Below are 43,800 nucleotides of genomic sequence, written 5' to 3' on the forward strand. Positions count from 1 at the left end.
AGCCACCAGTGACCGTAAACCGCTGGCGTAGGCGATGCGGAATTGCGCACGCGCCGGCGTGTAGGCGGGGTTGGCTAGATGGCGTAGTCGATTGTGCTGTCCGCGTCCAGCGGGTGCGGTTGGGACAGGGTGAGGAAGTTGCGCAGGATGCGGTCCATCTGGCGCGACTCCGTGAGGAACGCATCGTGGCCGACGGGAGAGACTACCTTCGCCATGGCCAGCAGGTTGCCTAGGTTCCGAGAGAGGTGTTCCTGCTGGTGATAGGGATAAAGGATGTCCGTATCGACGCCCACGACCATGGTCGGTACCTGCGAAGAACCCAGCGCGCGGTTCAGGCCGCCGCGGCCACGGCCGATGTCGTGGCGGTTGAGGGCCTCGGTAAGTGTGACATAGGAGCCGGCATCAAAATGATCCGCCAGCTTCGAGCCCTGATAATCCAGGTAGGAGTTCACGGCGAAGCGCTGGTCGTGCCGGCGATAGGGCCCGAGGGGTTCTTCGTCGGTTTGGGCCTGAACACCAAAGCGCTCATCAATTTCCTGCTCGCCGCGATACGTCAGGTGCGCGATGCGCCGCGCCGCCGCGAGTCCCTCGCGAGGGCGCTGGGAGGAGGAATAATAGTCGCCGCCGTGCCAGAAGGGATCGCGTTCAATCGCGGAAATCTGCGCCGACTGGATACCAATCTGCCACGCGGAGGCGCGCGCGGAGACGGCGATAACGCACGCAGCATCGACCGCCTCCGGGTACATCAGCGTCCATTCCAAGGCGCGTGCACCACCCATAGAACCGCCGATAATCGCATGTACGCGCGTTATTCCGAGTTCTTCCAGCGCCTTTTTCTCCGCGGCCACCAAATCGCGAATGGATAGCGCCGGAAAACGCGATCCCCAACTGCGGCCATCTGGATGCGGGGAGGAGGGGCCGGTGGATCCATTGCAGCCACCGAGTGCGTTCATGGCGATAACGCACCACTTCGTCGTATCCAGCGCCTTGCCTGGGCCAATGAGATCGCACCACCACTCGGCCACATCGGCGTTGCCGGTCAGCGCGTGTTCCACCAAGATGACGTTATTTCCGCCGTGCGGATCGCCGAGGAAATGGCCGAAGCGGTGGTAGGCGATGTGGGCATCGGAAAGCGTGGCGCCTGCTTCGGTGCGAAAATCGCCGATACTTATACAGCTCATGCCAGTGCGTTAAATCCCAATTCGAGGTCAGCAATGATGTCGTCGATATCTTCAATGCCCACAGACAAACGGATGGTGGACTGCGCGATACCCGCCGCGGCTAGGGCGGCATCATCGGACTGCGAGTGCGTGGTGGTCGCCGGGTGAACCGCGAGTGAGCGGGTATCGCCGATATTGGCGAGGTTGGAGTGGAGTTTTAGGGCATCGATAAACGCCCATGCTTCCTCGCGCCCGCCCTCGATATCGAAGGACAGCACGGAGCCGGTATAGGAGTAACCCAGCTTCTCCTTGATCTTCTTATACGGTGAGGAATCCAGGCCGGCGTAGTTGACCTTCGTCACCTTGGCGTGGCCTTCCAGGTACTCGGCCACGGCTTGGGCGTTGGCATTGTGCTTGTCGATGCGCAGCCCTACCGTCTCAATGCCATTAAGCGTCAGCCATGCATTGAACGGAGAAATGGCGGCGCCGGTATCGCGCAGCAGGCCGGCGCGGGCCTTGAGCGCGAAGGCGGGGGCGCCGAGGTCGGCGTACTTCAGGCCGTGGTAGGCCTCGTCGGGGGTGATGAAGTGGGGGAATACCGGCTCGCCGTCGCGCTCGACGGTCCAGTCGAAGGAGCCGCCGTCAATAATCGCGCCGCCCACCGCAGAACCGTTGCCGGTGTAGAACTTCGTGGTCGAAACCACGACGATGTCCGCGCCCAAGTCGAGCGGGCGGGCCAGCGCTGCGGTGGCGATGGTGTTATCCACGATGAGCGGGACCTGGTTAGTGTGCGCGACCTCGGCGATGGCGGGGATATCGAGGACATCGGCTACCGGGTTGCCAAAGGTCTCGCCGTAAAAGGCCTTGGTATTAGGCTGTACGGCGTCCTGCCAGGACTGGGGGTCGTCCGGGTTTTCCACGAGGGTGACGTCGATGCCAAGGCGCTTGAGCGTGACGGTAAAGAGGGTGGAGGTGCCGCCGTAGAGGCGCGGGGAGGAAACGATGTGATCGCCTGCCGAGGCGAGGTTGAAAATGGCCGCGGTCTCTGCGGCCTGGCCCGAGGCAAAGGCCACGGCGGCCACGCCGCCTTCAAGGGAGGCCAAGCGCTCTTCCAGCGCATCCTGCGTTGGGTTGGTCAGGCGGGTGTAGATGGGGCCCGCATCGGAGAGGTTAAAGCGGTTGGCCGCGTGCTCGGCGTCATCAAAGACGTACGAGGTGGTTTGGTAAATCGGCACATTGCGGGAGTTGTGCGCGCCGTCGAGGTTTTGGCCTGCATGAACGGAGCGGGTGGCGAAGGACCAGTCTGCGTTGGAGTTATCGTATTTCGTCGTCATGCCACGCAAGACTAGACCAAGCGGTATGTAACGTACAGCACCCCGCTGCGAAACCGCAGGGTAGTCAGAGAATAAAAATAGACTAAGCGGTAAATTTCTCGCCTGGATTTAGCCGCTTATAGCCCTGTACTCCGGCTTTGGTGAGCATGGTGTCGAAGGCGGTGCGGCCGACATCGGAAAGCACGGCGTCATGGATGGGGATCGTGACCGCGGCGCCGACGCGCTGGGCATAATCGGCGGCCTCCGCGGCCTTTACCCAGGGCCCAGCGATGGGCAGGAGCAACACGTTGGCCGGGTGATCGATGTACTGATCGCCCGGGTGGAGCAGGCCACCCAAGTAGTAGCCCACGTTGGCCGGGCGCGGGATATTCGGGTGGATCGGCGCGTGTTGGCCGCCGAGTACTTCGATGTCGAGGCCGGCGACGGTGATGGTCTCGCCCGGTGCAACCGCGGTACCGCGCCCCAGCTGTTCGCAGGCTTCGGCGGGCGCCCAGAGTGGGGCATCGGAAAGCCGGTCCGGGTCTAGGTGATCTGCATGCGCATGGGTAATGAGCACCGCATCGGCGTCGGGAAAGGCGGGCGTCATGGTTCCGGGATCGATGAGGATACGCCCGCCCGGCGCCGCAACTGCGACGCAGGCGTGGCCAAGCAAGCTAAATTCCATGCGTCCTAGCCTATCTACTGCGGGTCTTTTTCGTCCTTGCGGCGAAATAGGTACCAGATGCCGAGGATTGCGCCGAAGAGCAGGATTGCTGAGGCGATAAAGACCATGGCGACCACCATTGTGCGGTGTGGATCGTTTAAGAAAATCATGCAGACGATGGCGGCGAGGAAAATCGCGGCGAATAATGTGATGAGCCAATTGCGCTTGGTGTGCTCTGCGAATGTCATGCATTAATTGTTACGGAAAAACCGGGGGTAAACAAGCTGGGTGGGGATTCTGGGGGCGGAACCCGGCTATATGGTGCACCGATTTTCCCAATAATGCTCGCGTGCGGGCTGGCCGATGTGGGCGAATGGGGGTAGGGGCCTTCCGTTCGACTATTTAACACCGCTTTGTCCGTTCATAATGATGTATGTCGAACTCTCTACAACTGTGAAAAGGACACTTTATGGCCACCACGACTGGGGTTGAGGACCGGAAGAAACCGGTCCTCAAGGTGAGCAACGTGTGGGTGCAAGGCATTGCCCTCGTCATGATCTTTGGCTTTTTGGTCATGGGATTTTTGGCGTACCGCACCTATGACGCATCCATGCCGTTGCCGGAAAAGATTGTCTCCGAATCCACGGGCGAAACGGTCTTAACCAAGGAAGAGATCACTAACGGCCAGGCGCTGTACCAGGCCCGCGGCCTGCAGCAATACGGCTCCGTGCTGGGCCACGGCGCCTACCTGGGCCCGGACTATACGGCGGAGTACCTGCGCCGCGCTCTCGATCACGCCCGCGAGGAAAACGACGCGAATGGTATGCCCGATTTCGTTGATTCTTCCGCCACTCCCGAAGAGGCCGTGGTAGAAGAATTCCGCACCAACCGCTATGACGAAGAAACGGGCGTGCTGGAGTGGACCGATAACCAGATTTCGGCATTCGAGGCCAATAAGGACTACTACGCTCAGTACTTTGGCCCCGATTCCCACAACAGTGGCTTGCCGTCGGACTTTATTACCGATGAGCAAGACATCAATAACCTCGTAGGTTTCTTCGGTTGGACCGCGTGGGCTTCGGCGGCAGAGCGTCCGGGCCACGACTATTCCTATACCAATAACTGGCCCGCGGAATCGCGCGTGGACAACGGCCCGACCGCGGACCTCGTGGTGTGGTCGGTGCTCTCGCTCATCGCGCTCATCGGCGGTACCGGCCTGATCTTTGCGATTTACGGCCGGTGGTCCAAGTCCATTGGTTGGCATTCGGAAGAAGCACCGAACCTGGACTTCAAGCAGCCGGGCGAGGTCGGGCTGACCAAGTCGCAGAAGGTGGTGGCCTGGTTCGTCCTGGTCATTGCGTTGCTGTTCTTAATCCAGGCGCTGCTGGGTGCGGCCAGCCAGCACTATCGCACCGAGCTCACCGGTTTCTTCGGCATTCCGCTGCAAGAGATCTTGCCGTATAACGTCTCGCGCACCTGGCACCTGCAGCTATCACTGCTGTGGACCGCCGGCGGCCTGTTGGCGGCGGGTATCTTCCTCGCCTCCTTCGTGGGCAAGAAAGAGCCGAAGAAGCAGCACTGGCTCGTCTGGTTCCTCCTGGGAGCCATCGCCGTAGTGGTCTTCGGGTCGATGGCCTTTGAATGGCTCTCCACCATGGGCTATATCGAAGAGGGAACGCTATTTTCTCAGCAGTGGGAATACCTCGATCTCCCGCGCTTCTTCCAAGTCCTGCTCACCATTGGCATGTTCGTGTGGATCGGCATCATCTACCGCCAACTGCGCGGGCGGTTAAAAAATGAGCACAAGTCTAATATGCCGTGGTTGTTCTTCTTTGCGGGCCTCGCCATCCCGGCGTTTTACGCGGTGGGCAACCTGGCTGGCTCGGAAACCCACATTTCCGTCGCTGAATTCTGGCGCTTCTGGGTGGTCCACCTGTGGGTGGAGGACTTCCTGGAGCTATTTACCACCGTCATGGTGGCCTACGTCTTCGTCCTGCTCGGCGTGGTCCGTGAAAAGATCGCCCTGGGCATCATCTTCTTGGACGTCATCCTTTATTCCACCGGTGGCGTGCTGGGTACGATGCACCACCTGTACTTCTCCGGCACCCCGGTCGAGCACATGGCCCTGGGCGCGTTCTTCTCGGCCGCCGAGGTGGTCCCGCTGACGCTGTTGACGGTGGAGGCGTGGACGTTCATGCAGCTGGGTTCCCGCCAGCGCGCTTCTGGGGAGCGACCCTTCCCGCACCGTTGGGCCGTGATGTTCCTCGTTGCCGTTGGTTTCTGGAACTTCTTGGGCGCAGGCATCTTTGGCTTCCTAGTCAACCTGCCTATCGTGTCCTACTACGAAATCGGTACGGCGCTGACGGCCAACCACGCCCACGGCGCAATGATGGGTGTGTATGGCTTCCTGGCTGTAGGCCTGTCGGTCTTTGCACTGCGCTATCTCATCCCCAAGGACAAATGGTCCGATAAGGCCATGGGCTGGGCTTTCTGGCTGCAAAACCTGGGCCTGTTGTGGATGGTGGTAATTTCGCTGCTGCCACTGGGCATCATGCAGCTTTACGAGTCCGTCGGCTCCGGGTACGTGGAGGCGCGTTCGTTGGGCTATATCACCCAACCTGGAAACTTCGTTATGGAGTGGCTGCGCCTGCCTGGCGATGTCATGTTCCTCATCGGCATCCTGCCCTTCCTTTGGATGGCGCTGCGCGGGGTGCTCTACAACAAGGACATCCCCACGGTGGATGAGCACCCGACTAACCCGCTGTTTAGCATCATTACCCCAGACGAGGACGACCACGCGGGCGAGGTTCCCGTGGGATCCTCGGTGGGACTGGTTTCTGGAGGCAAGGGGCGAGTCGACAAGCGCAGCTCCACGGGCCGGCGCTACGGGTACGTTGATGAGCGCGGTGCCTTCGTAGAGGAGGAAGATCCCGATGCTGAGCGCGGCGATTCCGCCACCGCGCCGCGCCAGGAATTTGAATCGCGCACGAAGTGGGGCGGTACCTACCGCTCGGATAAGAAGGACGACTAATGCCGGGTGCATTTACCGTACTATCCGCGTGCTACGGGCTCTTCCTGCTCGCAGTGGCCTGGGTATTCGACCTGCTGGCGCAACAAACCGCCAACCGCACCATGTCCAACCAATCCGGCACGTTCCGGTACATGGAAGACCACGATGCTTGGCGATGCCCCGAAGATCACTGGCTCTGGCCCTCCAGCTTCGACCCGGAAAACCGCGTCATGCGCTACCGCGCGAACCCGACCGTGTGCAATACCTGCCCGGTCAAGCAGCAGTGCACGGTCTCGCACCATGGCCGGGAGGTCACGCGCCAGTTGGATCCGTGGCCGCACTCGGATTCGGGGCGCTTCCACCGCGGCATCGCGCTGGCGGTGGCGGCGATGGGCTACTTGCTGCCCTTGGCCTCGCTGATTAGCTACCATTCGCCCGCGGAAGTGGCGTTGACGCTGGCTACGGTGCTTATCATCACCGGTTTCGGCGTGTACCCGCTGGCCCGCCACCTGTGGAATACGCCCTCGAACGCGCCGCAGCTGGTGGTGCCGGAGATGGATAACCGCGAGGCGGAGTTGGCGGCGCAGGTCGATCGCTATGGTTCGAAGTACGGAAAATCCACGCGCTACCGCTCGGTGCGTCAAGAACTGGAAGGGGAAATCTAAGTGTCCGCTCCCGTATTCTGGCCGATCGTCATCGGCATCATCCTCGCTCTCATCGGGGTGTTTTTGTCCTACTCGCTCAAGGTGATTAAGCAGTATGAGCGGGGCGTGACCTTCCGCTTTGGCCACCTGCGACCGATGCTGGAGCCGGGGCTGCATTTCTTGCTGCCGGGCATCGATAAGCTGGAGCGCGTGGATTTGCGCGTGGTCACGCTGACGATTCCGCCGCAAGAAATCATCACCAAGGACAACGTGTCCGTGCGCGTGAATGCGGTGGTCATGTTCGAGGTCACCGATTCGAGCAAGGCGGTCCTCGAGGTAGAAAACTACGCCGTGGCCACCTCGCAGATTGCGCAGACCACCCTGCGTTCGCTTTTGGGTCGGGCGAGCCTCGATGACCTGCTGGCCCACCGCGAGGAGCTTAACGAGGACCTAGCGGCGATCATCAACGGCCAAACCGAACGGTGGGGAGTGTTGACCCGCATCGTGGAGATTAAGGACGTGGAAATCCCAGAGATGATGCAGCGCGCCCTGGCGCGCGAGGCGGAGGCGGAGCGCGAGCGCCGCGCCAAGGTCATTTCGGCCCACGGTGAGCTGCAGTCTTCCCGCGAGCTGCGCGAGGCTGCAGAGGAGTTGGGCAAGGCCCCGGCGGCGCTGCAGCTGCGCTACCTACAAACGGTCCTGGAACTCGGCGCGGACCAAAACTCCACCATCGTCTTCCCGCTGCCCATAGACATCATGGGCGGGTTCATGGAAAACCTGGGCACCTTTAATAAGGGCTTCAAGGAATTCAGTGAGAACTTCTCGCACGCGGTGAATACGGAAAAGCCTGCGGACTAGGCATTTAAGAATGCGGCCCCTGCCCAGCGGAGGGGCCGTTTTTCTGTGCCTCTCGAAGTTGCGCGATGGCCTGCGAATTCTGCTGGATGTCTTTGGTATTGCGCGAGACTTGCACGATTAAATAAATGGCACCGGCTATAAGTCCGATGAAGATAGCTAGCGGGATGAGCATGAGCAGAAGTTCGAGCGGGCCAAGCATCATTCTTACGTCTTTCTGTGCGAGGGCATTTAAATTCAGGCTAACATTCGCGTTGCGCGGCGGCGACCGCGCTCAGGCTGCGGCGCAGATCGTCATCGCTTAGGTGGCCAAAGCCTAAAACCACGCCGTCTTCGGCGTCCACGCCGCCCCAGTATTCGCGCAGCGGGGTCAGCTTGATGCCGCGGGCGGCGGCCCGCGGGACGATGGCCGGGTTGCACAGCAAAACCGCATGTAGACCGCCATTGATGGGCAGCAGGCGCGCGCCGGGGAGAGAGCCCAGGGCATCGGCCACGAGGTCGCGGCGGCGCTTGTAGGTCCGGCGCATGCGTCCGGTGTGGCGCCGCAGCGCCCCGCTGGCCAGGTAATGGGCGAGCGCGGCCTGCGGGATGGTGCCGACCGGCTGGCCAAAGATATCGCGCTGCTTGTCGATGCCCCCGCGCAGCCCATCCGGGATCACCACATAGCCGCAGGCGATGGACGGCGAAATCACGGTGGAAAACGTACCGAGCAACACGGTGCGCTCTGGGGCGAGCGCAGCGAGCGCGGGCAGCGGCTGACCCACGTAGCGCAGCTCGGAATCGAAGTCATCCTCGATGAGTAAAGCGCCATGCTGGCGGGCCCAGGCGACGAGTTCGGCGCGGCGTTCGGCCGGCAGCGAGGCGCCATACGGGTACTGGTGGCTTGGGGTGACAATCAGCGCGTCGAGGTCGGTATCGGGAACGGTAACGCCATCGGCATCGGTGGGTACGTTCACCAGCTCATGGCCAAGCGCCTGCGGGATGCGCCGCAGGCTGGGATAACCGGGCGATTCGACGCCGACGCGCAGCGCGGTACCGAGCGTACGCAGCACTAAAGCGAGGCCATCGCGGGCGCCGGCGGTAACGACGATGCGGCGCGGATCTACCCGCAGCCCGCGCATGTAGCGCAGGTGGTTGGCGATGTGGTGGGGGAGTGGAGGGGCATCGGAAAGCGGCTGGGCGGCGGCATCGCGCCAGGCTGCGCGCCATTCGGGGGTGATGATGCCGGCGGTATCGGGCAGGCCGGGCGTCAGTTCCAAAAGGTCAGGCGCGGCAGCGGGCTGCGGCGCGGGCTCGGGGCGCGGCGGCGGGCTGTGAGGCAGGCGGGGATTGATGACGGTGCCGGAACCAACCTCAGCGCTGAGGTAGCCCTCGGCGGTGAGCTGCTCATACGCGGTAACGACGCTGCCCCGGGAGACGCCGAGCTGGGTGGCCAGCGCGCGGGTGGAGGGGACGGGCTCGCCGGGCAGCAGGGCGCCGGAGGTGACATCGGCGCGCACGGCGGCGGCGATTTGCACCGGCAGGGCGCGCGTATCGGCGGGGTCGAGGCGCAGGGGCATAAAAACAGTATAAGTGGTACAACCCAACACGCGGGAAATGGTTCTTTACTTGTACCACTTGGGCAGGGCAGTATAGAGCGCATGACCGAAAACATTGCGACCACGCGCGTGAAACGTGGACTAGCTGACATGCTCAAGGGCGGCGTCATCATGGACGTCGTGACCCCGGAACAGGCGCGCATCGCCGAGGATGCGGGCGCCAGCGCCGTCATGGCACTTGAGCGCGTGCCTGCCGATATCCGCGCCCAGGGTGGCGTGGCCCGCATGTCCGATCCGGAGCTTATCGAGGGCATCGTCGACGCCGTATCCATCCCCGTGATGGCGAAGGCGCGCATCGGCCACTTCGTCGAGGCGCAGATTCTGGGCGAGCTCGGCGTGGACTTCATCGATGAGTCCGAGGTGCTCAGCCCCGCCGATTACGTCAACCACATCAATAAGTGGGACTTCGACGTGCCATTCGTGTGCGGTGCGACCAACCTGGGCGAGGCCCTGCGCCGCATCACCGAGGGTGCGGCCATGATTCGCTCCAAGGGCGAGGCCGGCACCGGCGATGTCTCCGAGGCCGTCAAGCACCTGCGCACGATTCGCGCGGAGATCGCCCGACTGCAGCACCTCGACCGCGATGAGCTCTACGTTGCCGCCAAGGAACTCCAGGCGCCGTATGACCTGGTAGCGGAGGTTGCGGAGACCGGTAAGCTGCCGGTCGTCCTCTTCGTTGCCGGCGGCGTGGCCACGCCTGCCGATGCCGCCCTCGTCCGCCAGATGGGCGCCGAAGGCGTCTTCGTGGGCTCCGGCATCTTCAAATCCGGTAACCCGGCGGCGCGCGCGGAGGCCATCGTGAAGGCCGCCACGCTTTATGATGCCCCCGCCGAGCTCGCCAAGCTTTCCCGCGGCCTGGGCGAGGCCATGGTCGGCATCAATGTCGGCGATGTGCCGGCACCGCACCGCCTGGCCGAGCGCGGCTGGTAATCGCGTGGCACACCCAGAAGAAGCAAGCGCTACGATCGGGGTGCTCGCGCTGCAGGGAGGCGTGGAAGAGCACCTGCGCGTCCTTGACGGCTTGGGGGCGGGGACGCGCCGGGTGCGCGTGCCGCGCGACCTTGAAGGCCTGGATGGGCTGGTGATTCCGGGCGGGGAGTCGAGTGTCATCGACAAGCTCGCCCGCACCTTCGGCGTGGCCGACCCGCTGCGCGAGGCCGCGGCCGCAGGCCTTCCCGTGCTCGCTACCTGCGCCGGGTTGATTTATTGCGCCCGCGAGCTGGATAACCCCTCGCCAGGCCAGCAGACACTGGGGCTGCTCGATATCACCGTGCGGCGCAATGCCTTTGGCAACCAGCGCTTTTCCGCCGAGCGCACCGTGCCGGTCGTGGTCGGGGAAGAAACTCTGCCCATCGAGGCGAGCTTCATCCGCGCCCCGCTGGTCACCCGCGTCGGTGAAGGCGTGGAGGTCATCGCGACCGTGCCGCACGACGGCGCGGAGGAAGCGGTCGTGGGCGTGCGCCACGGCGCCGTCACCGCTTTGAGCTTTCACCCGGAAGAAAACGATGAGGCGCGCGTGCACGCCGCCTGGCTGGCCAGTATCCGCTAGGCGCCGGATAGGCCGCGGCGCTTGAGCAGCGGAGCGACGTCCTTATCGCGCCCGCGGAAGTCGCGGTAGGCCGCGCCGAAATCGCGGGAGGCGCCGCGGGAGAGGATGAGGTCCCGGAACTTTTGTCCTGCGGCGCGTAGATCGCTTTGCTCCTTGAACCACTCGAAGCCATCGGCATCGAGCGCCTCGGCCCACAGGTAGGAGTAGTAGCCCGCGGAGTAGCCGCCAGCGAAGAGGTGGTTGAAGTACGTCGATCGGTAACGCGGGGCGATGTGCGGGTTATCCAGCCCCACCGCGCGCAGGGCCTCCTCCTCGAATGCGTCCACGGCCTCCGGGGTGGCCTCAAGTGCCGCGGCGTCCTTGGCGCTGAGCGAATGCCACGCCAAATCGATAATGGAGGCCGCCAAGTACTCCGAGGTGGCAAAGCCCTGGCCAAATTCGGAGGCGGCGGTCACGGCATCGAGCAGCTCATCGGGAATCGGCTCGCCGGTGTCGACGTGGCGCGCATACTGCTTGACCAGTTGCTTATCCAGCGCCCAGTTCTCATTGATCTGCGAGGGGAATTCCACCCAGTCGCGCGGGACGTTGGTGCCGGCGAAGGTGGGGTAGTGGACATCGGAAAGCAGCCCGTGCAAGGCGTGGCCGAATTCGTGGAAGAGGGTGTGTACCTCGTCCAGGCTCAGCAGGGGCTGGGAACCATCGGCGGGCTTGGTAATGCCCAGCACGTTGACGATGACCGGCTTGCGCTCCAGCAGGCCTGATTGGCCCACAAACTGGCTCATCCACGCGCCACCGCGCTTGGTGGGGCGGCCGAAATAGTCTGTGAGCAGCAGGCCAATTCCCTTGTCTCCGTGCTCGACGTTATCTCCGTGTTCGCCCTTATCTTCGTGTTCGACACTCTTGTCGAACACCTCCCAGACGCGCACGCCCTCGGCATAGCCCTCCAGGTCCTCGCGCGGGATAACGGTAATGCCGTACAGGCACTCGGCGGCGGCGAATACGCCCTGGGTGAGGACCTTGTCCAGGGGGAAGTACTGGCGCAACTCCTCTTCGTCGAGCGAGAAGTCGCGGGCGCGGACCTTGGATTCCCAGTAGGGCCAGTCCGCGGCGTGGAAGTCTTGCTCGTTGAGCGTGGCTTCCTCGGCTAATAGCTTGTGCTCGCCGGCGGCATTGGCCGCGGCCGCGGGGGCGAGGTCTGCGAGCATGTCGCGCGCGGCGTCGGCGCTGCCAGCGGTTTCTTCCGCGATGACGTAATCGGCGTGGGAAGCATAGCCCAGCAGCTCGGCGCGTTCGGCGCGCAGCTGGACGGCCTCGATAAGCCCTGGAATGTTGTTTTCGGAGCCTCTGCTTGCCGATGCCGCATAGAGCTTCTTCCGCGCCCCCTCCCTAGCCAGGCGGGACTGCTCCGATTGCACGGTGGGCAGCTCGAGCGGGATGACGTAGCCTTCGCGGCCTAGGGCCTTGGCATCCGCCTTGGCCGAGGCGATGCGCTCCGGCGGCAGGCCCTCGAGCTCTTCCTCCGTGAACTCGACGGCGTGCTCGCGCGTGGAGGCCATGAGATTGCGGCCGAATTCCTCCGATAGGGCGGACAGGCGCTGGTTGATATCGGATAGGCGGGCCTTGCCGGCGGCATCGAGATCCGCTCCTTGGCGTGCGAACGTGCGCAGAAGGTGCTCGTGCAGGCGCGCGCCCTCCTCATCGCCGGCGGGTGGGGTGGCGTCCTTGATGCGCTGGTAGAGTTTTTCGTCCTGGTACATCGCGTCGTAGTGGGCGGACAGGCGCGGATAGATATCGGCGGCGATCTCTTCCATCTCATCGGTGACGTCCGTGTCAGAAAGGTTGCCAAAGACCGCCATGACGCGGTCGAGGTCTTGGCCGGAACGCTCGAGGGTTTCCACGGTATTTTCCCACGTGGGCGCGGCGGGATTTTCAGTAATGGCGGAGAGCTCGGCATCGTGGCGCGCGAGCGCTTCGTCGAAAGCGGGGCGGTAGTGCTCGACTTTAATCTCCGCAAACGGCGGGAGTTGGTAGGGTAACGATGAAGGGTGGAGTAATGGATTAGTCATAAATGACCAATGTACCCATTAACTCCACCATCTGTGATGGCTTTCATTAAGAAGGCTAGCTCACCGTTACTAGCTCCGCGTCTTCATCCTGCTCCTTCTGCGGCGGCGTGGCCTTTCGCTTTCCGGTATTCATCAAGATGATATCTAGTACGAGGAATGCGGCAAGGGTAATGCCCAAAAGCGGCATAAATACACCGACAGTTGCGGCAAAGAGAGCGCCCAGGCCGGTGGTGGCCCAGGAGAAGTGCCGCTTGGAGCCAGGTGCAAATTGCGGCCGGCGCTTCCACCACATGTAGTAGCCCAGAACAACCATGGCGGCGATGGCGAGGCCAAGGGTAAAAAGGGCGATCTGCAGCGGCAGGCCAAACATGATGCCCATGTGCAGGTAGATGCCCCAGCTGCTGAGCTTGCTAAATAGCGGCAGCTCGGAGAAGGGCAGGCGGTCGATGACCTCGCCGGTGGAACCGTCGACGGATACCTCATCAGAGGTGTAGCGCCACTCGACCCAGCGCTCGCTCACCTTCCACCCCGAGTCGGTGTCCTCCGGGGCGTACAAGCGCAGCGGGCTGGTTAGGCCTTCCGCGCGGCCGGTGGCGTAGACGCGCTCTGCCTGCTCGGCGATGACCTCCGGCTCCGGAGCCTCGCCCGCAGCTTCCGCATCCCCACCGTGAGCGCCGTGGGCACCGTGGCCTTCGTGCCCGGCGTGGGCATCGTGTGTGGCATCGGCGGAGGAATCGGTGGTGAGCGCGGTTTCTACCGGCGTAGCCTTCCAGTTCATTTTCTCCACCACGGAATTGACGTTCCCGCCGGCCAGTTGGGACCAGGTGATGCCGGTAGCTGACAAGCCAATGAGCCCGATGAAAATCCATGCGCCCATCGTGGAGTGCAGGCGGGTGGCCTTCCAGCGCTTGGAGCGCTGCGGCTGGTTCTTTAGCGGCGCGGCCGCCTTCTTGGGCCGGCGGCGAATCCACCACATGTAGAGCCCGCCGCAGGCCAGGACCCACAGCCAGGAGGCGGCTAGCTCGGAATAGAGCTCGCCCGGCTGGCCCAGGTGGAAGCTTTCATGCAGCGAGGAGATCCAGCGGCGCAGCGGCATTTCACCCAGGCCAGAATAAGTGAGGTAGTCACCGATGACCTCGCCATCGGCCGGATTAATAAAGACGGTGCGCTGCAGGCTCTCGTCGATGCCCGGATCCGCCACCAGCACGCGCGTAGAGTCCGTCGCCGATTCCGCCGGCCATACCTGGGAGACCGGCATATCCGGGTGTTCCTTTTGGGCGGCGCTGATTTGGTCCTCCAGGCTTACCGGGTTATTAACTTCCTCGACGGTCATGACGTCGCGGTAAGCAAACTTTTCCAGGGTCGGCGCCAGTGCATAGAGGCAGCCGGTCAATGCCGCGATAAGGATGAAGGGGCCGACGAACATTCCGCCGTAGAAGTGTATGCGTTGGATGAAGGAACGCAGAGCCGTCCGACTCATAAAGTAGTTCTCTTTCGTGCTTAGTGGTCAGTTGCATGGACGCTGATATCAACTGCACTAATAGTCGGAACTTAGGCAACCCTGGTTCCCGGAGAGCGAAAATTTTTTCAGTCGTGTGAAAGGGATGTGAAAACTAGACAGTGAAGAAGCTTTTACTTCTTCAGGTCATCGATGAACGGGGGTGAGCAATGGCTTTCATTATGAGAGCTCGAGGTGGAAACTAGTGAAACCGCCTTGGCCATCGGGAGTACCGGTGGCGGTGATGGTGCGGTCGGTGGGGATACCGGAGATATCGAGAAGCAGCGTGAGCGAGGACATAACGTGGTGCTCGCTGCTTTCAATATTCGTACACTCGATGCGTGCTAGGGTGATGTCGCCCTCGCCGAGCTGGAGTTTCTCTCGGAGGACATCGGGCTGTGATTCCAACAGGTCGAGCAGGCGCGGCTCGGCTTCCTCTACGACGCTGCAGGGTTCGATGAGGAAGAGTTCGTCGAACAGGTTGGGAAAGGCTATCTCCGTGTCGTGGGCGGGAATGAGAGCTCCTGTCACATTGCTCAGGCGGTAGGAGGCGGGTGCAGAGTGTTGGTGACCGTTCCACAGCAATGTGAGGTCGATGAGACCGGCGTCGCCATGCTTGACGACGGCCCTCGGGCACTCTGGCCTGTCAGGGCACTCAGGGGAAACGGGGAGGAAAACGACGGTGTCAAGCCGCAGGGCCGTGCGGCGAGCTGCCGCGAAGTAGTTATCCCATGATTGACTCTCGCGGCGCAGGGGCACGAAGGGAAGCTCCGGCCATAATTGAACTGAATGCCCGATTTGGCGAATCATTGCATGCGCGAGATGGGGGTCCGCAGAACTCACGATGAAGACGCTGCCGGGAGTCAGCGGAGGAAAGAACTCCCGCATCTCAGGAAACGGGTACATGTCAGCTCCGCGTGGTGAAGAGGAGATACTCGATGGCATCGGAGGGCAGATCGGGGCGCCACTGCTCGAGCACAGAGTGCACAGTGGCCAGGTAGAGCTCGTACTCCGTAGTGCGCCACCCGCTGTGGATGGTCCAGCCCATAGCGTTCGCGACGAAGCGATCCAGGATTAGTGGGGTAACCTCGCCTGGCTGTGGTGGATGGGTGAAGTACAGCAGTTTAGTGAAATACGCGGGCCCCAGTCCGGGGACGCGTCTTCCGCGGCCTGAGTCGCTGTTATTGAAATACCGGTACGCGGCCACGGGGTCGGAGGGCATTCCGGCGACAGCATCGAGGAGCTTGTTGGTGTTGGAGGGGATGGTCAGCGGAGTCATAGCGCGGTAGCGCATCAGCCCGTTGGTGCCCGTTCCCCAAGCGGCCAGGGTAGCGAAGAAGGCGAGTATATCCGCAGATGAATCGAGGTTGCCGGCCGCAGCAAACACCTGGCCGCGGGTGAGTGTGCCGCGGGGCGAGTCAGTGTTGAACACCGTCGGCAGAGGCCCGAGATGCGGGTGCTGAGACCACCCCTCGCGCCACGCAGCGGCGTCAATGGTGACCTGGTGGCTGAGGACGTCGGCGTAGGAAAACGACGACGCCGCGCGCTCCACTACGGAGAGGATACGCGCGGCGGTCGGAAACATGATGGTAGAAAGAACTACTTCTTCAGGCCATCGATGATCTCGTTGAACTGTGCGACAGGCCGCATGACAGAGGAGGTCTTCTCGTCGTTGGGCCAGTAGTAGCCGCCGAGGTCGGCGGGATCACCCTGGGCATCGATAAGAGCCTGGGAAATCTCATCGGCCTTGCCGGAAAGCTCGGAGGCAACGTCCTTGAAGGCGGCCGCGAGATCGGCATCCTCGGTCTGGTTAGCCAGCTCCTCGGCCCAGAAGGTAGCCAGGAAGAAGTGGGAACCGCGGTTGTCGTTCTCGCCCGCCTTGCGGGATGGGGACTTGCCCTCGTTCAGCAGGCGCTCGGTGGCCTTGTCCAGGGTGGTGGCCAGCACGCCGGCCTTTTCGTTGCCGTTGGTCTGGTTCTCGTGGCGGAAGGACTCGGCCAGCGCCAAGAACTCACCGAGGGAGTCCCAGCGCAGGTGGTTTTCTTCCTGTACCTGCTGGACGTGCTTCGGGGCGGAGCCGCCGGCACCGGTCTCGAAGAGGCCGCCGCCTGCCATCAGCGGAACCACGGACAGCATCTTTGCGGAGGTACCCAGCTCGAGGATAGGGAAGAGGTCCGTGTTGTAGTCACGCAGCACGTTACCGGTCACGGAGATGGTGTCCTCGCCGCGGCGGATGCGCTCGATGGAGGTCTTGGTAGCGGTGACCGGATCCTGGATCTCGATGTCCAAGCCCTCGGTGTCGTGGTCCTTGAGGTACTTTTCCACCAGGGACTGGATATTGCGGTCGTGGCCGCGCTCCGGGTCGAGCCAGAAGATGGTCTTCATACCGGACAGGCGCGCGCGGTTGACGGCGAGCTTAACCCAGTCCTGGATCGGCTCGTCCTTGGTCTGGCAGGCGCGCCAGATATCGCCGGCCTCGACGTCGTGCTCGATGAGCACCTCGCCCTTGGAGTTGCGGACCTCAACGGTGCCGGCTGCGGGCACCTTGAAGGTCTTGTTGTGGGAGCCGTACTCCTCGGCCTTCTTAGCCATCAGGCCGACGTTTGGCACGGTACCCATGGTGGTGGGGTCAAAGGCGCCGTTTTCCTTGCAGTCTTCGATGACGGCCTGGTACACGCCGGCGTAGGAGGAGTCCGGGATAACGGCGAGGGTGTCTTGCTCCTCGTCGTTCTTGTTCCACATGTGGCCGGAGGTGCGGATCATGGCCGGCATGGAGGCGTCAATGATGACATCGGAAGGCACGTGCAGGTTGGTGATGCCCTTGTGGGAGTTGACCATGGCGAGATCGGGGCCATCGGCAAGCGCGGATTCGAAGGCTGCCTTGATTTCCTCGCCATTGTCGAGCTTGTCCAAGCCTTCCAGGATGGAGCCCAAGCCGTTTTCGCCGTTGAGGCCGGCGGAGATGAGCTCGTCGCCGTACTTATCAAAGACATCGGCGAAGTAGGTGCGCACGACGTGGCCGAAGAGGATGGGGTCAGAGACCTTCATCATGGTGGCCTTCAGGTGGGTGGAGAAGAGCACGCCCTCTTCCTTGGCGCGCTTGACCTGCTGCAGCAGGAACTCATCGAGGGCCTTGGCGGACATGAAGGTGCCGTCGATGACCTCGTCCTTAAGAACCGGCAGCTCCGGCAGCAGGGTCTGCTCGCCGTCAGCGGTCTTCAGCACGATGGACAGGGTATCTTCCTCGGGGATGATGACGGACTTCTCGTTGTGACGGAAGTCGTTATCGTCCATGGTGGCGACGTTGGTCTTGGAATCCTTGGACCACTCGCCCATGCGGTGCGGGTGCTTCTTAACAAAGTTCTTTACGGCCTCCGGCGCGCGGCGGTCGGAGTTACCCTCACGCAGGACGGGGTTAACAGCGGAGCCCTTGACGGAATCGTAGCGGGCCGCGATGTCCTTTTCCTCGTCGGTGGACGGGTTATCCGGGTAATCAGGCAGGTCGTAGCCGGCGGCCTGCAGCTCAGCGATGGCCTTCTTCAGCTGCACCAGGGAAGCCGAAATATTCGGCAGCTTGATGATATTAGCCTCTGGGGTCTTGGCCATCTTGCCCAGCTCAGCCAGGGCGTCTTCCACCTTCTGGTCCTCGGTGAGGCGCTCTGGGAACTGCGCGGCGATGCGGGCAGCCAGGGAAATATCGCGGGTTTCTACGTCAATGCCCGCGGTGGAAGCGAAGGCCTCCACGATGGGCTTGAGGGAGTAGGTCGCCAGAAGCGGCGCCTCATCGGTACGGGTCCACGTAATCTTAGCCATGATTCTCCTATTAAATGTGGGAAAATTTCTTCAGGTGACCAGATTACCGATTTTGTCCGCTCCATGTGGAGCGCTCGGTACATTCTGGGGCTGGGTGGCATCGGTCACGGGGCCATGCGCTGGGTAAATCTCTTCACCTGTCCACGCCCTGAACATGCTTTATGCGCAGGTGGGGTGTATCGTCGCCCCTCGTGAAAATTATCGATCAGTTGAGCCCGCGCAGCGCCCATGAACATCGCATTCACCGTCGGCCTTTGCCCCGCCAGACGGAGATTTCTACTGCGCGCCGCACCATCGTCATGGTGGCGATGGCCCTTGGCGCGTTTGCTATCGGTACCACCGAGTTCGTCTCGATGGGCCTGCTGCCGCTGATCGCGGAGGACTTCGGGGTTTCTGAAGATACCGCCTCCACGCTGATTACCACTTACGCCCTCGGCGTGGTGGTCGGCGCGCCCCTGATTGCGGCGTTTACCGGCAAGCTCCCGCGCCGCCGCCTCATTCTCTTGCTCATCGGCTTTTTGGTGGTGGGCAACCTGCTCTCGGTCCTCGCGCCGAATTACTGGGTGCTCATGGTGGCTCGATTCATCGCCGGCATGCCCCACGGAGCGTACTTCTCCGTGGCTAACCTGTCCGCGGCGTCGATGGCCCCTCCCGGCGGGCGCGGCAAGGCCATGGCTTTTGTGGGCATGGGGCTTGCCATCGCCACGGTTATCGGCGTGCCCGCGGCACAGGCCCTGGGTTCCGCGCTGGGGTGGCACGCGGCATACCTAGTGGTTGTGGTCATCGGTCTTATTACCGCCGTGGCCCTGTTCTTCCTCATGCCGCACATGACGGAGATGAAACAGACCGATATCCGCACCGAGTTCGATGCCTTTAAAAACAGCCAGGTGTGGCTCACCGTCATCATGGGCGTGGTGGGTTTCGGCGGCATGTTCTCCGTCTACACCTATATCTCCTGGACCATGACCGAGGTCGCTGGCCTGAGCGATAGCCTGATTTGGGTCGTGCTCATGGCCTACGGCATTGGCATGACGATAGGCAATGCCTTTGGCGGCTGGTTGGCGGACCGCAACCTTGAATTCGGGATCATTTTCGCCCTGGCCAGCCTGATCATCATTCTTACGGCCTTCTATTTCCTTTCCGGCCACGCCATCCCGGCCACCATTTGCTTTGGCATGGTGGCGTTTATGGGCTCCACGCTGGTTCCCTCCCTGCAGCTCCGCCTGGTCCACGTGGCGGGCGATGCCCAGACCTTATCCGCCGCACTCAACCAGTCCGCGCTCAATATCGCGAATGCAGCCGGTGCGACCATCGGCGGCATCGTCGTCGGCGCGGGTCTGGGCTATTCCGCCCCGGCGCTGGCGGGCGCCGGTTTGGCGGCCGCGGGTTGCGTTGTGTGGGCGATAACAATGTGGGATAAAAAACGCCTTGCAGGCCGCAGCTAGAAGTACCACCGCACACGCCTATATTCTGGAGCACCATGAGCCTTACCATCGCTAGCGTCAACGTCAATGGAATCCGCGCCGCGTGCAAGCAGCGCAACGAAAACAACCCCGGCATGAATGCCTGGTTGGAACAAACCCCGGCCGATATCGTGCTGATGCAAGAGGTACGCGCCACCCCGGATCAAGCCAGAAAGGCCCTGGCACCCGCCCTGGAAGCAGGCTGGCACTTGGAGCTTGCCGATGCCGCCGCCAAGGGCCGCGCCGGAGTAGGCATCCTCTCTCGCACGCCGCTTGCCGATGTCGAAATCGGCTTCGGCTCCTTTACCGATGCCGGCCGCTGGATTGCCGCTACCACCCGCGATATCCGCGTGGCCTCGCTGTATCTGCCTTCCGGCGATACCGATTCGCCGAAGCTGGATGAAAAGTACCGCTTCTTGGATGAATTCGATTCCGTGCTGGCAGAAAACGCCGATAAGGACATGGTCATCGGCGGCGACTGGAATATCTGCCACCGGGCCCAAGACTTGAAGAATAATAAGGCCAACGAAAAGAAGGCTGGCCACCTGCCAGAAGAGCGCGCCTTTATGGACCATGTTTTCGGCAGCTTCCCGGATGAGGCGCCACAGGAGAAAAAGAACCTGGGCGAGTGGCTCGGCGTCGTGGACTACGCGGGCACCACCCCGTGGGAGCCGGCCACCGCGCCGCAGTGGTTCGACGTGGCGCGCCGCCTCCAGCCAGAAGCCGACGGCCCGTATACCTGGTGGACCTATCGCGGCCAGGCCTTCAATAACGATGCGGGCTGGCGCATTGACTACCAGGCCGCAACCCAGCCGCTGCTCGATCGCGCGCAGCGTACCTGGGTGGATAAGGCCCCGACCGTGGAGCAGCGCTGGTCCGATCACTCGCCGCTGCTGGTGGAATACGCTTGATGTCGCCGCTATTTAGCGTCCTGTACGTCATCGGCATTACCGCCGAGTCCATGACGGCTGCGCTATCGGCCGGCCGGCAAAAGCTCGATCTCTTCGGCGTGACGATGATCGCCTCCATCACGGCGCTAGGCGGTGGCACCGTCCGCGATATCGTGCTGGCGGATCCGCCGCTGACCTGGGTGGAACACCCCATCTATCTGGTCATCGTCATCGCCGCCGCCATCGTCACGGTGGGGATGTCCTTCCTCATGCACTATTTCCGCCACCTCTTCCTCATCCTCGATGCCTTGGGGCTGGCGGTCTTTTCCGTGCTGGGCACCCAGATTGCCGCGCACTTGGGCTATGGCTTCATCATCGCCTCTGTATCAGCGGTTATCTCCGGCGTCTTCGGCGGCGTGCTGCGCGATCTGCTCTCAGACCGCATTCCGCTGGTATTCTCCGGAGAGTTTTATGCGGCCATCTCGATCCTTGCGGCCGGGCTCTACATGATCCTCTTGCGCGCCGGGCTATCGGAGGAACCCACGGCGATTATTACTGCCTTGGTCTGCTTTGCCGCGCGCCTTGCGGCCATCTACTTCAAGACGGGCCTGCCCGTCTTTGAATACCGCGATGGTGAGCAGCAGATGGATCCGCGCCTGCGGCTATCGGCGCGCATCGTGCGCGATGGCGCCCGTCGTGCCAAGCGGAAGGCGGGCGCAGCCACCCGCTACGCCAGCCCCATCACCCGGCCGCTGGGCCGCAGCAAGCGCACCGCAAGCGATTTTTCCTCCCCGCTAAGCCTCGAAGAGTTAAATAGCAACCGGATTGCACGGCCGACTGTTCACTCATCGATTACCCGCCCCAGTGGCAAGCACTCGCCTGGGGCGAGGGGAGTGGATGTGCAGCAGCAATGGACCTTCAACAAGGAGGATGTGGGCAGGCAAAGGACCCCCAAGCACAAGCAGTAGTGCTAGTATTAACACGTTAAAAATTTCGAAATCTGCAACGGAGAAAGTTCATGGCTCGCGCAATTATTCCTTTTGTCCTTGGCGCCGTAATCCTCGCCCTGAGCATCTGGTGGTGGACTGCTGTCGGACCGTCCTTCGCCTTCCTTGGCCCCATCGTCCTCATGGGCGTCGGCGGTGCCTTCATGGTGACCGGTTTCGCCATTTTCATGGACATCGTCAGCCCCACCTCCCGCAAGGTCTAAGGGCACGGTCTGGCGATGAAAGCTATCGATCTACTCACAGACATGGCGCAGCGCCCGCTCGATGCGCTCGCCGCATTGCCGGAGTTGAGCAACGAGACCGCCAATGCGCACTTTGGTGATCACCCGAACTCGATCACGTGGCTGCTATGGCACACCGGCCGCATGGCAGACCTGCAGCTTGCGCAGCTGACTGGGGAAGAAGAGCTGTGGCAGCGCTACGACCTCGACCTGCCGGATGCCATGGGCTATGGCCAATCGGCGGAGGAAGCGCGTGCGGTAACCACGCAGGACATCGGCAAGCTCCGCAGCTATACCCAGGAAGCATTGGAGCAGGTCAAGGCGTATGTCGCCTCGCTGGAGGATGACAACCTCGATGACGTGATCGATACCTCGTGGACGCCGCACGTTACCCGAGGTGTCCGGCTGGTCTCGATTTTTGATGACGCCGCGCAGCATCTTGGGGCGGCCAATCAGCAAGCAAAAATGACGGAGTAACATTACCTGACATGACTGATTCCACTGCATCTAATTCCGCATCCCGCGTACTTTCCGGCATTCAGCCCACCGCTGATTCCTATCACTTGGGAAATTACTTGGGAGCGCTGAAGCAGTGGATCGACCTGCAGGAAGGCTACGATGCCTTTTACTTCATCCCGGATCTGCACGCGATTACCGTGGAGCAGAATCCGGAGGAGCTGCGCAACCGCACCATGGCGGGGGCTGCACAGCTCATCGCGCTGGGCATTGACCCGGAGAAATCCACCCTCTTCGTCCAGTCCCACGTGCCCGCCCATGCGGAGCTGACCTGGGTATTCCAGTGCCTGACCGGCTTCGGCGAGGCCTCCCGCATGACGCAGTTCAAAGATAAATCCGCCAAGCGCGGCGCCGATCGCACCTCGGTGGGCCTTTTTACCTACCCCATCCTGATGGCGGCCGATATCCTGCTGTACTCGCCGGATTACGTGCCGGTGGGCGAGGATCAACGCCAGCACTTGGAGCTCACCCGCAATCTGGCAGAGCGCTTCAATAACAAGTACGGCGAGACTTTCCACGTGCCGGAACCATTCATTCCGGAGGGCGCGGCGAAGATCTATGACCTGCAGGACCCGACGTCCAAGATGTCTAAGTCCGGCCCAAACCCCAAGGGCTTGGTCAACCTGCTCGATGCCCCGAAAACCTCTGCCAAGCGCATCAAGTCCGCCGTCACCGATGACCTGGGCACAGTCGCCTTCGACCGGGAAAACCAGCCGGGCGTATCGAACTTGCTGGTCATCCAGTCCGCGCTGACTGGTGAGTCCGTCGACTCCTTGGTGGAAAAGTACGCCGGCCAAGGCTACGGTCACCTGAAAGTGGATACCGCGGAGGCGCTCGAGGCCTTCACCACGCCGCTCAAGCAGCGCTATGACGAGCTCATGGCGGATCGCGGCGAGCTGGAGCGCATCTTGGAGCGCGGCGCCCAGACCGCACAGGAAGTAGCGCAGCCGCTTGTCGATGCCGTCTATGAAAAAGTCGGCTTCCTTCCTCGCCCGCGCAGGTAGTAGGTACCCCTTAACCCACCCCACCGAGGGACAACTGGGTGTTTGCCAGCTACGCTATACGGGATAAACGCTGTGCGAACAAGAAGGGAAGCACGTGTCCACCACCACGCAATCCTCCTCTAAGAAGACGGACCACTACGGCATCGAGCGCGCGAACGCCGATGACCCGGGAGCGATAGATAAAGTCCGGCGCAAGTCGCCCTTTGTTGACCACCTCATGCGCATGCAGGAGCGCTATGCCGCAGAGGGTGGCAACCAGTTCTCCGCTGGCATTACCTATTACTCGGTCCTGTCCATCTTCCCGTTGGCGATGCTGCTGGTGGCCACCATCGCCGCAGTCCTTGCTAACCGCGAAGACCTGCTCAATGATCTTCAGTCCTATATCACGGACTCCATTGACGGGAATCTCAGCGAATCGGTCAATGAGATCTTGGATACGGCCATCGACCAGCGCGGTGCCATGTTCGGTATTGGTGGTTTGACCACCCTGTGGTCCGGACTGGGGTGGATGAATCACCTGCGCATCGGCATTTCTGCCATGTGGGGCATCGATGCCAATGACGGCGGCTCGTTCCTGAAAAAGAAGTTCTCGGACCTTCTGGGGCTTATCGGCCTGATCATCGCCTTTGTCGTCGCCTTCGGTGTGACCGCTGCTGGTTCCTCCGGCCTGACGCAAAAGGTGTTTGACCTCTTAGGCATCGAATCCTTCCCGGGCATGGGCTATGTCTTCTTCTTCAGTGGCTTGTTGCTGGGCCTTATCGCCAACTTCATCGTCATGTGGTGGCTGATTATGATCCTGCCGCGCACGAAGGTGCCTAAGAAGTCCGGCTTTACCGGCGCCGCCATCGGTGCGGTGGCGTTCGAGGCCATCAAGCAGCTGTCCACAGTGATCATGTCCTCTGCCACCGGCAGTCCGGCCGGCGCGGTCTTTGGTCCGGTCATCGTCCTGATGATCGTCATGTACTTGGTGTGGCGCGTGGTGCTTTATATTTCCGTATGGACTGCGACGACCGCAGAATCCCTGAAGTACGCGCACCCGCCGGTTCCAGAACCTGCCGTTATTCGCGTGCGCAACGAGGTACGTGAGGGCGCACCAGCAGGTGCGGTCTTCGGCGTGGGCGCGGCGCTGGGCGCTGCGGCCGTGGGTGTGGCGAAGCTTTTCCGCCGGAAATAAAAATCCTCCCTACGGGTGAGGATTGCCGCGCTCTTTACCTTTAAGATAGGACACTATGAACGCCGATGATATTGCCCCAGACTTCTACGAAAAGTGGGACCTCGACCGCAGTGGTGGCGAGGATGAGCTTTCCGTTTTATTGGAAGCAAAAGATATCAAGCTCGGGCAGCAAGGATATAACTCCGATGAGCCGCGGCGCGTACAGCTACGCATAGCGGCCAGCATCTTGGGCTCGGCGAAAAAGAGGGCCGAATATGATGAAGCATTGCGCACCGGCCTTCGCCCGACGTGGGGCGAGCTCGGCACGCTGAGTTCGGTGGGGCAGTGGTCTCCGGCACCGCGCTCGCAGAAAAGCTTCCACGATCAACCGCAGGGTGGTCCGGAGCAGGCGCCGGGTTTTGCCCAGCCCAGCCCATATAGCTCCCCGTACGCGCAAAACCCATTTGGTCAGCACGCATCATCGCAGCAGCAGCAGCAGATGTCGCCGTCGTTCGCTGCCCCGCCGGTGCCCTTCCAACAACAGGCACAGGAACGGCCTTCGCAAAAGCACGCGCATTGGCATGGGCATCTTGGATTTCTTCTTGGCCGGTAGCATCAGCAGTGCGTTTGGCGCGGGTGTTGACGAGCTCGTGGATGTAGACGCCCTGTCCTTTGTCGTTTTCTGCATCGTCATGGTGGTCTACGTTCTGGGCAGCGAAGTTTGGTTGGGAGCTAGCCCGGCAAAGATTCTTGCCGGCTATACCGTGCGGGATGTGGATACGAAGGAAAAGCTCAGCCTCAGCCAGTCCGCCAAGCGCCAGTGGTGGCGCCTAATTAACCTGATTCCTGGTATCGGGCAATTGGTGGGCTTGGTGGGCGCGGTGGTGCACGCGACCACCATTAATGAGGAAAACAACCTGCGCGGCTCGCACGACGATCTCGCAAACGCAGAAGTGGTAAAGAGGAAACCGCGCAAGTAGAACGCGGGCATGGCGCAACTTCGGGCAGATACCTACGATGGTGCGCATGCACGATGCACCATTAATTAGCCCCGAAAATAAGGATTCCGCCGAGAGCGTGGTGGAACAACTTCCTAAGGTATCCCTGTGTGAGCCGGTCCGCTCGCAGGCCAGCACCGCAGAAGAATTGAACGCGGATATGCGCGAGCAGTGTGCCCAGCTTGCCGATGACCACGTGGTCTACGCCGAGCTGCAGCTCAACCCCGCGGCTTATTCTTTCGATACCTCTGCAGTCGTACGCGAGGTGGCCGCGGAACGCTTCGGCGATCTCGAGGTACGTTTTGTCCTCGAGGCGGCAGAGCCGGCGGCTAACTCTGAGGACTCTGCGGGCATTGCTGGCTACACCCTGCCGGAGGGGAGTGCTGCCGCCGCGGCGGAGTTCCGCACGAAGTACCTGCCTACCCAGATCGCGGTGGGTGAGGATTTCGCCGCCACCGAAAGCGCCGCCCAGGCCGGCGTGAACCGCTTGCTGCGACCGGTGAATATGATTGATGATTTCACCGCCGATGTCGATGGAATCCGCCCGGGCAAGGCTTCCGGATGGATCCGCGACCGACACATTCCATTGGTATTCTCGCCCTTGGATGACGTTGAGGAGCTGACGGATCATCCGCTGCCCCTGTTGCAGCAGCTTGGTTTTACCTGCTCGGTCTCCTCCGGCGATTCCACGCTGAGCAGGCAATTTCTCGCTTTGAGCGAGACCTTTGGGTACGGCTTGGAGGAGTTTTTCGATCTCACCGTGAAGGCGATTGAAAATATTTTCGGCACGGAGGAGACAAGGCAGCGTATCCTTGAGACCGTTGTCCTTCCGGCCTACGAGGACCTCTCCGATCCGGAACTTGCCGGCCCCGATACTGAGGAGTCGCTCCAAGATTCCGGGTTCTCAATGAACCTGAATGACAACGCTTCCGAAGAGTAATAGAGAGTTAATCTACATAAAGGAGGAAGACATGCCTTCCGCACTATTCGTTGTTACCGCCGCTGATAAGTGGACGCTTGCTGATGGCAGCGCCCGCCCTACCGGTTACTGGGCCGAGGAGCTCATCGCTCCGCACCGCGTTTTTAAGAACGCTGGTTGGGATATCGACTTTGCTACGCCGAACGCAAAGGCCCCAGTGGTAGACGAGTACAGCCTCGAGGTATTGTCTGAGGGCGACCGCGCCGAGCAGGAGAATTACCTCGCAGAAATCGGTCCAGACCTGGAAGACCCACTGAACTTGGCTGATGTTAAGGAAGCTGACTACGACCTCGTCTTTTACCCCGGCGGCCACGGCCCGATGGAGGACTTGGCTTATGACCAGGACTCCGCCAAGCTGCTGCAGGAGCGCATCGAATCCGGTCGCGCTCTGTCCCTAGTCTGCCACGCACCGGCCGCATTGCTCGCACTGGACAATGATGACTGGCCGCTCAAGGGCTACACCATGACCGGCTTTACCAACGCCGAAGAGGGCGAGGAGACCATCGCCGCTGCCAAGTGGGTTGTTGAGACCCGCCTGCGCGAACTCGGTGCTGATTTCAAGCAGACCGATCCGATGCAGCCTTATGTTGAGGTTGACCGCAACCTGTACACCGGTCAGAACCCGGCATCGTCTGAGCCTTTGGCACAGCGCATCCTGCGCGACTTTTAATGCGGGCGCTGAAAGCTCTCGCTGCAGGCAGCGCGGTAGTAGGGGCGTCGGCGTATATAAAGAGTCGTCGTCCTTATCTGCGCAGCGTTGCACCTGAGCTTCGCAGCCCATTACTGTACCTGCCGCTGCACTTGCTCTCGGGTGATCGATTCGCTCGAACGAGCAGGCTATTTGCCAATATGGACGTGGCACGTCCGAAGTGGCGCCCGGTGGACATCGAAGAGCTATCTTGTTCTTTTGAAGACCAAGCATTCCGTGCCCGCGTTATTACTCCACGCGGAGATGGAACGCCAGCCGAGCCACGTCCCGTGGTGATGTGGATTCACGGCGGAGGTCACCTGCTCGGTGGCCCGGCGATGCATGATCCCCAAACTTCGCTCATCGCATCGGAGTTGGGGGCCATTGTCATTGCACCGCGCTATCACAAATCCACGCAGGAACCTTTTCCTGCGGATCTGGAAGAGTGTTATGCCGCTTTGCGCTGGATGCAGGAAAACGGTGAGCTTTTAGGCGCGGATACTTCGCGCATTGCGGTCGCTGGCGATAGCGCCGGCGGCGGCTTGGCCGCAGGCCTTGCCCAGCGCACGGTGGATGAAGACCGTCCCATTCGAGCGCTTGGACTGGTCTATCCAATGCTTGATCACCGCACCATTGCTAAAGAGGGTGCGGTGGGGCAGTTTATTTGTCCGCCGAACTTAAATCGCGGCGCCTGGGATATGTACTTAGGAAAGGACCATTTAGAAACCCCGCTGCCACCGTATGCATCGCCGGCGGCGCGTTCGGATCACTCGGGGATGCCGCCCACGTGGATCGGCGTGGGAGACATCGATCTTTTTCATGATGAATCCGTGGCCTTTACTACCGCACTGCAGGACGCCGGAGTCGAGACCACACTTGATGTGTATGCAGGTGCCTATCACGGCTTCGATCAGGTACGCCCGCGCGCGCCCCAATCGCGCAGAATGCTGGGAGATCTTATCGAGCACCTCGGCTCCCACCTCTAGCCGCACTTGATGCGGAATGAGGTGTAGGTGAAAATGCAGCAACCGCCCCAGTCCACGCTCCACTGTGAGGAGTGGTTGGACTGGGGCGGTCTTCTGTTAGCAGCGGCTCCCGGCAGCTGAGGTAGCTAGAGCCGGTAGTTCGCAGGGCAGAGTAAAAACTTAAAAGCGGGAAAAACGCTTAATTAGCATGTTCTCAAGACCCTTCCAGGACTCCGCATGCTCGTTATACGGCTTCGACGGCACGTAGCCTGCGTGCTCGGTGGAACCGAGCATGTAGCCGAGGTAGTCCTGCAAGCGTGGGTTGGCCAGCATATAGGAGTTAATGGAATCGTCCCCGGCCCAGTCCGCGGCATCGGCGCAGACCTCGTAGCAGCGGGCTAGTTGGTCGGAGTCGACCGCTTCCGGTCCCTTTTCAATATCGCGAACGATGCCATTAAAGGAATACTGGTTATCCGGGTGGACCTGGATTTCGAGTTCACCGGCATTGGCGGCGGTGACAACGTCCTCCCAGGTGGATACGCGCGCCAAGTCGTGGTCATCATTATCGATGAGCCACCGCACCAGCGTCTTGGAGGAATCGAAGGTAAAGATTTCGCCCCACTTGCCTAAGAAGATGGGCTTGTCGTCCACGTAGGTGCGCAGCGTGTAGACGGACTTGGACTGTGCGGTGATTTTAATCGGGTCGATTCCGGCGGCGGCCCAAGAGGACTCGTCATAAGGGTCGGCGGCTTCTGCCGCGGCCTTACGCTTTTCTTCGGCTTCTTTGGCGGCAGCCTCGGCGGCGCTCGCGGCCTCGGAGATGCGGGTTTCGGCATCGGAGATAGCGGCGGCGTCGAATTCATCGCTAGGAACGGCGCGGACGCTTTTATCCAAATCCGCGATGACCTTCTTCCAATTAGTCAAGATGACCCGTCCGACGCCGGTCCACTCATTGAGTCCCTGGTCGCCGGAGTAGTGATCGGCGCCGCGGGAGACGTTGCGCAGGATGGAGTGGGTGGCGAAGAAGATGGTGGTTTGTTCGGCAGCGGCGACATCGGCAAGGGCAGATGCCACCTCGAGGTTGCGCGCCACGGTTACGACATTGGCGTGGCTGGGGCGGCCAGCGAGGGCTTCCGGCATGCCAATGAGATCGTATTCATCGCGCTTGGCTGGGGTAACGCGGTGCGCTGGGCGGGCGGCAAATTGTTCCCACTGCGGGTGATCTAGCAGGTCATGCTTGGCATCGGACTCCAGGTAGCACAGCAGCTCAGCGGGGGAGTCAAAGACCAAGACGGAGTCATCGTCGCCCAAAAAGGCTTGCCATTCGGAGCCGCCTTCGCGCCACTTGGGCGCCCAGAGGGTATAAAAATCGCCCTCAGTCAGGGAGAGCTTAATAGGCACAATCGCACGGGTACTCATGGCCTTTTAGTCTACCCAACGCCCCAGCTGCCGCACGGAATTGGCGGGCGCTTGTCAGGCAGTCGGCCGCCAAAAGCCCTTAAATTGCATGCCCATATTATTCGTCCGCAGCGGGTTAGTCTGCACGGGGTCGCCGGCTTCCACGATCTCGCCATTGCCGGAATACATCGCCACATGGCCATCCCAAACCACCAGATCGCCGGGCTGGAGCTGATCGGCGCTGACCTGCTTGCCGATGGCCTGTTGGTCCGCCGTGCGCGGAATATCCACCCCTGCCTGGGAATAGGCCCATTGTGTAAGCCCCGAGCAGTCAAAGCCGCCGTTGCCTGTTCCGCCCCAGGTATAAGGTTGGCCCAATTGGCTCTTGGCCGCGGCAACGGCCGCCCGGCCTGCGCCCGATCCGGCTTCGGTACTCGCCGGCGGGTTCGGTGTGGGAGCAGCGGCCAGTTCTGCTGGAGGGGCCACGGCCGTGTGTGTCGCCGCGGCAGCCATGGCTTGCTGGGGCTGGCCCACGGCGGATTCCACCGGGCGCTGGGAGATAGGCAACAGGGCCGCAGCGGCATTGGTGAGCTCGTTTTTCAGGCGGTTAACCCGGGCCATCGCCAAGCCAATATGCTCATCTATCACGGCGCGAAGTGAGGCAAGTGCTGCGGCGCGAGAGGCGGGGTCGAGGGAGATAAATCCCATCGCGATGGGCGCAGCGGCGCGGATGAGCTGCGTGCCGATGCCGAAGATATCGCCGGCGGCCGCCGCGATAAGGCTGCGCGCCTGGCCAAGTACGGCGGAGACGGTCTCGTTATCGCCGGTGAGGAGATCCGCGGCGGCGATAAGTTGGGAGGCGTCACCGTGCGCGATATCCGCAAGTGGCGGTACGGCGGTGATATCTGGGACGCGGGGAAGCTGGACATCGGGAAGCGGCGAGGGCTGCAGCGCGGCAATATTCTTAATGGCAGTAGCAAGCACTTAAATCGCCGCCCCGAGTAAGTCGCGCAACGCCGCATCGGAGTCTTCCGCCTCGCGCGACATCTGGAAGGAAGACTGCGCAATATGGCCCATATCGCGGCGCAGCATGGTCATCCGCGCCCCAATATTGTCTAAGGCAGCATGGACGGCCTCATTGAACCCGGTAAAGGCCGGATCTTCGGGCAATGCCGGGTGGGGCGGGTTGTCTCCTTGCGCGTTTGAATGCAGGTCACGGGCTAAATGGCGGGCGTGGGCGGTATCGATCTGAAATGGTCTCATGCCCTATTGGACTGGCCAATGGCCCAAGTGGTTCCCAAAAAGTTTAAAGTAGTGGGCATGGATATCCACGTCGTAGACCACCCGCTTGCCGCTTCCCGCCTGACCCTGATGCGCGATGCGCGCAGCGATAACTCTGCTTTTCGCGCCGCGCTCAATGACTTGGGAACCATGCTCGTATATGAAGCCTCCCGCGAATTGGCGGTAGAAAACTTCGATTGCGAAACCCCGGTTGCCACAGCACAAGGCACCCGCCTGCAGGATCCGCCTATCATCGTGCCCATTATTCGCGCCGGGCTCGGCATGGTGGATCCCGCCCTGTCGATGATTCCTGATGCTCAGGTTGGCTTCATTGGTATGGCGCGCGATGAAGAAACCCACGAACCCGTGCCGTACTTGGAGGCGCTGCCGCAAGACCTGACTGGGCGCACCGTCTTCGTCGTTGATCCCATGCTGGCCACCGGCGGTTCCTTGTTGCACGCGTTGCGCCTCCTGGCCGCCCGCGGCGCTACCGATATCACCGCTATCTGCATGGTCTCGGCGCAAAATGGCGTGGATGCGCTGGAGGAATCGGGCCTTCCCGTCCGCCTCGTCACCGCCGCCATTGCCCCCGAGCTCAATGCGGATGCCTATATCGTGCCGGGGCTTGGCGATGCTGGCGATCGCCTCTACGGGCCGCGCAATATCGATCTTTAAGCTAGTATTTCTCCCTGAAAGCCCGAAGGTGGCTTTCAAAAAGGGGGAAAAAGATCGTGAGTTTTATTCAACTAATGTGGTCGAGCTACGGCTACGGATTTTCGCAACAACTGCGCCGCGTGCGCGAGCGGCGCGGGGTATCCCAGCAAGTGCTCGCGGATATTTCGGGGGTATCGCGCAGCCAGATTTCCAACCTGGAACGCAATGAAAATGGCCTACACACCATGGCGGACCCGCAATTATCCACGGTGTACAAGCTGGCGTTGGCTTTAGAAATCCCGCCGGCGGTCCTCTTGCCAGCCGGCGGGGACGTGGTGGAGGGCCACTTAGCGGATTCCGCCGTGCTCGGGGTAGAAGATGTCGCGCCCTTTCCACAGGACTACATCAACCAGCGGCGCTTTAGTAATGCGCGGGGCTAACCACCCTGACTTACTGAACCGCATGGTCTAGTTGTAGACTGCCTCCAAGAGATAGTCCAGCAACAGGGAGGCGTGCGCGTGATCTCGGAGTTTATTAACGAGTGGTTCGATGCTCACCGTGCGGAGGTCATCGCGTGGCGGCGCCATATCCACCGCAATCCGGAAACGGCGAACCAAGAGGTGGAAACCACCAATTACATCGCGAATATCCTTGCGGATTACGGGCTTGAGCCGCAGCGTTTCCCGCACACTGGTCTCATGGTGGATATCGGCCCAGACACGGAGCTTGGCCGCCTGGCCTTCCGCGCCGATATCGATGCCCTGCCCATCACGGAGGTAACAGGGCTGGAGTTTACTTCTGAGAAGCCCGGGACCATGCACGCGTGCGGCCACGACGTACATACCACCGTGGCGCTCGGTTTGGCCTGCGCGCTGGCGGATTTTCAGCGGGTTAATGAGCTAAAGCTGGGCGTTCGCGTCATCTTCCAGCCGGCGGAAGAAGTGTGGGTCGGCGGGGCCACCGACGTTATTTCTTGGGGTGCGTTAGAAGGCGTGCATTCCATCTTCGCCATCCACGCCGAGCCGAAGCTGCGCGTGGGGCGCATTGGCATCCGCGCCGGGGCCATAACCTCCGCAACGGACGTGGTGGAGCTCAAGATTAAAGGCCCGGGCGGGCATACCTCGCGCCCGCACCTTTCCGCGGATGTGGTCTATGCGCTGGGCAAGGTTATTACAGAGCTGCCGGCGCTGCTGTCGCGCCGCGTTGACCCGCGCACCGGCACGGTATTGGTCTTTGGCCAGGTCAATTCTGGCTACGCCCCCAACGCTATTCCGGAAACCGGCATGCTGACCGGCACGATGCGCACCGCCGATATCACCATCTGGCGCCAGATGCAGGAACTTTTCGCGGAGTTAGTGGATCAGATCCTCGCGCCGGTGGGGGTAGAACATGAATTGTCTTATAACCGCGGCGTGCCGCCGGTGCTTAACGATGACGTGGCTACCGCCATGCTCGCTTCTGCCGTACAGTCCATCGACCCGCAAGCCGTGGTTCAGGCCCCGCAGTCTTCCGGCGGGGAGGACTTTTCCTGGTATTTGGAAAAGGTGCCCGGTTCCATGGCGCGCCTTGGTTGCTGGTCCGGTGAGGGGGAGCAGCACGATCTGCACATGGGCGATCTCATCGTGGATGAGCGGGCGATTGGTGTGGGCATTAAGCTTTTCGGGGCCGTCGTCGAGCAATTTATGGGGGAGAATGCGCAGGCGGACTAACGCGCTGGGGTTACCTACGGGTTAGACTCGTAGGCGACTTTAAAAGTGGAGCCTATAAAGGAGCAATTGCGTGTTGAACCAGACCAAGCGAATTGTCATCATCGGCGGTGGCCCGGCGGGCTACGAGGCAGCGCTGGCTGGCGCCAAGTACGGCGCGGAAATCACCATCATCGAAGACCAAGGCATGGGCGGCAATAGCGTGGTCTTGGACTGTGTTCCCTCCAAGTCTTTTATTGCCGGCGCTAATATTAAAACGGACTTGCGCCGCGCGGATGACATGGAGCTGAACGAGGGCATCGGCAAGGCGCAGCTTTCCATCAGCGCGCTGAACCAGCGCGTGCAGGACTTGGCGGCTAAGCAATCCGGTGATATCCGCAATACCATGGATTCCCTGGGTGCCCGCGTTATCGATGGCCGCGCGCACTTCCCGGAGGATCAGCAGGCCGATGCGTTTGGTGGGCACAAGGTCACCGCGGTTTTCAATGAGGACGGCCACGAGGAGACGCTGGATGCAGACCTCGTTTTGGTGGCTACCGGCGCCACCCCGCGTATTTTGCCCGGCGCCCAGCCGGATGGCGAGCGCATCCTGACCTGGCAGCAAGTTTATAACCTCACCGAGCTGCCGGAGCACCTGATTGTGGTGGGTTCCGGTGTCACCGGTGCGGAGTTCGTATCCGCCTTTGCCGAGCTGGGTGTCAAGGTCACGATGGTGGCCTCGCGCGACCGCATTTTGCCGCACGATGATGCCGATGCCGCCGACGTCCTCGAAACCGTGCTGAGCGAGCGCGGCGTGGAGCTGGAAAAGAACTGCCGCGTGGAAACCGTTAACCGCACCGAGGACGGCAACGTGCTGGTCACCACGCAGGATGGCCGCGAGATCCACGGCTCGCACGTCATTATGTCCATTGGTTCCGTCCCGAATACCAAGGATTTGAAGCTGGAAAATGTGGGCGTGGAGACCGCGAAGTCTGGGCACATCCAGGTAGACCGCGTCTCGCGCACCAATATTGCCGGCATCTACGCCGCCGGTGACTGCTCCGATCTCTTCCCTCTTGCCTCCGTGGCCGCAATGCAGGGCCGTGTGGCGATGTACCACGCGCTCGGTGAAGGCGTCTCGCCGCTGCGCCTGAAGACCGTGGCTAACGCGGTCTTTACCCGCCCGGAGATCGCCGCGGTCGGCTTTACCCAGGCCGAAATCGAGGCCGGTGAGGTCGCCGCCCGCGCCATTACCATGCCGCTGAATACCAACCCTCGTGCGAAGATGCGCTCGCTGCAGCACGGTTTTGTCAAGCTGTTCTGCCGCGCTACCTCCGGCCGCGTGATCGGTGGCGTCATCGTCGCGCCGACCGCCTCCGAGCTCATCCTGCCCATTGCAATGGCGGTGACCAACCAGCTCACGGTGAACCAGTTGGCAGATTCTTTCGCGGTCTACCCATCGCTGTCCGGCACCATCACCGAGGCCGCCCGCCGCTTGGTGGCCCACGATGACTTGGAGTAAACCTCGTTCCTAGAACGTGGAGTAGGCCTGTTCCGCAGTGCGGTTGAGCTCGACTTTGATCGGTCTATCTGCCTCCGGCAGGGCGCGTTGCGGACAGAACTCGCGGGGGCAGGCCGTGCAGCCTGGGCCAATCGGGGTGGCGGCGGACATGTCCAGGTTCAGGGCATCGGCATAGACGATGCGATCCGCCTGGGTGATATCGCAGCCTAGGCCTACCGCGAATTCCTTGCGCGGCGTACCCCAAGACTTGGCCGTTCCCTGCACGAAACGCCCGATCCACAGGTAGGCGTGGCCATCCGGCATGGCCGCGACCTGCCGGGTAATGCGGTTCGGGGTTTCAAAGGCGCGGTGGACCACCCACAGGGGGCAGGATCCGCCAGAGCGCGCGAAGTGAAAGGCAGTAGAGGACTGCCGCTTGGAAATATTGCCCGCACGGTCGGTGCGGATGAAGGAAAAGGGCACGCCCTTCAGCCCTGGGCGCTGGAGCGTGGCGAGGCGCTGCGCCGTTGTTTCAAACCCGGTTCCAAAGTAGTTGCACAGCAGATCGATATCGTAGCGGGTATCTTCTGCCATTGTGAGAAAGCGCTGGTAGGGCATGGTGACAGCCGCTGCGAAATACTGCGCAAGGCCCAGGGTGGCCAAGTCCTGGGATTCGCCTTCGGGCAGTTCAGACACGAGGTTGTCACAGATATCGCCGTAGGCCAGCAGGCAGTATTGCAGGGCCATTTCAAAGACCAATTGGGCCTCAGATAGCCCATCGCGTAGCGAGAGTTCGCGCGTATCCGGGTCGAAGCTACGCCGGGGGCCGGGCCGGGAAAAGCGCACGGTAACACCCAGGTCTTCGTGCATGCGGGAGGCCAGTCGGCCGCGGCGCAGGACGCGATCGCCCAACTGGCCGGCGAGTTCTTCTGCGAGCACATCGAGCTCGTGGATGTAGTTATGCGCGTCATAAAAGAAATCGCGCACCACTTCAAAGGGGGAGGGGTCTGCGGCAGGCGCGCGCGAGGCAATATCAACAAACCGCGGCATCAACTCGGGAAAGCGGGAGGCGAGATCCGATAGCGCTTCCTCAGAGGCATCGGGGAAGATGTGGCGGAGCTCGGTAATCGTATGGATATCGCGGTCTTCGGCGAAGTAGCTGGGGTCCACGGTAAAGCGCTGGGCTAGCTGCATTAATACGGTCACGGTCAGCGGGCGCTGGTCGTTTTCCAACTGGTTGAGGTAGCTCGTGGATAACCCCAACTTCTTCGCCATCGCCACCTGGGTGAGACCGCGTTGCTTGCGCAAAGCGTGAATCCGTGCCCCCGCATAGTGCTTGGTCATGCGTCCTCGTCTTCCTTTACTGCCCATGCGCTGTGAAAATCACAAGTTTTGCAGATTTCACAAAAGAAGTCCGCTAATTTCCACAAACGTTACCTATAGCGTGCACCACATGCAAGCATTTACTGTGATGTGCAACGCATTCTTGATGAAGGAGGACGCAACCAGTGAAAAACCATGAGGTACGCACTCATAAATCCGCCGAGGACTTCCCGTACGAGGAGCACCTGGCGTACAAGGTGGCCGAGGTGGCCGCGGACCCCGTAGAAGTCCCGGAAGAAACCAACGAGATGATCATCAACCGCATCATCGACAACGCCGCAGTAGCTATGGCCTCCGTTGCCCGTGGCCCCGTCACGTCTGCGCGAGTGATGGCAGAAGCCCACCCCGTGGACAAGGGCGGTTCCACCATTTTCGGCATCGATGGCACGTATTCCGCGGAGTGGGCCGCACTGGCCAATGGCACCGCGGTCCGCGAGTTGGACTATCACGACACCTTCCTCGCCGCCGAATATTCCCACCCCGGCGATAATATTCCGCCGCTCCTTGCCGCAGCGCAGCACAAGGGTCTGAGCGGCCGCGACCTTATCCGCGGCATCGCGACCGGCTATGAAATCCAGGTCAACCTGGTCAAAGGCATATGCCTGCACGAGCACAAGATCGACCACGTGGCGCACTTGGGGCCATCGGTAGCCGCAGGGCTTGGCACGATGTTGGGCCTGGATAAGGACACGATTTACCAGGCCGTCGGCCAGGCGCTGCACACCACCACGGCAACCCGTCAGTCCCGCAAGGGCCTGATTTCCTCGTGGAAGGCCTACGCTCCAGCCTTCGCGGGCAAGATGGCCATCGAGGCCGTTGACCGCACCATGCGCGGCGAAGGCGCCCCGGCACCTATCTGGGAGGGTGAGGACGGGTTCATCGCCTGGATGCTGCATTCGCCAGAGCGCACCTACACCGTGCCCCTGCCAGAAAACGGTGAGGCCAAGACCGCCATCCTGGATACCTACACCAAGGAACACTCCGCGGAATACCAGGCGCAGGCTCCCATCGACATGGCCTTTGCGCTGAAAAAGACGCTGGAGGATAAGGGACTGAAGACGGCGGATATCGAGTCCATCGTGCTGCACACCTCCCATCACACCCATTACGTCATCGGTACCGGAGCGAACGATCCGCAAAAGATGGATCCGTCCGCCTCCCGCGAAACCCTGGACCACTCCGTGATGTACATCTTCGCGGTCGCACTGGAGGATGGCGTTTGGGACCACGAAACCTCCTATTCCCCTGAGCGCTCCAACCGCCCGGAGACCATCGAGCTGTGGCAGAAGATTTCCACCGTTGAGGATCCCGAGTGGACGCGCCGCTATCACTCCAACGACCTTGAGGAAAAGGCCTTCGGCGGCAAGGCCGTTATCACCTTCAAGGACGGCACCGTCATCGAGGATGAGCGCGCCGTGGCGGACGCCCACCCGCTGGGTGCCCGCCCCTTCGCCCGCGAGCAGTACATTGCCAAGTTCAAAAAGCTTGCCGATGGCGTCGTCGACGAGGCCGAGCAAGAGCGCTTCCTCACCGCCGTGCAAGACCTAGAAAACCTCACCGATCTAACCGAACTCAACGTGCGGGTCAACGATGAGCACCTCGCCACCGCACCCGAGAAACCGGAGGGAATCTTCTAATGGCTGGACTATTTGGTTCTACAATCAGCAACGCAGAAAAGCGCGCGAATTTCCGTAAATCCATCGAATCCGGATCGATCACCACGCTGCCGGGCGCGTTTAACCCGCTGACCGCCCGGCTTATCCAGGACATCGGCGGCTTCGACGGCGTCTACGTATCCGGCGCGGTGTTGGCCAATGATTTGGGCCTGCCCGATATTGGCCTGACCACCTTGACCGAGGTGGCCCAGCGCGCCGGGCAGATTGCGCGCGCTACGGACTTGCCCGTGCTTGTCGATGCCGATACCGGCTTCGGCGAACCCATGTCCGCCGCCCGCACCGTCGCCGCGCTCGAGGATGCCGGGCTGGCCGGCTGCCACCTAGAAGACCAGGTCAACCCGAAGCGTTGCGGGCACCTCGACGGCAAGGAAGTGGTGGACAAGGAGGTTATGGTCCGCCGCATCAGCGCAGCCGTCAACGAGCGTCGCGATCCTAATTTCATCATCTGCGCCCGTACCGATGCCGCCGGTGTCAATGGCATCGATGACGCCATCGACCGCGCCAAGGCCTATGCCGAAGCCGGCGCGGACCTCATCTTCACCGAGGCGCTGTATTCCCCCGCGGACTTTGAAAAGTTCCGCGCCGCCGTGGATACACCGCTTTTGGCGAATATGACGGAGTTTGGAAAAACCGAGCTGCAATCAGCGAAAACCCTCGACGGTTTGGGATACAACGCTGTGATCTGGCCAGTCTCCAGCTTCCGCGTGGCCATGGGCGCTACCGAAGAATTCCTGCGCGACTTGCAGGAAACCGGCATCCAGACTGAGTGGCTAGAGCGCATGCAGCACCGCTCCCGCCTGTATGAGCTGGTCCGCTACCAGGAATACAACGAGTTCGACCAGTCCGTATTCACCTATTCCAAAGACAACTATCAACCCACTTTTGAAAGCTAAGGAGCCTGTGACCATGTCCGATAAGAAAAACGAAACCCCAGAAATCCGCAAAGGCCTCTACGGCGTCGTCGTTGATGAAACTGCCGTTTCCAAGGTCGTTCCTGAGACCAACTCCTTGACCTACCGCGGCTACCCGGTCCAAGAACTGGCCCGCTACTGCTCCTTCGAAGAGGTTGCGTACCTCTTGTGGAATGGCAAGCTGCCGGGCCAAGAATCCCTCATCCGTTTCTCCGCGCGTGAAAAGGCATTGCGTCACCTGGACCGCCATCTCATTGACCTGATCATGTCCATGCCACAAAGCTGCCACCCCATGGACGTGCTGCGCACGGCGATTTCCTTCATCGGGGCCCAGGACGCGGAGGAATACACCAGGGACTCCGAGCACGTCCGCCGTACCGCGCTCGAACTCATGGCGAAGATCCCCACCATCATCGCGCTCGACATCCGTCGCCGCCGCGGTGAAGGCTACATCGAGCCTTCCCGTAAGAAGGGCTTTGCCGAAAACTTCCTGTGGATGGTCTTCGGCGATGAAGAAGGCTCCCCAGCGGTAAACCGCGCCGATATCGAGGCCTTTGATAAGTCCCTCATCCTTTACGCCGAGCACTCCTTCAATGCCTCCACCTTCTCGGCGCGCGTGGCGACCTCCACGATGTCTGATACCTACTCCGCCATCGTCGCCGCCATTGGCGCTCTCAAGGGACCACTGCACGGCGGTGCCAACGAGGCCGTCATGAAGAACTTCCTCGAGGTAGACGATCCTGCCAAGGCAGAGGAGTGGACCAAGAACAAGCTGGCTAATAAGGACCTGGTCATGGGCTTTGGTCACCGCGTGTACAAGAATGGCGACTCCCGCGTTCCCACCATGGAGGCCGCCTTCAAGGAGCTTGCCGAGCAGCACGACCAGACCAAGTGGATCGAGATGTACGACATCATGGCCAAGACCATGGAGGAAAACACCTCGATCAAGATCAAGCCGAACCTGGACTTCCCGGCCGGCCCTGCTTACCACATCCTCGGGTTCGATATTCAGTTCTTCACCCCGATCTTCGTCATGGCCCGCATCACAGGCTGGACTGCGCACATCGTGGAACAAAACGAGAACAACTCGCTGATTCGCCCGCTGTCCGCCTACGCCGGCGAAGACCAGCGCTCCGTTCCGCCGAAGTCCTTCTAAACACTTGGCTTCCCGCGCGGTTCGTCCCGCGGCGGACCGTGTAACCCGGGTAAGTGGAACGTAGATGCTCCCCACGCTTGCGTGGGGAGCATTTGTGCATCCTCCTGCGGTATATCCGCATACATCTGCGTCAAATGTGCATCCTCCTACGGTATAACTGAGCAAACCGCGCCCTTAGATGTCGCATTTTCGCCTCAGATATTGCATAGGAGGATGCACATGTAGCGGCTGCGGCAGCAGATATGGCTGCAGCTGCGGCATCGGTTTCGCCTACGACTCCGGTACCGACTACGGCTGCGACTGCGACACCGACTGCGAAAAATTTGCCGGATGGAAATTTGCAGACTTTGCAGAATTGTTAGGACTGTTATTACTGGTTGGCTGGCAGAAATCGCCTAGGCGGGGTTTAAGTTGCAGGTGAGTGTAGAAAACTCCGTTTTAAAAAAGGGATGATAAAAACTATTCTGATCTCTAAACTGAGAGACGGATCACCCCAGTGGGGACGTTGCAACGCAGCGTCTTCCAAGTTGAAAGGAACACCCAAGTGGCCAATTCCGCCCTTCCATCGTTCGACAAGATTTTGGTAGCCAACCGCGGTGAAATCGCCGTGCGTGCTTTCCGCGCTGCCTTTGAAACGGGGGCGAAGACCGTCGCCGTCTATCCTCGTGAAGATCGCAACTCCTTCCACCGCGCCTTTGCGGATGAGGCGGTGCGCATTGGTGATGAGGGACAGCCCGTCAAGGCATACCTCGATATCGAGGAAATCATCCGCGCTGCCAAGAAGTCTGAGGCGGATGCTATCTATCCGGGTTACGGCTTCTTGTCCGAGCGCGCCGATTTGGCCCGCGCCTGCGAGGACAATGGCATTAAGTTCATTGGTCCTACCCCGGGCACGCTGGATCTCACCGGTGATAAATCCGCTGCGGTTAACGCTGCGAAGGAAGCAGGGCTGCCGACGCTGCAGGACTCGGAGCCGACCACGGACATCGATAAGCTGGTGGCAGACGCCGGTGACTTCAGCTTCCCAGTCTTTGTCAAGGCCGTCTCTGGCGGTGGCGGGCGCGGTATGCGCTACGTGGAATCGGAATCTGAGCTGCGCGAACGGGCGGCAGAAGCCTCACGCGAGGCCGAGGCGGCGTTTGGCGATGGCAGCGTGTACCTCGAGACCGCGGTGATTAATCCACAACACATTGAGGTGCAGGTGCTCGCGGATTCCCAGGGCAACGTCATCCACCTTTTTGAGCGTGATTGCTCCGTGCAGCGCCGCCACCAGAAGGTCGTAGAAATCGCTCCCGCGCCATCGCTGGATTCGGAGCTGCGAGAGCGCATCTGCCAGGATGCCGTGAACTTCTGCGAGCACATCAACTATGAAGGTGCCGGCACAGTGGAGTTCCTCGTGGATGAGCGCGGCAACCACGTATTCATTGAGATGAACCCCCGCGTGCAGGTGGAGCACACCGTGACCGAGGAGGTTACCGGTGTGGACATCGTCAAGGCACAGATGAATATCGCCGCCGGGGCTTCTTTGGAAGACATCAACCTGTCGCAAGAAAATATCACCATTACCGGCTCCGCATTGCAGTGCCGCATGACTACCGAAGACCCGAATAACGGCTTCCGTCCAGATACGGGTACGTTGACTGCGTACCGCTCGCCGGGTGGCGCTGGTGTGCGCTTGGACGGTGCGACCTCCGTGGGTGCTGAGGTATCGCCCAACTTCGACTCCCTGTTGGTGAAGATGACCTGCCGCGGCACCACGTTCGAGCAGGCCGTCCACCGTGCCCGCCGCGCGCTGAACGAGTTCCACGTCTCCGGCGTGGCCACCAATATCGGCTTCCTGCGCGCGTTGCTCAATGAGTCCGACTTCGTCAATACCCGCGTCGATACCGGGTTCATTACCGAGCACCCGGATCTGCTCAAGGCGCCACCGGCGGTAGATGAGTCCGGACGTATCCTGGACTACATCGCGGATGTCACCGTGAATAAGCCCAATGGTGATAGGCCCACCGCGTTGCGCCCGTTTGATAAGCTGCCGAAGTTCAATGCGGAAGAGCCGCTCCCGCGTGGTTCCCGCGATGACCTCTTGGAGCTGGGGCCGCAGAAGTACGCGGAAAAGATTCGCGCTCAAGAGCCTTTGATGGTCACGGATACGACGTTCCGCGATGCCCACCAGTCCCTGCTTGCTACCCGTGTGCGCAGCACCGCCTTGGTGTCTGCGGCAGAGGCCGTGGCGCGCCTGACCCCAGACCTCTTCTCGGTGGAGGCGTGGGGCGGTGCTACCTATGACGTGGCCATGCGCTTCCTCCACGAGGATCCCTGGGTGCGCCTGGATCTGCTGCGCGAGGCCATGCCGAACCAGAACATCCAGATGCTCCTGCGCGGGCGCAATACCGTGGGTTATACCCCGTACCCGGATTCGGTCTGCCGCTCCTTCGTGCAGGAAGCAGCCAAGTCTGGTGTGGATGTCTTCCGCATTTTCGATGCACTTAACGATGTCTCCCAGATGCGCTCCGCCATCGACGCCGTGCTCGAGACGAATACCACCGTGGCCGAGGTGGCCATGGCGTATTCCGGTGACCTTTCTTCGCCGAAGGAAGACCTCTACACCTTGGATTACTACTTGAAGCTCGCCGAGCAGATCGTAGAATCCGGCGCGCACATCCTGGCCGTTAAGGACATGGCGGGACTGTTGCGCCCAGAGGCCGCGCACACCCTGGTCACGGCGCTGCGCAAGGAATTCGACCTGCCGGTCCACGTCCACACGCACGATACCGCCGGTGGACAGATCGCTACCTACTTCGCGGCGGCGCGCGCCGGTGCCGATATTGTCGATGGCGCCTCGGCGCCGCTGGCCGGCACCACGTCGCAGCCTTCGCTTTCCGCGCTCATCGCCGCGTTCGCCAACTCCAAGCGCGATACTGGAATCGACCTGCAAGCGGTCTCGGACTTGGAGCCGTACTGGGAGGCCGTGCGCCAGCTGTACGCCCCGTTTGAAAACGGCATTCCTGGCCCGACCGGCCGCGTGTACAAGCACGAGATTCCGGGTGGTCAGCTGTCGAACCTGCGCGCGCAGGCTGTGGCTTTGGGCCTCGCGGATCGCTTCGAGATCATCGAGGATAACTACGCCGCCGTCAACGAGATGCTGGGTCGCCCCACCAAGGTCACCCCGTCCTCCAAGGTGGTGGGTGACTTGGCGCTCCACCTCGTGGGCACCGGCGTTTCTCCGGAAGACTTCGCAGCCAACCCGACGAAGTACGATATCCCGGATTCCGTGGATCAATTCCTCCGCGGCCAGCTGGGTACCCCTCCGGGTGGCTGGCCGGAACTGCGCGATAAGGTTCTCGATGGCCGCGCCGAAACCGGTGCGCAGATTACCGATGTCCCAGCAGAAGAGCAGCCGCACTTGGAATCGGACAACTCGGATGAGCGTCGTGCGAGCCTGAACCGCCTGCTTTTCCCCAAGCAGTTCGAGGAATTCAACGAGTTCCGCCGCAAGTACGGCAATACCGAGGCGCTGACGGATACGACCTTCTTCTACGGCCTGACCGAAGGCGAAGAAAAGGTGGTGCACTTCTTCCCAGAAGATTCCACCGATCGCTCCGACCTTAAGCAGATCGTGGTGCGCCTCGATGCTGTGGGTGAGCCGGATGAGAAGGGCATGCGCAATGTCGTGCTCAACGTCAACGGCCAAATCCGCCCGATGAAGGTGCGCGATGAAAACGCCGAGTCCACTGTGGCTACGGTGGAGAAGGCGGACCCGTCCAATGACGGTCACGTAGCGGCCCCGTTCGCCGGTGTGGTCAACCCCACGGCAGAGCCAGGCGACGAGGTCAAGGCCGGCGATCAAGTCGCGGTCATCGAGGCTATGAAGATGGAAGCCTCCATTTCCGCCACCAAGGATGGTGTGGTGGACCGCGTGGCCATTGGCCAGGCCACCAAGGTGGAAGGCGGCGACCTCATCGCCGTAATCAAGTAGCGGCGCCGCCTAGCACAGACGTGTAAATCCCCTCCCGGCTTGGATGAATGAACTGGCCCCCGAAAGTTGGACTGGTTTAATTCTAGGTGATGAGGGGTTCAAGGGTCTGATTCCGATATTGCATC

General features: G+C 61.3%; 40 protein-coding genes. 25 read left to right on the forward strand and 15 right to left on the reverse strand.

Annotated features, from left to right (window positions below; genetic code table 11):
• Positions 1-74 precede the first annotated feature (74 nt).
• The 4 genes from metX to QP891_RS04435 form a co-directional block, all read right to left on the reverse strand.
• Positions 75-1,181, reverse strand: a complete 1,107-nt coding sequence (gene metX, locus QP891_RS04420) for a homoserine O-acetyltransferase MetX (RefSeq protein WP_284770136.1) — start codon at positions 1,179-1,181, stop codon at positions 75-77.
• Complete coding sequence (locus QP891_RS04425) at positions 1,178-2,494, reverse strand: O-acetylhomoserine/O-acetylserine sulfhydrylase (RefSeq protein WP_284770135.1); 1,317 nt, start codon at positions 2,492-2,494, stop codon at positions 1,178-1,180. Before QP891_RS04425 ends, metX begins: the two co-directional genes overlap by 4 nt.
• Positions 2,495-2,576: 82 nt before the next feature.
• Positions 2,577-3,158, reverse strand: coding sequence for an MBL fold metallo-hydrolase (locus QP891_RS04430; RefSeq protein ID WP_284770134.1), 582 nt, complete (start codon positions 3,156-3,158; stop codon positions 2,577-2,579).
• A gap of 14 nt (positions 3,159-3,172) precedes the next feature.
• The gene (locus QP891_RS04435; RefSeq protein WP_284770133.1) at positions 3,173-3,385 is read right to left on the reverse strand and encodes a hypothetical protein; all 213 of its coding nucleotides are present in this window, start codon (positions 3,383-3,385) and stop codon (positions 3,173-3,175) included.
• A 221-nt stretch (positions 3,386-3,606) separates the two neighbouring features.
• On the opposite strand from QP891_RS04435, the gene QP891_RS04440 reads away from it, so the two are divergent.
• The 3 genes from QP891_RS04440 to QP891_RS04450 are packed head-to-tail and all read left to right on the forward strand — an operon-like array spanning position 3,607 to position 7,649.
• Complete coding sequence (locus QP891_RS04440) at positions 3,607-6,168, forward strand: nitric-oxide reductase large subunit (RefSeq protein ID WP_284770132.1); 2,562 nt, start codon at positions 3,607-3,609, stop codon at positions 6,166-6,168.
• A complete protein-coding gene (locus QP891_RS04445) occupies positions 6,168-6,812 on the forward strand; it encodes a hypothetical protein (protein WP_284770131.1) in 645 nt (214 codons plus the stop codon). Before QP891_RS04440 ends, QP891_RS04445 begins: the two co-directional genes overlap by 1 nt.
• On the forward strand, positions 6,813-7,649 hold the full coding sequence (locus QP891_RS04450; RefSeq protein WP_023025338.1) for an SPFH domain-containing protein: 837 nt from the start codon (positions 6,813-6,815) through the stop codon (positions 7,647-7,649).
• A gap of 4 nt (positions 7,650-7,653) precedes the next feature.
• On the opposite strand, the gene QP891_RS04455 is transcribed toward QP891_RS04450, so the two are convergent.
• Both QP891_RS04455 and pdxR read right to left on the reverse strand, forming a co-directional pair.
• Entirely contained in the window at positions 7,654-7,851 is a 198-nt protein-coding gene (locus QP891_RS04455) for a hypothetical protein (RefSeq protein ID WP_284770130.1), read from the reverse strand.
• Between the two features lie 37 nt (positions 7,852-7,888).
• Entirely contained in the window at positions 7,889-9,205 is a 1,317-nt protein-coding gene (gene pdxR, locus QP891_RS04460) for a MocR-like pyridoxine biosynthesis transcription factor PdxR (protein ID WP_284770129.1), read from the reverse strand.
• Positions 9,206-9,286: 81 nt separating this feature from the next.
• Between pdxR and pdxS the strand changes: the two genes are divergently transcribed.
• Positions 9,287-10,174 (forward strand): pyridoxal 5'-phosphate synthase lyase subunit PdxS, encoded by an 888-nt coding sequence (pdxS, locus tag QP891_RS04465; protein WP_284770128.1) that lies wholly within the window; start codon positions 9,287-9,289, stop codon positions 10,172-10,174.
• A 4-nt stretch (positions 10,175-10,178) separates the two neighbouring features.
• The gene (gene pdxT, locus QP891_RS04470) at positions 10,179-10,793 is read left to right on the forward strand and encodes a pyridoxal 5'-phosphate synthase glutaminase subunit PdxT (protein ID WP_284770127.1); all 615 of its coding nucleotides are present in this window, start codon (positions 10,179-10,181) and stop codon (positions 10,791-10,793) included.
• Here pdxT and QP891_RS04475 read toward each other — a convergent pair.
• The 5 genes from QP891_RS04475 to QP891_RS04495 all read right to left on the reverse strand — a co-directional run bounded on the left by QP891_RS04475 (position 10,790) and on the right by QP891_RS04495 (position 18,170).
• Positions 10,790-12,859 (reverse strand): M3 family metallopeptidase, encoded by a 2,070-nt coding sequence (locus QP891_RS04475; RefSeq protein ID WP_284770126.1) that lies wholly within the window; start codon positions 12,857-12,859, stop codon positions 10,790-10,792. The two genes, pdxT and QP891_RS04475, sit on opposite strands and share 4 nt — an antisense overlap.
• Before the next feature lie 55 nt (positions 12,860-12,914).
• Complete coding sequence (locus tag QP891_RS04480) at positions 12,915-14,339, reverse strand: PepSY-associated TM helix domain-containing protein (protein WP_284770125.1); 1,425 nt, start codon at positions 14,337-14,339, stop codon at positions 12,915-12,917.
• 198 nt (positions 14,340-14,537) lie between these two features.
• Positions 14,538-15,200, reverse strand: coding sequence for a hypothetical protein (locus tag QP891_RS04485; protein ID WP_284770124.1), 663 nt, complete (start codon positions 15,198-15,200; stop codon positions 14,538-14,540).
• A gap of 64 nt (positions 15,201-15,264) precedes the next feature.
• Positions 15,265-15,942, reverse strand: a complete 678-nt coding sequence (locus tag QP891_RS04490) for an 8-oxoguanine DNA glycosylase OGG fold protein (protein ID WP_284770123.1) — start codon at positions 15,940-15,942, stop codon at positions 15,265-15,267.
• 14 nt (positions 15,943-15,956) lie between these two features.
• Positions 15,957-18,170 carry an NADP-dependent isocitrate dehydrogenase gene (locus tag QP891_RS04495; protein ID WP_284770122.1) on the reverse strand — a complete coding sequence of 738 codons (2,214 nt, stop codon included), beginning with the start codon at positions 18,168-18,170 and terminating at the stop codon, positions 15,957-15,959.
• A 191-nt stretch (positions 18,171-18,361) separates the two neighbouring features.
• Here QP891_RS04495 and QP891_RS04500 point away from each other — a divergent pair, with 191 nt between their 5' ends.
• From QP891_RS04500 to QP891_RS04555, 12 genes are all read left to right on the forward strand, one after another.
• On the forward strand, positions 18,362-19,615 hold the full coding sequence (locus QP891_RS04500; protein ID WP_284770121.1) for an MFS transporter: 1,254 nt from the start codon (positions 18,362-18,364) through the stop codon (positions 19,613-19,615).
• A gap of 35 nt (positions 19,616-19,650) precedes the next feature.
• Entirely contained in the window at positions 19,651-20,544 is an 894-nt protein-coding gene (locus QP891_RS04505; RefSeq protein WP_284770120.1) for an exodeoxyribonuclease III, read from the forward strand.
• A complete protein-coding gene (locus tag QP891_RS04510; protein WP_284770119.1) occupies positions 20,544-21,491 on the forward strand; it encodes a trimeric intracellular cation channel family protein in 948 nt (315 codons plus the stop codon). The genes QP891_RS04505 and QP891_RS04510 overlap by 1 nt, the downstream gene beginning before the upstream one ends.
• Before the next feature lie 50 nt (positions 21,492-21,541).
• A complete protein-coding gene (locus tag QP891_RS04515) occupies positions 21,542-21,733 on the forward strand; it encodes a hypothetical protein (protein ID WP_023025362.1) in 192 nt (63 codons plus the stop codon).
• Positions 21,734-21,748: 15 nt separating this feature from the next.
• Positions 21,749-22,228, forward strand: coding sequence for a DinB family protein (locus tag QP891_RS04520; RefSeq protein ID WP_284770118.1), 480 nt, complete (start codon positions 21,749-21,751; stop codon positions 22,226-22,228).
• 11 nt (positions 22,229-22,239) lie between these two features.
• A complete protein-coding gene (gene trpS, locus QP891_RS04525) occupies positions 22,240-23,271 on the forward strand; it encodes a tryptophan--tRNA ligase (RefSeq protein WP_284770117.1) in 1,032 nt (343 codons plus the stop codon).
• A gap of 94 nt (positions 23,272-23,365) precedes the next feature.
• On the forward strand, positions 23,366-24,445 hold the full coding sequence (locus QP891_RS04530; protein ID WP_284770116.1) for a YhjD/YihY/BrkB family envelope integrity protein: 1,080 nt from the start codon (positions 23,366-23,368) through the stop codon (positions 24,443-24,445).
• Between the two features lie 55 nt (positions 24,446-24,500).
• Positions 24,501-25,037: a hypothetical protein gene (locus tag QP891_RS04535; protein ID WP_284770115.1), complete on the forward strand. Its 537-nt coding sequence runs from the start codon at positions 24,501-24,503 to the stop codon at positions 25,035-25,037.
• A complete protein-coding gene (locus QP891_RS04540) occupies positions 25,006-25,404 on the forward strand; it encodes an RDD family protein (protein WP_284770114.1) in 399 nt (132 codons plus the stop codon). The genes QP891_RS04535 and QP891_RS04540 overlap by 32 nt, the downstream gene beginning before the upstream one ends.
• A gap of 37 nt (positions 25,405-25,441) precedes the next feature.
• Positions 25,442-26,362 (forward strand): amidohydrolase family protein, encoded by a 921-nt coding sequence (locus QP891_RS04545; protein WP_284770113.1) that lies wholly within the window; start codon positions 25,442-25,444, stop codon positions 26,360-26,362.
• Positions 26,363-26,393: 31 nt separating this feature from the next.
• A complete protein-coding gene (locus QP891_RS04550) occupies positions 26,394-27,071 on the forward strand; it encodes a type 1 glutamine amidotransferase domain-containing protein (protein ID WP_284770112.1) in 678 nt (225 codons plus the stop codon).
• 179 nt (positions 27,072-27,250) lie between these two features.
• Positions 27,251-28,075, forward strand: a complete 825-nt coding sequence (locus QP891_RS04555) for an alpha/beta hydrolase fold domain-containing protein (protein ID WP_284770111.1) — start codon at positions 27,251-27,253, stop codon at positions 28,073-28,075.
• Between the two features lie 159 nt (positions 28,076-28,234).
• On the opposite strand, the gene QP891_RS04560 is transcribed toward QP891_RS04555, so the two are convergent.
• The 3 genes from QP891_RS04560 to QP891_RS04570 are packed head-to-tail and all read right to left on the reverse strand — an operon-like array spanning position 28,235 to position 30,715.
• On the reverse strand, positions 28,235-29,473 hold the full coding sequence (locus QP891_RS04560; RefSeq protein WP_284770110.1) for a SatS C-terminal domain-containing protein: 1,239 nt from the start codon (positions 29,471-29,473) through the stop codon (positions 28,235-28,237).
• 54 nt (positions 29,474-29,527) lie between these two features.
• A complete protein-coding gene (locus QP891_RS04565; RefSeq protein WP_284770109.1) occupies positions 29,528-30,436 on the reverse strand; it encodes a C40 family peptidase in 909 nt (302 codons plus the stop codon).
• Complete coding sequence (locus tag QP891_RS04570) at positions 30,437-30,715, reverse strand: chemotaxis protein (RefSeq protein ID WP_284770108.1); 279 nt, start codon at positions 30,713-30,715, stop codon at positions 30,437-30,439.
• A gap of 57 nt (positions 30,716-30,772) precedes the next feature.
• Between QP891_RS04570 and upp the strand changes: the two genes are divergently transcribed.
• The 4 genes from upp (at position 30,773) to QP891_RS04590 (ending at position 34,594) form a co-directional block, all read left to right on the forward strand.
• Entirely contained in the window at positions 30,773-31,408 is a 636-nt protein-coding gene (upp, locus tag QP891_RS04575; protein WP_284816971.1) for a uracil phosphoribosyltransferase, read from the forward strand.
• Between the two features lie 56 nt (positions 31,409-31,464).
• Positions 31,465-31,827: a helix-turn-helix domain-containing protein gene (locus QP891_RS04580; protein ID WP_005281543.1), complete on the forward strand. Its 363-nt coding sequence runs from the start codon at positions 31,465-31,467 to the stop codon at positions 31,825-31,827.
• 78 nt (positions 31,828-31,905) lie between these two features.
• Entirely contained in the window at positions 31,906-33,096 is a 1,191-nt protein-coding gene (locus QP891_RS04585) for a M20 family metallopeptidase (protein ID WP_284770198.1), read from the forward strand.
• 70 nt (positions 33,097-33,166) lie between these two features.
• Positions 33,167-34,594 carry an NAD(P)H-quinone dehydrogenase gene (locus tag QP891_RS04590; RefSeq protein ID WP_005281545.1) on the forward strand — a complete coding sequence of 476 codons (1,428 nt, stop codon included), beginning with the start codon at positions 33,167-33,169 and terminating at the stop codon, positions 34,592-34,594.
• A 9-nt stretch (positions 34,595-34,603) separates the two neighbouring features.
• Here QP891_RS04590 and QP891_RS04595 read toward each other — a convergent pair whose 3' ends face one another.
• Positions 34,604-35,917 (reverse strand): short-chain fatty acyl-CoA regulator family protein, encoded by a 1,314-nt coding sequence (locus QP891_RS04595; RefSeq protein ID WP_284770106.1) that lies wholly within the window; start codon positions 35,915-35,917, stop codon positions 34,604-34,606.
• A gap of 164 nt (positions 35,918-36,081) precedes the next feature.
• Between QP891_RS04595 and prpD the strand changes: the two genes are divergently transcribed.
• The 4 genes from prpD (at position 36,082) to QP891_RS04615 (ending at position 43,675) form a co-directional block, all read left to right on the forward strand.
• On the forward strand, positions 36,082-37,593 hold the full coding sequence (gene prpD, locus QP891_RS04600; RefSeq protein WP_284770105.1) for a 2-methylcitrate dehydratase PrpD: 1,512 nt from the start codon (positions 36,082-36,084) through the stop codon (positions 37,591-37,593).
• The gene (prpB, locus tag QP891_RS04605) at positions 37,593-38,525 is read left to right on the forward strand and encodes a methylisocitrate lyase (protein ID WP_284770104.1); all 933 of its coding nucleotides are present in this window, start codon (positions 37,593-37,595) and stop codon (positions 38,523-38,525) included. Before prpD ends, prpB begins: the two co-directional genes overlap by 1 nt.
• 13 nt (positions 38,526-38,538) lie before the next feature.
• Positions 38,539-39,699 (forward strand): bifunctional 2-methylcitrate synthase/citrate synthase, encoded by a 1,161-nt coding sequence (locus tag QP891_RS04610; protein WP_284770103.1) that lies wholly within the window; start codon positions 38,539-38,541, stop codon positions 39,697-39,699.
• A 544-nt stretch (positions 39,700-40,243) separates the two neighbouring features.
• Positions 40,244-43,675, forward strand: a complete 3,432-nt coding sequence (locus QP891_RS04615; protein WP_284816972.1) for a pyruvate carboxylase — start codon at positions 40,244-40,246, stop codon at positions 43,673-43,675.
• Positions 43,676-43,800 lie beyond the last annotated feature (125 nt).

This window comes from Corynebacterium sp. MSK310, assembly GCF_030227355.1.
Taxonomy (GTDB): domain Bacteria; phylum Actinomycetota; class Actinomycetes; order Mycobacteriales; family Mycobacteriaceae; genus Corynebacterium; species Corynebacterium rhinophilum.

What these genes read in the sequence shown, in the direction of transcription:
- metX (WP_284770136.1), bottom strand. Translation starts at nt 1,181, where the DNA reads ATGAGCTGTATAAGTATCGGCGATTTTCGCACCGAAGCAGGCGCCACG.
- QP891_RS04425 (WP_284770135.1), bottom strand. Translation starts at nt 2,494, where the DNA reads ATGACGACGAAATACGATAACTCCAACGCAGACTGGTCCTTCGCCACC.
- QP891_RS04430 (WP_284770134.1), bottom strand. Translation starts at nt 3,158, where the DNA reads ATGGAATTTAGCTTGCTTGGCCACGCCTGCGTCGCAGTTGCGGCGCCG.
- QP891_RS04435 (WP_284770133.1), bottom strand. Translation starts at nt 3,385, where the DNA reads ATGACATTCGCAGAGCACACCAAGCGCAATTGGCTCATCACATTATTC.
- QP891_RS04440 (WP_284770132.1), top strand. Translation starts at nt 3,607, where the DNA reads ATGGCCACCACGACTGGGGTTGAGGACCGGAAGAAACCGGTCCTCAAG.
- QP891_RS04445 (WP_284770131.1), top strand. Translation starts at nt 6,168, where the DNA reads ATGCCGGGTGCATTTACCGTACTATCCGCGTGCTACGGGCTCTTCCTG.
- QP891_RS04455 (WP_284770130.1), bottom strand. Translation starts at nt 7,851, where the DNA reads ATGATGCTTGGCCCGCTCGAACTTCTGCTCATGCTCATCCCGCTAGCT.
- pdxR (WP_284770129.1), bottom strand. Translation starts at nt 9,205, where the DNA reads ATGCCCCTGCGCCTCGACCCCGCCGATACGCGCGCCCTGCCGGTGCAA.
- pdxS (WP_284770128.1), top strand. Translation starts at nt 9,287, where the DNA reads ATGACCGAAAACATTGCGACCACGCGCGTGAAACGTGGACTAGCTGAC.
- QP891_RS04475 (WP_284770126.1), bottom strand. Translation starts at nt 12,859, where the DNA reads ATGACTAATCCATTACTCCACCCTTCATCGTTACCCTACCAACTCCCG.
- QP891_RS04480 (WP_284770125.1), bottom strand. Translation starts at nt 14,339, where the DNA reads ATGAGTCGGACGGCTCTGCGTTCCTTCATCCAACGCATACACTTCTAC.
- QP891_RS04490 (WP_284770123.1), bottom strand. Translation starts at nt 15,942, where the DNA reads ATGTTTCCGACCGCCGCGCGTATCCTCTCCGTAGTGGAGCGCGCGGCG.
- QP891_RS04495 (WP_284770122.1), bottom strand. Translation starts at nt 18,170, where the DNA reads ATGGCTAAGATTACGTGGACCCGTACCGATGAGGCGCCGCTTCTGGCG.
- QP891_RS04505 (WP_284770120.1), top strand. Translation starts at nt 19,651, where the DNA reads ATGAGCCTTACCATCGCTAGCGTCAACGTCAATGGAATCCGCGCCGCG.
- QP891_RS04510 (WP_284770119.1), top strand. Translation starts at nt 20,544, where the DNA reads ATGTCGCCGCTATTTAGCGTCCTGTACGTCATCGGCATTACCGCCGAG.
- QP891_RS04515 (WP_023025362.1), top strand. Translation starts at nt 21,542, where the DNA reads ATGGCTCGCGCAATTATTCCTTTTGTCCTTGGCGCCGTAATCCTCGCC.
- QP891_RS04520 (WP_284770118.1), top strand. Translation starts at nt 21,749, where the DNA reads ATGAAAGCTATCGATCTACTCACAGACATGGCGCAGCGCCCGCTCGAT.
- trpS (WP_284770117.1), top strand. Translation starts at nt 22,240, where the DNA reads ATGACTGATTCCACTGCATCTAATTCCGCATCCCGCGTACTTTCCGGC.
- QP891_RS04535 (WP_284770115.1), top strand. Translation starts at nt 24,501, where the DNA reads ATGAACGCCGATGATATTGCCCCAGACTTCTACGAAAAGTGGGACCTC.
- QP891_RS04540 (WP_284770114.1), top strand. Translation starts at nt 25,006, where the DNA reads ATGGGCATCTTGGATTTCTTCTTGGCCGGTAGCATCAGCAGTGCGTTT.
- QP891_RS04545 (WP_284770113.1), top strand. Translation starts at nt 25,442, where the DNA reads ATGGTGCGCATGCACGATGCACCATTAATTAGCCCCGAAAATAAGGAT.
- QP891_RS04550 (WP_284770112.1), top strand. Translation starts at nt 26,394, where the DNA reads ATGCCTTCCGCACTATTCGTTGTTACCGCCGCTGATAAGTGGACGCTT.
- QP891_RS04555 (WP_284770111.1), top strand. Translation starts at nt 27,251, where the DNA reads ATGGACGTGGCACGTCCGAAGTGGCGCCCGGTGGACATCGAAGAGCTA.
- QP891_RS04560 (WP_284770110.1), bottom strand. Translation starts at nt 29,473, where the DNA reads ATGAGTACCCGTGCGATTGTGCCTATTAAGCTCTCCCTGACTGAGGGC.
- QP891_RS04570 (WP_284770108.1), bottom strand. Translation starts at nt 30,715, where the DNA reads ATGAGACCATTTCAGATCGATACCGCCCACGCCCGCCATTTAGCCCGT.
- upp (WP_284816971.1), top strand. Translation starts at nt 30,773, where the DNA reads ATGGATATCCACGTCGTAGACCACCCGCTTGCCGCTTCCCGCCTGACC.
- QP891_RS04595 (WP_284770106.1), bottom strand. Translation starts at nt 35,917, where the DNA reads ATGACCAAGCACTATGCGGGGGCACGGATTCACGCTTTGCGCAAGCAA.
- prpB (WP_284770104.1), top strand. Translation starts at nt 37,593, where the DNA reads ATGGCTGGACTATTTGGTTCTACAATCAGCAACGCAGAAAAGCGCGCG.
- QP891_RS04610 (WP_284770103.1), top strand. Translation starts at nt 38,539, where the DNA reads ATGTCCGATAAGAAAAACGAAACCCCAGAAATCCGCAAAGGCCTCTAC.